The 56423-nt window shown below is 64.3% G+C and carries 52 protein-coding genes, 1 tRNA gene, 3 pseudogenes and 1 riboswitch (1 of these 57 running past the window's edge); of the genes and pseudogenes, 14 read left to right on the forward strand and 42 right to left on the reverse strand.

The window, feature by feature from the left end; all coding sequences use genetic code 11:
* The 7 genes and pseudogenes from QN397_RS16555 to QN397_RS16585 all read right to left on the reverse strand — a co-directional run.
* Positions 1-125, reverse strand: a pseudogene (locus QN397_RS16555) (5,6-dimethylbenzimidazole synthase); the annotation flags it as partial.
* A 2-nt stretch (positions 126-127) separates the two neighbouring features.
* Positions 128-697 (reverse strand): cob(I)yrinic acid a,c-diamide adenosyltransferase, encoded by a 570-nt coding sequence (gene cobO, locus QN397_RS16560; protein WP_323501427.1) that lies wholly within the window; start codon positions 695-697, stop codon positions 128-130.
* 48 nt (positions 698-745) lie between these two features.
* On the reverse strand, positions 746-1528 hold the full coding sequence (locus tag QN397_RS16565; protein ID WP_323501428.1) for an ABC transporter ATP-binding protein: 783 nt from the start codon (positions 1526-1528) through the stop codon (positions 746-748).
* The gene (locus QN397_RS16570) at positions 1525-2544 is read right to left on the reverse strand and encodes an iron ABC transporter permease (RefSeq protein ID WP_323501429.1); all 1020 of its coding nucleotides are present in this window, start codon (positions 2542-2544) and stop codon (positions 1525-1527) included. Before QN397_RS16570 ends, QN397_RS16565 begins: the two co-directional genes overlap by 4 nt.
* A gap of 10 nt (positions 2545-2554) precedes the next feature.
* On the reverse strand, positions 2555-3391 hold the full coding sequence (locus QN397_RS16575) for an ABC transporter substrate-binding protein (RefSeq protein WP_416352335.1): 837 nt from the start codon (positions 3389-3391) through the stop codon (positions 2555-2557).
* 47 nt (positions 3392-3438) lie between these two features.
* Positions 3439-4089, reverse strand: coding sequence for a bifunctional adenosylcobinamide kinase/adenosylcobinamide-phosphate guanylyltransferase (locus QN397_RS16580; RefSeq protein ID WP_323497043.1), 651 nt, complete (start codon positions 4087-4089; stop codon positions 3439-3441).
* Between the two features lie 40 nt (positions 4090-4129).
* On the reverse strand, positions 4130-5971 hold the full coding sequence (locus QN397_RS16585) for a TonB-dependent receptor domain-containing protein (protein WP_323501431.1): 1842 nt from the start codon (positions 5969-5971) through the stop codon (positions 4130-4132).
* A 93-nt stretch (positions 5972-6064) separates the two neighbouring features.
* Positions 6065-6320, reverse strand: a riboswitch (cobalamin riboswitch).
* Positions 6321-6361: 41 nt separating this feature from the next.
* On the opposite strand from QN397_RS16585, the gene QN397_RS16590 reads away from it, so the two are divergent.
* Complete coding sequence (locus tag QN397_RS16590) at positions 6362-6589, forward strand: DUF904 domain-containing protein (protein ID WP_323497021.1); 228 nt, start codon at positions 6362-6364, stop codon at positions 6587-6589.
* Positions 6586-6975: a cell division protein ZapA gene (locus tag QN397_RS16595; RefSeq protein WP_323501432.1), complete on the forward strand. Its 390-nt coding sequence runs from the start codon at positions 6586-6588 to the stop codon at positions 6973-6975. The genes QN397_RS16590 and QN397_RS16595 overlap by 4 nt, the downstream gene beginning before the upstream one ends.
* Before the next feature lie 241 nt (positions 6976-7216).
* On the opposite strand, the gene QN397_RS16600 is transcribed toward QN397_RS16595, so the two are convergent.
* From QN397_RS16600 to QN397_RS16620, 5 genes and pseudogenes are all read right to left on the reverse strand, one after another.
* Entirely contained in the window at positions 7217-7438 is a 222-nt protein-coding gene (locus QN397_RS16600) for a hypothetical protein (protein WP_323501473.1), read from the reverse strand.
* Positions 7439-7483: 45 nt separating this feature from the next.
* Positions 7484-8257 carry an enoyl-CoA hydratase/isomerase family protein gene (locus QN397_RS16605; protein ID WP_416352177.1) on the reverse strand — a complete coding sequence of 258 codons (774 nt, stop codon included), beginning with the start codon at positions 8255-8257 and terminating at the stop codon, positions 7484-7486.
* Positions 8258-8265: 8 nt separating this feature from the next.
* A pseudogene (locus tag QN397_RS16610) lies at positions 8266-8364 on the reverse strand (tripartite tricarboxylate transporter substrate binding protein); the annotation flags it as partial.
* Positions 8365-8388: 24 nt separating this feature from the next.
* A complete protein-coding gene (gene lgt / locus QN397_RS16615) occupies positions 8389-9219 on the reverse strand; it encodes a prolipoprotein diacylglyceryl transferase (protein WP_323501433.1) in 831 nt (276 codons plus the stop codon).
* A gap of 66 nt (positions 9220-9285) precedes the next feature.
* A complete protein-coding gene (locus QN397_RS16620) occupies positions 9286-10224 on the reverse strand; it encodes a LysR family transcriptional regulator (RefSeq protein WP_323497017.1) in 939 nt (312 codons plus the stop codon).
* 97 nt (positions 10225-10321) lie between these two features.
* Between QN397_RS16620 and ilvD the strand changes: the two genes are divergently transcribed.
* Positions 10322-12016: a dihydroxy-acid dehydratase gene (ilvD, locus tag QN397_RS16625; protein WP_323501434.1), complete on the forward strand. Its 1695-nt coding sequence runs from the start codon at positions 10322-10324 to the stop codon at positions 12014-12016.
* 33 nt (positions 12017-12049) lie between these two features.
* Here ilvD and QN397_RS16630 read toward each other — a convergent pair whose 3' ends face one another.
* The gene (locus tag QN397_RS16630; protein WP_323501435.1) at positions 12050-12307 is read right to left on the reverse strand and encodes a TIGR04438 family Trp-rich protein; all 258 of its coding nucleotides are present in this window, start codon (positions 12305-12307) and stop codon (positions 12050-12052) included.
* A 102-nt stretch (positions 12308-12409) separates the two neighbouring features.
* Between QN397_RS16630 and QN397_RS16635 the strand changes: the two genes are divergently transcribed.
* Positions 12410-12724 carry a c-type cytochrome gene (locus QN397_RS16635; protein ID WP_323501436.1) on the forward strand — a complete coding sequence of 105 codons (315 nt, stop codon included), beginning with the start codon at positions 12410-12412 and terminating at the stop codon, positions 12722-12724.
* Positions 12725-12749: 25 nt separating this feature from the next.
* Here the strand turns inward: QN397_RS16635 and QN397_RS16640 are convergent, their stop codons facing one another.
* Both QN397_RS16640 and acs read right to left on the reverse strand, forming a co-directional pair.
* Positions 12750-13220: a LapA family protein gene (locus QN397_RS16640; RefSeq protein WP_323497013.1), complete on the reverse strand. Its 471-nt coding sequence runs from the start codon at positions 13218-13220 to the stop codon at positions 12750-12752.
* A 24-nt stretch (positions 13221-13244) separates the two neighbouring features.
* Positions 13245-15239, reverse strand: coding sequence for an acetate--CoA ligase (gene acs / locus QN397_RS16645; RefSeq protein WP_323501437.1), 1995 nt, complete (start codon positions 15237-15239; stop codon positions 13245-13247).
* A 162-nt stretch (positions 15240-15401) separates the two neighbouring features.
* On the opposite strand from acs, the pseudogene QN397_RS16650 reads away from it, so the two are divergent.
* Positions 15402-15494, forward strand: a pseudogene (locus QN397_RS16650) (YqhA family protein); the annotation flags it as partial.
* Between the two features lie 79 nt (positions 15495-15573).
* Here QN397_RS16650 and QN397_RS16655 read toward each other — a convergent pair.
* The 13 genes from QN397_RS16655 to fumC form a co-directional block, all read right to left on the reverse strand.
* The gene (locus tag QN397_RS16655; protein ID WP_323501438.1) at positions 15574-16218 is read right to left on the reverse strand and encodes an ANTAR domain-containing response regulator; all 645 of its coding nucleotides are present in this window, start codon (positions 16216-16218) and stop codon (positions 15574-15576) included.
* Complete coding sequence (locus QN397_RS16660; RefSeq protein ID WP_323501439.1) at positions 16218-17372, reverse strand: transporter substrate-binding domain-containing protein; 1155 nt, start codon at positions 17370-17372, stop codon at positions 16218-16220. Before QN397_RS16660 ends, QN397_RS16655 begins: the two co-directional genes overlap by 1 nt.
* Before the next feature lie 111 nt (positions 17373-17483).
* Entirely contained in the window at positions 17484-19550 is a 2067-nt protein-coding gene (locus QN397_RS16665) for a nitric oxide reductase activation protein NorD (protein ID WP_323501441.1), read from the reverse strand.
* Positions 19547-20365, reverse strand: coding sequence for a CbbQ/NirQ/NorQ/GpvN family protein (locus QN397_RS16670; RefSeq protein ID WP_323501442.1), 819 nt, complete (start codon positions 20363-20365; stop codon positions 19547-19549). Before QN397_RS16670 ends, QN397_RS16665 begins: the two co-directional genes overlap by 4 nt.
* Positions 20362-21390, reverse strand: a complete 1029-nt coding sequence (locus QN397_RS16675; protein WP_323501443.1) for an alpha/beta fold hydrolase — start codon at positions 21388-21390, stop codon at positions 20362-20364. Before QN397_RS16675 ends, QN397_RS16670 begins: the two co-directional genes overlap by 4 nt.
* 8 nt (positions 21391-21398) lie before the next feature.
* Positions 21399-22712 (reverse strand): purine-cytosine permease family protein, encoded by a 1314-nt coding sequence (locus tag QN397_RS16680; protein ID WP_323501444.1) that lies wholly within the window; start codon positions 22710-22712, stop codon positions 21399-21401.
* A gap of 65 nt (positions 22713-22777) precedes the next feature.
* Entirely contained in the window at positions 22778-23815 is a 1038-nt protein-coding gene (locus QN397_RS16685; protein ID WP_323501445.1) for an aliphatic amidase, read from the reverse strand.
* 26 nt (positions 23816-23841) lie between these two features.
* The gene (urtE, locus tag QN397_RS16690; protein WP_323501446.1) at positions 23842-24531 is read right to left on the reverse strand and encodes an urea ABC transporter ATP-binding subunit UrtE; all 690 of its coding nucleotides are present in this window, start codon (positions 24529-24531) and stop codon (positions 23842-23844) included.
* 21 nt (positions 24532-24552) lie between these two features.
* Positions 24553-25371 (reverse strand): urea ABC transporter ATP-binding protein UrtD, encoded by an 819-nt coding sequence (urtD, locus tag QN397_RS16695; protein ID WP_323501447.1) that lies wholly within the window; start codon positions 25369-25371, stop codon positions 24553-24555.
* A gap of 58 nt (positions 25372-25429) precedes the next feature.
* Entirely contained in the window at positions 25430-26479 is a 1050-nt protein-coding gene (urtC, locus tag QN397_RS16700) for an urea ABC transporter permease subunit UrtC (RefSeq protein ID WP_323501448.1), read from the reverse strand.
* Positions 26480-26483: 4 nt separating this feature from the next.
* Positions 26484-27386 (reverse strand): urea ABC transporter permease subunit UrtB, encoded by a 903-nt coding sequence (gene urtB / locus QN397_RS16705; RefSeq protein ID WP_323501472.1) that lies wholly within the window; start codon positions 27384-27386, stop codon positions 26484-26486.
* 87 nt (positions 27387-27473) lie between these two features.
* Entirely contained in the window at positions 27474-28652 is a 1179-nt protein-coding gene (gene urtA, locus QN397_RS16710; RefSeq protein WP_323501449.1) for an urea ABC transporter substrate-binding protein, read from the reverse strand.
* Between the two features lie 330 nt (positions 28653-28982).
* On the reverse strand, positions 28983-30368 hold the full coding sequence (gene fumC, locus QN397_RS16715) for a class II fumarate hydratase (RefSeq protein WP_323501450.1): 1386 nt from the start codon (positions 30366-30368) through the stop codon (positions 28983-28985).
* A 205-nt stretch (positions 30369-30573) separates the two neighbouring features.
* Between fumC and QN397_RS16720 the strand changes: the two genes are divergently transcribed.
* The 4 genes from QN397_RS16720 to QN397_RS16735 all read left to right on the forward strand — a co-directional run bounded on the left by QN397_RS16720 (position 30574) and on the right by QN397_RS16735 (position 35154).
* A complete protein-coding gene (locus QN397_RS16720; RefSeq protein ID WP_187052268.1) occupies positions 30574-31830 on the forward strand; it encodes a branched-chain amino acid ABC transporter substrate-binding protein in 1257 nt (418 codons plus the stop codon).
* A 65-nt stretch (positions 31831-31895) separates the two neighbouring features.
* Positions 31896-33449, forward strand: coding sequence for a fumarate hydratase (locus QN397_RS16725; RefSeq protein WP_323497009.1), 1554 nt, complete (start codon positions 31896-31898; stop codon positions 33447-33449).
* Entirely contained in the window at positions 33446-34315 is an 870-nt protein-coding gene (murI, locus tag QN397_RS16730; RefSeq protein ID WP_323501451.1) for a glutamate racemase, read from the forward strand. Before QN397_RS16725 ends, murI begins: the two co-directional genes overlap by 4 nt.
* A complete protein-coding gene (locus QN397_RS16735; protein ID WP_323501453.1) occupies positions 34252-35154 on the forward strand; it encodes a hypothetical protein in 903 nt (300 codons plus the stop codon). Before murI ends, QN397_RS16735 begins: the two co-directional genes overlap by 64 nt.
* Positions 35155-35172: 18 nt before the next feature.
* On the opposite strand, the gene QN397_RS16740 is transcribed toward QN397_RS16735, so the two are convergent.
* The 8 genes from QN397_RS16740 to QN397_RS16775 form a co-directional block, all read right to left on the reverse strand.
* Positions 35173-35814 carry a DUF6806 family protein gene (locus QN397_RS16740; protein ID WP_323501455.1) on the reverse strand — a complete coding sequence of 214 codons (642 nt, stop codon included), beginning with the start codon at positions 35812-35814 and terminating at the stop codon, positions 35173-35175.
* A 22-nt stretch (positions 35815-35836) separates the two neighbouring features.
* Positions 35837-35929: transfer RNA gene (locus tag QN397_RS16745), tRNA-Leu, on the reverse strand.
* A gap of 71 nt (positions 35930-36000) precedes the next feature.
* Positions 36001-36585 (reverse strand): hemerythrin domain-containing protein, encoded by a 585-nt coding sequence (locus QN397_RS16750; protein WP_323497005.1) that lies wholly within the window; start codon positions 36583-36585, stop codon positions 36001-36003.
* A gap of 95 nt (positions 36586-36680) precedes the next feature.
* Positions 36681-37043 (reverse strand): cytochrome C, encoded by a 363-nt coding sequence (locus tag QN397_RS16755; protein WP_323501456.1) that lies wholly within the window; start codon positions 37041-37043, stop codon positions 36681-36683.
* Positions 37044-37102: 59 nt separating this feature from the next.
* On the reverse strand, positions 37103-38464 hold the full coding sequence (locus tag QN397_RS16760) for an FAD-binding oxidoreductase (RefSeq protein ID WP_323501457.1): 1362 nt from the start codon (positions 38462-38464) through the stop codon (positions 37103-37105).
* Positions 38448-39668 (reverse strand): cyclopropane-fatty-acyl-phospholipid synthase family protein, encoded by a 1221-nt coding sequence (locus QN397_RS16765; protein ID WP_323501458.1) that lies wholly within the window; start codon positions 39666-39668, stop codon positions 38448-38450. Before QN397_RS16765 ends, QN397_RS16760 begins: the two co-directional genes overlap by 17 nt.
* 99 nt (positions 39669-39767) lie before the next feature.
* Complete coding sequence (locus QN397_RS16770) at positions 39768-41387, reverse strand: AAA family ATPase (protein ID WP_323497001.1); 1620 nt, start codon at positions 41385-41387, stop codon at positions 39768-39770.
* Complete coding sequence (locus QN397_RS16775; protein ID WP_323497000.1) at positions 41387-41764, reverse strand: hypothetical protein; 378 nt, start codon at positions 41762-41764, stop codon at positions 41387-41389. The genes QN397_RS16770 and QN397_RS16775 overlap by 1 nt, the downstream gene beginning before the upstream one ends.
* Positions 41765-42017: 253 nt before the next feature.
* On the opposite strand from QN397_RS16775, the gene QN397_RS16780 reads away from it, so the two are divergent.
* Both QN397_RS16780 and QN397_RS16785 read left to right on the forward strand, forming a co-directional pair.
* Positions 42018-43439 carry a trypsin-like peptidase domain-containing protein gene (locus tag QN397_RS16780; RefSeq protein ID WP_323496999.1) on the forward strand — a complete coding sequence of 474 codons (1422 nt, stop codon included), beginning with the start codon at positions 42018-42020 and terminating at the stop codon, positions 43437-43439.
* Positions 43436-44527, forward strand: a complete 1092-nt coding sequence (locus tag QN397_RS16785) for a hypothetical protein (protein ID WP_323496998.1) — start codon at positions 43436-43438, stop codon at positions 44525-44527. Before QN397_RS16780 ends, QN397_RS16785 begins: the two co-directional genes overlap by 4 nt.
* A gap of 83 nt (positions 44528-44610) precedes the next feature.
* Here QN397_RS16785 and QN397_RS16790 read toward each other — a convergent pair whose 3' ends face one another.
* Complete coding sequence (locus tag QN397_RS16790) at positions 44611-45249, reverse strand: NAD(P)H-dependent oxidoreductase (RefSeq protein WP_323496997.1); 639 nt, start codon at positions 45247-45249, stop codon at positions 44611-44613.
* Between the two features lie 96 nt (positions 45250-45345).
* Here QN397_RS16790 and QN397_RS16795 point away from each other — a divergent pair, with 96 nt between their 5' ends.
* The gene (locus tag QN397_RS16795; protein WP_323501459.1) at positions 45346-45714 is read left to right on the forward strand and encodes a TraR/DksA family transcriptional regulator; all 369 of its coding nucleotides are present in this window, start codon (positions 45346-45348) and stop codon (positions 45712-45714) included.
* A gap of 9 nt (positions 45715-45723) precedes the next feature.
* Here QN397_RS16795 and QN397_RS16800 read toward each other — a convergent pair whose 3' ends face one another.
* Entirely contained in the window at positions 45724-48297 is a 2574-nt protein-coding gene (locus tag QN397_RS16800; protein WP_416352336.1) for a cation-translocating P-type ATPase, read from the reverse strand.
* A 162-nt stretch (positions 48298-48459) separates the two neighbouring features.
* On the opposite strand from QN397_RS16800, the gene QN397_RS16805 reads away from it, so the two are divergent.
* On the forward strand, positions 48460-49089 hold the full coding sequence (locus QN397_RS16805) for a hypothetical protein (protein WP_323501461.1): 630 nt from the start codon (positions 48460-48462) through the stop codon (positions 49087-49089).
* A 112-nt stretch (positions 49090-49201) separates the two neighbouring features.
* Here QN397_RS16805 and QN397_RS16810 read toward each other — a convergent pair whose 3' ends face one another.
* Entirely contained in the window at positions 49202-50866 is a 1665-nt protein-coding gene (locus QN397_RS16810; protein WP_323501462.1) for a CHAD domain-containing protein, read from the reverse strand.
* 127 nt (positions 50867-50993) lie between these two features.
* Here QN397_RS16810 and adhP point away from each other — a divergent pair, with 127 nt between their 5' ends.
* Positions 50994-52025 (forward strand): alcohol dehydrogenase AdhP, encoded by a 1032-nt coding sequence (gene adhP, locus QN397_RS16815; RefSeq protein WP_323496991.1) that lies wholly within the window; start codon positions 50994-50996, stop codon positions 52023-52025.
* 58 nt (positions 52026-52083) lie between these two features.
* On the opposite strand, the gene QN397_RS16820 is transcribed toward adhP, so the two are convergent.
* The 3 genes in view from QN397_RS16820 to QN397_RS16830 are tightly spaced (at most 9 nt apart) and all read right to left on the reverse strand, a layout consistent with a single transcriptional unit that may run on beyond the window.
* Positions 52084-52509, reverse strand: a complete 426-nt coding sequence (locus QN397_RS16820) for a universal stress protein (protein ID WP_187052291.1) — start codon at positions 52507-52509, stop codon at positions 52084-52086.
* Between the two features lie 9 nt (positions 52510-52518).
* Positions 52519-55401 carry a cation-translocating P-type ATPase gene (locus tag QN397_RS16825; RefSeq protein ID WP_323501463.1) on the reverse strand — a complete coding sequence of 961 codons (2883 nt, stop codon included), beginning with the start codon at positions 55399-55401 and terminating at the stop codon, positions 52519-52521.
* Positions 55398-56423 carry the 3' portion of a DASS family sodium-coupled anion symporter gene (locus tag QN397_RS16830; protein ID WP_323501464.1) on the reverse strand. Its footprint extends 525 nt past the window's final position, so the window shows 1026 of its 1551 coding nt (coding positions 526-1551); its start codon lies beyond the right edge, outside the window — the gene reads right to left on this strand; the stop codon is at positions 55398-55400. Before QN397_RS16830 ends, QN397_RS16825 begins: the two co-directional genes overlap by 4 nt.

Raw genomic sequence — 56423 nt, forward strand, 5'->3', positions numbered from 1 at the left:
CGGCGCAGCAACGCGGGTGCCACCTCGCCGCCGGCAAAGTGCCGCATGTCGCGACGCTCATGGATGGCGCGGTACACGGCGCGCTGATCGGCTGCTGCGAAGGCGTCTGGCGTCGGCTGCGACATGGTCAGTCCTCGATGCCGCGTTGCGTCGGGATGCCGGCGGTGAACGCGTGCTTGACCATCTGCATCTCCGTGACCGTATCGGCGCGTTCGATCAACTCCGGCGGGCAGCGCCGACCAGTGAGCACGACGTGCACCTGCTTGGGCCTTTCGCGCAACGTGACCAGCACGTCGTCGAGCGGCAACCAGCCGCAGATGAGCGGGCAGGTGATCTCGTCGAGCACCACCAAGAAATAGTCGCCCGACAGGATCGACGCCTTGGCCTTCAACCAGCCATCGCGCGCAAGCTGGCCCGACTGTTCGAGGTGCTGGTCTTTCCAGCCGAAGCCGTCGCCGAGGCCTTCGATCGGGATGCCGAGTTGCTCGAACATCCGGTGTTCACCTAAGAGCGCGCTTGGCGCTTTCATGAATTGCCAGACCTTCACTGGCTTGCCGCGCCCATGCGCGCGCAAGGCCAGACCGAAAGCCGCAGTGCTTTTTCCCTTGCCATCGCCGGTGTTGACGATGACGATGCCGCGGCGCTCCCCTTCGGGCTTTTCATACGGCTTGGCCGAAGGTGGTGTTTCAATTTCCATGAGAGTCGGTCCTGCGGTGGTGCGCTTGTGCGGTTGAATTCGGTGAGTTCAGCGAGGCAGAGCGATCCATTGCTCCGCCACGCGGTGGATGCGAATGCGACGATCGAACACTTCTTCGAGCGCTGCATGGGTCGCGGGGTCGCTGCATGCGCCGTGATGCAGCACGCGGCCACCCGCCATGACCACGAGCGCATCGGCCGCCAGCGCCATCGAGAGTTCGTGCAGCACGCTCACCACCGTGCGCCCTTCGGCGACGAGCGCGCGCGCGGTCGTCATCCAGTCGGCCTGGTGCGGTGGATCGAGATTGGCGAGCGGCTCGTCCATGAGCAGCAGTTGCGCTTCGACCGCCAACGCGCGGGCCAGCAACACGCGCTGCCGTTCGCCGCCGGAGAGCTGGCCGAGCGGCCGCATGCGCCAGTCCCACGCCTGGGTGCTGCGCAGCGCCCGTTCGACGGCTGCGCGGTCGCGTTCGCTTGGTGCGGCGAGCCAGCGCTGGTGCGGCAGGCGACCGAGCATCGCGACGTCGTAGACCATCAGGTCGTCGGCGCTGCCCTCGCCCGCTCCGCCCTGCCCGAGCCACGAGAGCTGCTGTGCACGGGAGCGGCCAGACAGCGCGGCCATCGGCTCGCCGAAGAGAAGCACCTCGCCCCGGTGCGGCAGCAGGCCGGCGAGCGCCTTCAGCAGCGTCGACTTGCCGGCGCCGTTCGGTCCGACGATGCTGGTCCATCGGCCCGCCTCGATCGCCAGGTCGATGCCGTGCAGCACTTCTGCGGTCCCGAGCACGGCACTCAACGCTTTGCATTCGACGGCGGCGCGCTTCGTGAGCGTCATGACAGGCCGCCCCTCGAACTGCGCCGGTGCATGAGCCACAGCAAATACGAGCCGCCGAGCACTCCCGTCAGCACGCCGACGGGCAACTCCTGCGGCGCTACGAGCCAGCGTGCCAGCAGGTCGGCCGCCATCAACAGCAGCCCGCCCATCAACGCCGACAGCACGATCAGCCGCGCGTGCGTGGTCTTGACGGCAGAGCGCACCAGGTGCGGTGCGGCGAGGCCGACAAAGGCGATCAATCCGGTCTGCGCGACAGCGGCGCCAGTGGCCATCGACAGCACCGCGACCAGCGCCATGCGCATCGCGCCAAGCGGCAAGCCGAGGCTGCGAGCCGTGGCCTCGCCGAGCGCAAGGCCATCGAGCACCGGCGCCAACGCCCATGCGCACACGAGGCAAAGCACCGCCAACGCGGCCATCACCCCGCAAGCGCTCCAGCCGATGAGGCCGGTGCTGCCCAGCATGAACGCCTGGATCGCCTGAAGCAGGTCGGCCGAGGCAATGGTGATGAGATCCTTGGCCGCGCCGAGCACGACGCCGACGATCACGCCGGCCAGCAACAGGCGCAGCGTTTGCTGCACACCGCGCGCCAGCAGCAGCGTGAGCAGCACCGCCAGCACAGCGCCGACGAAGGCCGCACCCGTGAGGCCGAGCCGGACCACCCACTGCGTGCTGGCCGGCGAGGCCCCGAAGACGACCAGCGCGACCGCCACGCCGAGCGATGCGCCCGATGCGCTGCCAAGCAGATAAGGGTCGGCCAACGGATTGCGAAAGAGCCCCTGCGCCACCGCACCGGCCAGGCCGAGCAGCGCGCCGGCGAGCCAGGCGCCGAGGGTGCGCGGCAGTCGGATCTCGCGGACGATCTGCAATGCGACCGGATCCCGCCAGGCGGCGACCACACTCTCGAAACCGGTGCTGCCGATGCCGATGCCGACCACCACGAGCACAAGACCCAACGCGAGCAGAACAACGCCCAGCGTGAGGGCGCGGCGGTGCTGATCGACTTGAGCGAGGCTCATCGTTGTTGCGTCATTTCGACTGGTCCACGATGCACTGCGCCATCAAACGGGCTGCCTCGCCCATGCGCGGGCCGGGCCGCACCAGCACGTCGGACTGCGCCGCAGTGAAGCGGCAGATGTGCCCGTCGCGCACGGCACGAATCAGTGACCAGCCGGGCCGTTGTTCAAGCCCTTGCGCACTGCGCTCGCCCACCATGATGAGGTCCGGATTGGCGCGAACGACGTACTCCGGGTTGAGCTTGGGAAACGGTCCGAGCGCGGTTGGCACGATGTTCTTCACGCCCAGCCGCGTCAGCGTCTCGCCGATGAAGGAGCTCTCACCCGCCGCGTACGGCGTGCTGTTGATCTCGAAGTACACGCGCGTCCGCCGGGCTTCGGGCGGTAGCGACTGCGCCGCAGCCGACACGCTGGCATCGATCGCACGCCACACGCGCTGCGCATCGTCGACGCCGAGCATCTGACCGAGCGCATCGAGCACACGTTGCACGTCGGCATGGTTCTTCGGCTCCAGCACCAGCACCTTGAGCCCGAGTTGCTCCAGCCTCTGCGTGACGCGCGACGACTTGGCGAGCAGCACCACGTCGGGCTTGAGCGCGACGATGGCTTCGACGTTCGGGTCGAGGCCGCCGCCCACTTGCGGCAACGCGCGCACCAGCTCGGGTGAATTCGAATAGCGATCGACACCGACGAGCCGGCTGCAGGCGCCGAGTGCGCAAACCGATTCGGTGAGCGATGGCAGCAGCGCGACGATGCGCTGCGGCGGCTGCGAAAAGTCAACGGCGACGCCGCGTTCGTCGGTGACGATGACGGCATGCGCCGGCAGCGCTGCCACAAACATCAGCGCCATCGGCACGCAGATGGTCCAGAGCGCCGCGATGATCTTGTTCATGTCCGTCAAACCGGCCGCGCCGGCGCCTTCAACGTCAGCGGCAAGCCGGCCACCATCAGCGTGACGCGATCGCATGCTGCGGCCACTTCCTGGTTGAGCCGGCCCAAAGCATCGACGAAAGCACGCGTTTCACCGCCCAATGGGATGACGCCGAGGCCGATCTCATTGCCGACCAGCACGATCGGGCCGCGCGCGCCGCGCAAGGCAGCGACGAGCATTGCAATACGCTGGGTCGCGTCGATAGGTAAGGCCATGTCCGTCGCCGGACCGTCCGACACATACGACATGTGGGGAGTGCGGGGCGTGTAGGGCATCAGCAGGTGGGTAAGCCACAGCGTAAGGCAGTCGACGACCACCATCGTATCGGCAGCGGAATGCGCAACGATGGCCTCGGCCAGTGCGGAAGACTCCTCGACAGTTGACATCGCTGGCAAGCGAAGAGCGCGGTCCTGCCGGTGTCGCAGGATGCGCGCGCGCATCTCGTCGTCGTGCGCCTGCGCCGTCGCCACCATCACTGCACGGTGATCGGATGACGCAGCAAGCCAGTCGACCGCCCGCTGCTCGGCGAGTCGTGACTTGCCGCTCCTCTGGCCGCCGAGAATGAACTCGCGCGGCCGGTCAGCCGCGCGCTCATCGGGGTACAAGGAATGCGGCATCGTCAGCGGAAAGCCATTGCGCAGACCGTCGTCATGGCGTTCAGTGTGGCTGCCACTTGACCCCGACATAGACAGCACGGCCCGGAGTTGCGTAGCCATCGACCAGCTGGTAGTTTGTGTCACCCAAGTTGTCGACGCGCGCCAAAAGCGTGACGTCGCGAACAATCTCGGTGCTCGCACTGAGATTGAACAGCGTGTAACCACCGAGCGTCTTCTTGTTGGCCGCATCCGCATAGCGAAAGCCCGAGGCTTGAACTTCGGCACCCAAGGTCCATCCGGCAACACGCCAGTCAGCACCCAGCGTGGCATGCCGACGCGAGCGCAAGGCCAGCAGCTTGTCTGTCTCGGCGTCCTTCGGGTCCTGGAAGTCGAGCGAACCGCGCAACGTCACGTCGCCGATGTGATGGCTGCCCGCAAGGGTAACGCCCCGCAGCACGGCGCGGGCGGTGTTCGCGTAGCAACCGAAGCCGGAGCTGCACGCGGTCGAGTCATTGTCGAAAGTGATGAGATTTCGCACGCGATTGCGGTAGGCCGCGATGCTGCCTGCTGTCGCGGCATCGGCGTATCGCAATCCGATCTCGGCGTTGAGCGAGGTCTCGGGCTGCAGGGCCGCGTTGCCGTATTCGCTGAAGCGCTGGTACAGGGTGGGTGCGCGGAATGCCGTGCCAGCCGAAGCGGTCGCACGCCAGTTCTGCGCAAACGAATAGCCGTAGGCCGCGCTGCCGGTGGTCTTGCCACCGAACTCGCTGTCGTTGTCATGACGCACGTTCAGTTGCAGCGAATGGGCGCCCTGATTGAAACCGTAGCCGAGCGCCAGCGCGTCTTGCGAGCGCTTCCTGAAGATGGTGGTGCTGAAGCTGTCCAGTGCCGGGTTGAAGAGCTTGTCCTCACGACGCTCTAAAGCCGCGGTGAACAGGCTGGCGCCGAGGCGGTACTCGTTCTGGAACAGGTAATTGCGCAGCTGCGTTTGCGTGATGTAAGCCGACGGCGTCGTTTCGTATCGTGAGTTTGAGTCGGTCACCGAAAGCTTGGTGCTGTAGGCCTCTGTCCACTGCGCCGACCAACTCAGGCCGGCGGTTCGCAAATGGTAGAGATTGCGGTCGTTCACCGGCTGCTTCGGGTTGTAGCCATAGTTGTCGTAGCCCGAATTGGTTTCGCTCTCGAGCACCGTGGCGTCGATCCGGTGCTGCGCGTTGATCTGGTAGCCGAGTCGCACGTTAGCCGAGCTCGCATGGTAGTAGTCCTTGTCCGGATCATGGTTGGCGACCGATGGCGTGCGTACGTCAAACCCAGCGTTTTCCTGATACGCCGCGCCGATCGAATAGTCAAAAGCGCCAACCGAACCACTGACACCGGCCTGCGATGTACGCAAGCCCTTGCTGCCGAAACCGAAGCCGACGTACGGAGTGGCAACCCCTTCGCCGCGCCGCGTGAAGAGCTGGATCACGCCGCCAATGGCGTCCGAGCCGTAGACCGCCGCGGCCGGGCCTCGCAGCACTTCAATGCGGTCGATCTGCGCCAGCGGAATGCTTTCCCATGTAGCACCGCCGGTCGACTGCGAATCGACACGCACGCCATCGACATACACAGCCGTGAAACGCGTGTCGGCGCCGCGAAGGAACACGCTGGTTGTGTTGCCGACACCACCGTTGCGCGTGATTTCGACGCCAGGTAGACGTGCCAACACATCAGCAACGCCAACGGCGCCGCTGCGCTCGATCGTTTCACGGTCGACGATCGACACATCAGCGACCAATTCAGACCGGGGCTGGGGCACGCGGGTCGCGGTGACCACCGTTTCGCTGAGCGATGACGGGCTTTGTGCGAGCGCAAGGAGTGGCACTTGCAGCAAGGCGGCAAGCAGGGGAACACTGGTTTTCATTTGAAAGGACCGGATAGCAATGCCCGTCACCGGCTTCCCCGCCGGTAATTGAGCGTAATGGCCGGCTGCGCGCACCACCCAACGGTGACGCGCGCGGCTTGCCGCTTCGTTGGCCGGTATCCGGGCTGACAGAGTGCTCGACCCGCCTTCCCAGGCGCCTGTTTCAGGGCGCCCAGTGGCTGCTGGGGAAAGTGATGTCGGCGCATGAACGCCGGCATCGTCTGTTTGACCGTTGCGGGGGCAGCGCAGGTGGCTTCGGTCTTCGTTATGGTGAAGACCGCGACTCCTGCTTCCCGTTGAACTGCGCCGCGTGAACCACGGCGCGAGCACCAACGGGGCGGATTCTAAATTGAAAGAACTTGCAATCGCGGGAACCTACAATCCAGACCCATGTCCGCCGCCAGTCCCATTGACCAGATCGCCGACCGAGTCGAGCGTCTCCTGGTTCGCCACGAAGAGGTGCAACGCACCAATGCGCTGTTGCAGGAACAGGTCGATGCGCTGACGCGGGAGCGCGACGCGCTCAAATCGCGGCTCGCTGCCGCTCGAACGCGCATCGACGCGCTGCTCGAAAGGCTGCCGGCCGACCCACCCTCTCCTGAAGATTCCGCAGCATGAAGCAGATAGAAGTACAGATCATGGGCCAGAGCTATTTGCTCGGCTGCCCCGCAGACGGCGAGTCGCAATTGCGCAGCGCGGTCGACCACGTCGACGCTGCCATGTGCAAGATTCGCGATGCCGGCAAGGTGAAGGCGCGCGACCGCATCGCCGTGCTGGCCTCGCTGAATATCGCGTTCGATTTGATTCAGGCGCAGGCCGCATTCGCATCTGCTGCCGAGGTCGCGCCCGCGCCCGTCGCCGCAGCCGGGAGCCCGGTCGCACCGCTCTTGAGGATGGCCACGCCCTCAGATACAGCGAATCACGCCGAGCTGGACGACCCACGCCTGCCGCAGCTTTTGCAGCGCCTCGACAATGCCCTCGCGGGCGATGGACATTTGCTCTGATGGCCTACACAGCGAGCGTGGGGCTGGCGTAGACTCGTGCTTGTCTGCGGTGTTGTCGAACTTAATATTTCCTTGTTCCAATGCTCTCCGGAGCCGGGCTTGGTACATCGCTAGGTAGGCGTGATCATCTCGCGTAAGATGAACCCGAAGCCCTGCTGCCCTCGCCCACCTGAACCCTGGTTCAGGATGCGGGTTCGGCTCCATTCGCAGACACCTATTCGAAACAACGGCCCCGAGAACCTTAGGATCCCGGGGCCGTTTTCTTGGGTGCGGGTTTATTCTCGAGGTCAGCGCGAGAACAACGCTTTGTGCTGCTCTCGCAGCCGCGCCTTCTGAACCTTGCCCATGGCGTTTCGCGGCAGTTCGGCGACGACGCCTCGACCGATTTTTCGACCTGCACTGCGGTACGCGCACCGGGCTCCAGATCGAGCGCATCGAGCGCATCGAGCAGATTGGCGATCATGACGCTGGCGCGTTCGAGATCCCGCCACGACTAGGGCAAGCCACGTCAAAAAACGGGAGCGCGTTTGGCGAGGAAGGCAGCAATGCCTTCGTGGTGCTCGGGAGAATCGGCATAGTCGTACGCGCCCCGCAGCAGGCCCTGAACCTCGCTCGATACCGACTCGTTCAAGGCAGCGAAAGTGCGCTTGTTGAATCGCGCGGCCTGTGGTGCCAGCGCCGCGATTCGCAGCGCATGGTCGCGCGCGGCGACTGGCACCTCGGCGTCGGGCAGTACATGCAGCAAAAAGCCCGCGTCGTACAAGCGAGCGGCGCTGTGCACGCCGGCCGCCAGCAGCATGTCGCGCGCGAGCACGTCACCCATCGCACCGTACACCAACGCGGCTTCGCGCGGCGCCATCGGGAAGCCCAGCTTGGCGATCGGTGCGCCGAACTTCGCGGAGACGCCGGCGATGCGGATGTCGCAGCAGCTCGCGATCTCCAGGCCGGCGCCCATACAAGCGCCTTCGATCTGCGCGACCAATGGCACGCGGCAGTCGAGCATCGCCTGCAGCGCGGCCCACACCTCGTCCTCGTGGAAAGCGCGGAGCCGCTCGGTGTCGAATCGAAACGACGGGTACTCCGAGATGTCGCCACCCGCGCAAAAGGCGCTGCCGGCACCGCGCACGACGATGCACCGCAAGCCTTCGTCGTTGCCGGCAACGGCGAACACGTCACGCAGTTCGCGCCACATGGCACGCGTCATCGCATTCAGCCTGGATGCGTTCGCGAGCGTGACCCATGCGACGTGACCCTCGCGCTGCAGAGAGACCGAGGCGCTCACCGCGACCGTCATTCGAGCTTGGCCCCCGAGGCTTTCACGACGCCAGCCCAGCGCTTGATTTCGCTGTTGACGAAAGCGCCGTATTGCGGCCCGACCAGGTTCGGAATCTCCGCCATGTCCACGTCCCCCTCCTATAACGTCGTGACCCGTGCCGGCACCGGGCGCCGCGCGGCCCACAACCAGAGGCCGATGCCGAACAGCACCATCGGCACGCAGAGCCATTGGCCCTGGCTCAGGTTGAGCGCCCGCAGGCCGAGAAAGTCGTCCGGTTCGCGAAAGAACTCGGCGATGAAACGGAAGATGCCGTAGCCGATCAGGAACATCGCCGCCACCTGGCCTTGCTTGCGTTCCTTGCGCGCATAGAGCCACAGCAGCACGAACAGCAGAATGCCTTCGAGCAGGAACTGATACACCTGCGACGGATGCCGCGGCAGCATCGAGCCGCTCTGCGGAAACACCATGCCCCACGGCAGATCGGGACTGCTGAAGCGGCCCCACAGCTCGCCGTTGATGAAGTTGCCGACGCGCCCCGCCGCCAGCCCCAACGGCACGCACGGCGCGATGAAGTCCATCACCTGCCAGAACGGCCGCGCCCGCGAATGGGAATACCAGATCATGGAAGCGATGACGCCGAGCATGCCGCCGTGAAAGCTCATGCCACCCTGCCAAACGAAGAAGATTTCGAGCGGATGCGTCAGGTAGTAGCCGGGTTTGTAGAAGATGCAATAGCCCAGCCGGCCGCCGACGATGACACCCATCACGCCGAGGAACAGCATGTCCTCGATGTCTTTGCGCGCCCATGCCGCTGCGCTATCGAGCGATCGGTACGGCTCGTGGCGCAGGCGCCGCGTCGCCAGAAAAAAGAAGAGCGCGAATGCGGCCAGATAGGTCAGGCCATACCAGTGGATGGCGATCGGTCCGAGCTGGAGGGCAACGGGGTTGATCTGCGGATACATGAGCATGCGGACATTGTGCCGCGCCCTGCCGCCATGTTCGAGTCGGCGTCGGGCGTATCGCTGCGGTCGAACTCAGCCGCCGCCCCGCTGCCGCACGAACGCCACGAAGCATGCCAGCGCCGCGTTGGCATTTTGCGCAGGCCACACCAGACTCGTCTCGCAGCCCGGCAACACAGGTGACGACTTGCGCCGCGTGGCGGATGCCAGCTCCTCTGCTTTCCTATAAACCACGCCGGCACGACGGAATTGCGTCACGCTCTGAGGCACCCACGCCACGCCGATGGCGCCCCACACAAGGTTGACGATGGTCTGCATCTGGATCGCCTCTTGCGCGATGGCAGGTGCCAGGCCGGCCGTGTGATACAGACCGACGATGGCATCGTGCAGGGAAGGCAGGATGCGCCGCGGAAAGATCACGAGCGGTTGCGCCAGCACATCGCTCAGCGACGGTCGATTTACGCGGGCCAGCGGATGCCGTGCCGGCAACGCGAGCACCAGCGGCTCTTCGGACACCGGCAGGCGCTCCAGCCCCGGCGGCGCGAAGCCTGGCGAATGCAGCATGAGGCCGGCGTCGATGTCGCCGCGCGCAAAGGCTTCGAGCTGCGCGTCGCCGGTTGCTTCTACGAGTTCGAGCGCGACCTCGGGGCACAGCGCCCTGAATTCACGCACCCAGGCCGGCAGTGTCTCGAAGCCGATGGTCGAAACGAACGCGAGCCGCACACGGCCCACTTCACCTGCGGCAGCAGCCCGAGCACGGGCGGGAAGCGCCTGTGCTCGGGCCAGCAGTTCGCGTACGTCCGGCAACAACGTTTCGCCGGCCGGAGTCAGCGCAACGCGGCGTCGCGTTCGGTCGAACAGCATCACGCCGAGCGTCTTCTCGAGCTGCGCGATCGCCTGCGTCACCGGCGGCTGCGTCATGTGCAGTCGCACTGCCGCGCGCCCAAAGTGCAGTTCTTCTGCGACAGCGACGAACTGCCGCCAGGCACGCAGATCCACTATGGCTTCTTTCATACGCGCAGCATATCAATGCCTCCCAAAATAGGATTGGAAGCAATCAATCGTTCGGCCGATACTGGGCGTCCCACAAGATCACCCAACGAGAGACACCATGGCCAACGAACCCCTCCAGATCAACCGCCGCAGCGCCAACATCGTCGAAGGCAAAGCGCGCGCGCCCAACCGTTCGATGTTCTATGCCATGGGCTACCAGGAGGCCGACTTCAAGAAGCCGATGGTCGGCGTGGCCAACGGCCACAGCACCATCACACCGTGCAACTCGGGCCTGCAGAAACTGGCCGATGCGGCCATCGAAGGGATCGAGGAAGCCGGCGGCAATGCGCAGGTGTTTGGCACACCGACCATCAGCGACGGCATGGCGATGGGCACCGAAGGCATGAAGTACTCGCTGGTGAGTCGCGAAGTCATCAGCGACTGCATCGAGACCTGCGTCGGTGGTCAGTGGATGGACGGCGTGCTGGTGGTCGGCGGCTGCGACAAGAACATGCCGGGCGGCATGATGGGCATGCTGCGCGCCAACGTGCCGGCGATCTACGTCTACGGCGGCACCATCCTGCCGGGCCGCTACAAGGGGCAAGACCTGAACATCGTCAGCGTGTTCGAAGCGGTCGGCCAGAACGCCGCCGGCAACATGAGCGACGAAGACCTGCGCGAGATCGAGATGCGCGCCATTCCCGGTCCCGGCTCGTGCGGCGGCATGTACACCGCGAACACGATGTCGAGCGCGTTCGAGGCACTCGGCATGTCGCTGCCCTACTCGTCGACCATGGCCAATCCGCACGACGAAAAGCAGAACTCGGCCAAGGAGTCGGCCAAGGTGCTGATCGAGGCGATCAAGAAGGACCTGAAGCCGCGCGACATCGTGACCAAGAAGGCGATCGAGAACGCGGTGGCGGTGATCATGGCGACCGGTGGCTCGACCAACGCGGTGCTGCACTTCCTGGCGATCGCGCACACGGCCGACGTCGAATGGACCATCGACGACTTCGAGCGCATGCGCAAGAAAGTGCCCGTGCTGTGCGACCTGAAGCCGAGCGGCAAATACCTGGCGGTCGACCTGCACAAGGCCGGTGGCATTCCACAAGTGATGAAAGTGTTGCTGAAGGCCGGCCTGTTGCACGGTGACTGCATCACCATCACCGGCGAGACCATTGCCGAAGTGCTGAAAGATGTGCCTGACGTCCCGCGCGCCGACCAGGACGTGATCCGCCCGATCGACAAGCCGATGTACGCGCAGGGTCACCTCGCCATCCTCAAGGGCAACCTGTCTCCAGAGGGCGCGGTTGCCAAGATCACCGGTCTGAAGAACCCTGTCATCACCGGCCCGGCGCGCGTGTTCGACGACGAACAATCGGCCTTGGCCGCCATCTTGGCCGGCAAGATTGTCGCTGGCGACGTGATGGTGCTGCGCTACCTCGGCCCCAAAGGCGGACCGGGCATGCCGGAGATGTTGGCCCCTACCGGCGCGCTGATCGGTGCCGGCCTGGGTGAAACTGTCGGCCTGATCACCGACGGCCGCTTTTCCGGCGGCACCTGGGGCATGGTCGTGGGCCACGTCGCTCCGGAAGCCTATGCCGGCGGCACCATCGCGTTCGTCGAAGAAGGCGACTCGATCACCATCGACGCGCACGAGCTGGTGCTCGAATTGAACGTGCCCGAAGCCGAGATCGACAAGCGCCGCAAAGCGTGGAAGGCGCCGGCGCCGCGCTACACGCGCGGCGTGCAGGCCAAGTTCGCGTTCAATGCGTCGAGCGCGAGTTCGGGAGCGGTGCTGGACAAGTACTGATCGACGCTAGGCGGTCGGTCGATCGCCCTGCGCTTACTTGCGCCGCTTCTGCGCCGACCGGCTGTTCAACATGCCCAGCGCGCTGCGCTGGCGGTCGATGCGGTTTTGCTTGCGCAGGTTTTCTTTCTCGATCACGCGGCGCTTGGTGTAGCCGGACGCATCGGCATAGGCCCACCAGGCGACTGCGAAAGCGAACGGAATCAGCACGATCCACCAGCTCCATTGGGCGATGAAGCCGACCTCGAAGTACTTCAACACCGCGCCCAACACACCGATCAGCAAAAACAACATGGCGCATCTTTCAGGGGGAATCGATCAGGCATTGGGCGCCGGAACACGGGCTACCTACAATGCTTGTTACCAGAATGTAACCTGCACCTCGAAGCGCGATCCATGAAAAAAGTACTGTTGTCCGTCGTTTTCGGCCTCTTCGTGACTGGCACCGCCATAGCCGACCCAGCTGATTTGGTGTTGGCGACATCGAAGAACTGCATGAGCTGCCACGCGGTCGAGCGCAAGGTGCTGGGACCGTCGTTCAAGGACGTGGCCGCCAAATACAAGGACGACAAGGGCGCGGTCGACATGCTGGCGACCAAGATCAAGAAGGGCGGCTCCGGTGTTTGGGGGCCGGTGCCAATGCCGGCCAACACGCAAGTCAGCGACGCCGACGCCCGGAAGCTGGCTGCCTGGGTGCTTTCGACCAAGTAACCGACAGCGCTGACGGTGCGCCGAGTCAGGCGCCCGGCGGTGGCGTGATGATGGTCGCCGAGCGGCGGTCGAGCCGGTCTTCCAGTTGCCCGATGTGTGCAGCCATCGTGTTGTCCGACTGATCTACCCGGGCCAGCACAGCGCGCTCCATATCGGCGGCACGTGTCGCCTGTTTCTGCTCCTGCGCCTCGATGAAGGCCCGCAACTCGGTAAAGCGCGAGGCCTCGGCCTTGTCGGCCAATTCACGCTGCGCCTGCAGCTCTTTGGTGTGGCGACGCGTGTCGAGCATCAACGTGCTCTGCAGATAGAACACGTAGATCAGGAACATCAGCCCGAGCAAGGCGGTCAGCCCCAGCATGATGAGCCCGAGCGGCGCCGTCACCTGCATCACGCCGATCGACATGATCGTCGGCGCAGACAGCCCGCCCCAGTTGAGCGCAGCCAATGCCGCGATCAACACCACTACCAACACCAACGCTCCGGTTCTGACACCCATGATTCACTCCCGATAAACGACCCGTCAGTATGCTTGACCGAGTTGTTCGAGGATCGCGGGATTTTCCAGCGTCGAGGTGTCCTGCGTGATGGCTTCGCCCTTGGCGATACTGCGCAACAGGCGCCGCATGATCTTGCCGCTGCGCGTCTTGGGCAGGTTGTCGGCAAAACGAATGTCCTTGGGCTTGGCGATGGGACCGATTTCTTTCGCCACCCACGCGCGCAGTTCGTTGGCGATCTGCTTGGCCTCGTCGCCGGTGGGTCGACCGCGCTTGAGGACGACGAAGGCGCACACCGCCTCGCCCGTCACATCGTCCGGACGGCCGACCACGGCAGCCTCGGCCACGATGTCGGTCTTGGAGACCAGCGCCGATTCGATTTCCATCGTGCCGAGCCGGTGACCCGACACGTTGAGTACGTCGTCGATGCGTCCGGTGATGCGAAAGTAGCCGCGATCGGTGCTGCGCACGGCGCCGTCGCCCGCCAGATAAATCGTGCCGCCCATCTCTTCCGGAAAGTAGCTCTTCTTGAAGCGCTCCGGGTCGTTCCAGATGGTGCGGATCATCGAAGGCCACGGCCGCTTGATGACCAGCATGCCGCCGGCGCCGTTGGGCAAATCCTTGCCGGTTTCATCGACGATGGCGGCCATGATTCCCGGCAGCGGCAAGGTGCACGAACCCGGCACCAGCGGCGTCGCGCCAGGCAACGGCGTGATCACGTGGCCTCCCGTTTCGGTCTGCCAGAAAGTGTCTACGATCGGACATTTCTCGTGGCCGATATTCCGGTGGTACCACATCCAGGCTTCAGGGTTGATGGGCTCGCCGACCGAACCGAGGATGCGCAGGCTCGACAGATCCCAGTTCTTCGGATGCACCTTTTCGTCGGATTCGGCCGCTTTGATCAGCGAGCGGATGGCCGTTGGCGCAGTGTAGAAAATCGAGACCTTGTGCTTCTCGATCATTTGCCAGAAGCGGCCTGCGTGCGGGAACGTCGGCACGCCTTCGAACACCACTTGCGTGGCGCCGGCCGCCAGCGGACCGTAGGCGACGTAGGTGTGGCCGGTGATCCAGCCGATGTCGGCGGTGCACCAGAAGACGTCTTCGGGACGAATGTCGAAGGTCCAGTCCATCGTGAGCTTGGCCCACAACAAATAGCCTCCAGTCGCGTGTTGCACACCCTTGGGCTTGCCGGTCGAGCCCGACGTGTAAAGGATGAAGAGCGGGTGCTCGGCGTTTACCGGCGTGGCTGGGCAATCGGTGCTCTGCCCCTGCAGCAGCCCGTCGAAAGTCTTGTCTCGACCTTCCACCATGTTGCAGGCGGTTTTGGTGCGCTCGTACACCAGCACGTTCTTGATCGACTCGCAGCCGCCGAGCGCGATGCCGTCGTCCACGATCGCCTTCAGCGGCAGTTCCTTGCCGCCGCGCATCTGGTAGTTGCAAGTGATCACCGCCACGGCACCGGCGTCGATGATGCGTTCCTGCAGCGCCTTGGCCGAAAAGCCGCCGAACACGACGCTGTGCGTTGCACCGATGCGGGCGCAGGCCTGCATCGCGATGACACCCTCGACCGTCATCGGCATGTAGACGATGACGCGGTCGCCCTTCTGAATACCTGCTGCCTTCAGCCCGTTGGCAAACTGGCTCACGCGCGCCAGCAGTTCCTTGTAGGTGACGTGGGTGACCGTGCCGTCGTCGGCTTCGAAGATGATCGCCGTCTTGTTCTCGACAGGCGTGCCCATGTGCTTGTCGAGGCAGTTGGCGCTGGCGTTGAGTTCGCCGTCGCCGAACCATTGATAAAACGGCGCGTTCGACTCGTCGAGCGTGCGCGTGAAGGGCGTCGTCCAGGTCAGGTTCTCTTTGGCGAGGCGCGTCCAGAAGCCCTCGGGATCGGTCTGGGCTTCCTTGCACAGCGCGTCGTACGCCGCCATGCTGGCGATGCGCGCGCCGTTTTGCGCGCGTTCGTCCGGGGGAAAAACACGGTTCTCGACAAGAACCGATTCGATCGTAGATGCGCTGCTCATGGTTGTCTCCTGAACCTGCTTGTAATGACGGGAACGCCTGTGGGCGGTAATGTCGACGGGCGCACTTACGGGCTACTGACGGATGGATATTAGCCACACGCGGCGGCGCAGCAACCCCCAACGCCAGGCAAGGTTTCGCCACTGCGGCCGCTGCCCAAGTCGACCTTCGTCAGCCGCATGGAACTCCAAGGCCACCGCGACCAACCGGATTGGCTGAGCCACGTGAACGCGTCGGTGCTGAAGGTCAAGCTGGCGATCCTTTGCTTCCTTCGCGGCCAGCAAGCCCGCTTTCAATTCAGCAGCATGACACCAACTAACCGATGATCCGCGCGATTTACTTGCGGCCCAGCGACAAAACTTCGTGCGCATTGACGATAGCTGTGGCGATGTCTTCCACCGGGCTACGCTTGCTCATCGCCTGGTCGCGCATCAGGTCGTAGGCTTCGGTTTCGGAGATCTGATTCGCCTTCATGAGGATCGCCTTGGCATCGGCCACATGGCGCACGCCGAGCAGCTTGGCCTCGACCTTGCGCAGGCGCCGTGCCAGCGAGCGATTTTCTTTGTGTGCCTCGCGCGCCAGCACCAACGCCGACAGCAACCCGAACGAACGTACCGGTGACGGCAGCACTGCGCGCGCACCCAAGCCCAGCACCGCTTCGACGATGGTCGGGTTCTCATACGTGACGACCGCGATCACCGCAGGGGCATCGTCGCGTTGCGTCCATTCAAACTGCAGGCCGATGATGTCGGGCCGTACCGCCATGAACGCGATATCGATGCCTGCCGGCAATGTTTGCACCGGTGGCCAGAATGCCTGGACCTGGCAGCCGATGCGCTGCAATTGCTGAGTCAATTGCTGTCCATCGGCGTCGTCTGGATGGATCACCGCGATCTTCAGCGCACGCAGTTCCTTCAACTGCACGGGCGTTGCACGTACCGCGGGACGCAGCACGGAGCGAGAGGCAGTGCTGTCGGACATCACACCGGCAGCGTGTCGAGTTTGGCGGTCCAGTCGCCCAGCGAATGGGTGACCAGGTACGGATCGGGGTACACCGAGCGCGTGGCCTGCCGCACGATGGTGAACTGCCCGTCGACGTTGACTCGCCCGATGCGGGGGTACAGACAGGTGTGATGGTTGGTCGGGTCGATCTTCACGCGCCCCTGCGGCGCATCGAATTCACTGCCCAGAATATGCGGCAGCAAGCGCGCGATGCCTTCGTCGCCCGACTGGCGGAGCGCGTTGGCAAAAATGTGCATCTGAAAATACGACGACTCCCAGCACAGGTTGGGCACACTGCCATCGCCGAAGTGCTCTTGCAACCGCTTCAAGCAGCGCCGATTGGCGTCCGACTGGATCGACTGGAAATATGGCGCCGAGGTGTAGTGGCCCGCCGCTACGCCACGCGCCATTTGCGAGATCTCGGCCTCCGATGTCGTCAGGCTGGCGATGGGCATGGTCTTGGGGTCGAAACCGGCCTCGGCATAAGCAAGGTACAGCGCCGCTGTGGACTCGCCGACCACCGTTGAAAAAATGAAATCGGGCCGCTTGTCGCGGATGTCGGCGATCACCGCGGCGTAGTCTTTTTCGGTGGCGTCTAGCGCCACGTAGCGCTCGGCCAACTTCTCGCTCCCGGGCCGCTGCAGCACCAGCTCGCCCATGATGCGATTCGACTCGTAGGGATAGATGTAGTCCGAGCCGATCAGGTACACCCGCGCGCCAAAGTTGGCCGTCATGAACTCTGCCAATTGCACACTGTTCTGGTTGGGCGCGGCACCGGTGTAGATCACATTGCCGGAATACTCGAAGCCTTCATAGAGCGTGGGGTAGAACAACAGCTTGTTCCACTTCTCGATCACCGGGATCACCGCCTTGCGGCTGCTCGACATGTAGCAACCGAAGATCACGTTGACCCCGTCCTGCACGATGAGCCGTTCGGCCAATTCGGCGTAGCGCGCCGGCTGAGATTGCGGGTCGTAGCGCACCGCGACAAGCTCGCGGCCGTCGATGCCACCAGCCTCGTTGATCTCTTCGATCCCGAGCAGTGCACCTTGCAGTTGCGACAGTCCAATGGTCGAGGTGACGCCCGTTTCCGAAAAAAGAATGCCGACCCGAACCGGGTCTTTGTCAGCCATGGTGCGGCCTCCTGCGGGGCGATGTTTGCTGCGAAAGCCGGCACTGCGGCGGGGGAATAAGGGGCATAAGGGAATGGGATGCGTCAGGTCAGCGCTTAGCTTAACGGCGGCTCAGCGGGACACCAGTCGCGCGTAGGCGCGCTGAACTTGCGCCGGCAGGCTTTGCACGTCGTCGACCACGCTGTAGTTGCGCCAACCGAAAATGCGCCGCACATAGGGGTCGGCTGCAGCATCGACAGCGATGCAATGGGTCAGCACGCCGTCACGGCGCGCCTCCGACACGGCGGCGCGGGCGTCTTCGGTGAGGTAGCGAGGCTCGTGCACATCGATGTCCGAGGGCGCGCCGTCGGTCACCAGCAGGATCGCGCGCTGACCAGCCGGTTCGTGTCGCAGCAAGTGGGTAGCGTGGCGCAAAGCGGCGCCCATGCGCGTCGAATAGCGCGCCTGTACCGCGTCGATCATGCCGCGTGAAACGGGGGTCGGCGGCGCGCCGAACTCGAGCAGCCGGTAGTAGTACACCTCGGCGCGCGTGTTCGATGAAAAGCCATGGATCGCCAACCGGTCGCCGTCGGGCGTGACCGATTCGGCGAGCAGCAGAGCGGCCTGCTTTTCGATGTCGAGCAAAGAAAGCGCCGCGCCACCGACACGGTCGTTGGCCGAAGCCGACAGGTCCAGCAGCACCAGGATGCTCGACAACCCCAGTTCGCGACCCGGTCGCATGAACAGGCGCGGTTCGGGTTGTAGGCGCGAGCGCCGGTCGACCATCACCTCGATGGCGGCGTTCAGATCGACATCGTCGCCCTCCCATTGGCGGCGCAACCGACGGGTACGGCTGAAGCGGCGCGCACGCGGCAGCGCCAATGCGGACAGGGTCGCATTACGTCCCGCCTTCTCGCGCGCCACCCCCATACCTTGCCAGGCCGGCAGCTTCTCGATGACGGTGCACCAATCAGGCCGCAGCCGTTCGATACGTCGGTCCCATTCGGGGTAGCTGAAACGGCCGAGTTCCATCTCGGGACCACCGGCTTGCGCCTCGCCGCTCTCGTCGTCAGGAGGTGGTGAAGCGTCCAACGGCGCGCGCGCGCTTTGTTCCTGCACCGCCAATGCCTCGTCCGGCGGCGTCTGGGCATCGGCGAACCGCCATAGATAGCTGTGGTCATCGCGGTACGGTGCCGGCACCACGAATTGCTGCGGATTGAACTGCACGCGCATCTGGCCCAGATCGTTGGCGAGGATCGCCGCCACCGCACGGAACGCGTCGTAGTCGGACAGCCCGGCCGAAGCGGCAGTGGCATCGAACAGCCGGCGCGCCTTGTTGACCCAGTAGTTGTCGTCCTGGTACGCCGCATCGATCAGAGCCCGGTCCATGCGCGACAGCAGCGCGGCAAAGCCCAGGTCGCGCGGGTCCGGCACCGGCGCCAGCGCGTCGATGAACCAGCGCCGCACGCCAGGGAGGTCGCGTAGCAATAGATGCTCAACGCGCGCGTCTTCCATTGCCGAGACCACGGCAATGCCCATCGGCTTGAGCGTGCCCGCCGGCCGCGCCGGTTGTGAATGGCGCCGGTGCGCGACGGCATGCGCGACCGCTGCGCGGTACAGCCGCAGCCGGTCGCCGGCGCCGTCGAACACCGTATAGTCGTCGGGCACCAGTAGATGCGTGGTCGTGAGCACCGGGCGCAGACGCGGCGCATTGAGTTGGGTCTGCTGGCGTGGCTGCACCCGCATCGCGGGGCCGGCACGCGGGCGAAACGCCACGTCACCGAGCGGGCCCAACAGGCCGTCGGCCAGCAGATTGAGCGAGGGCAAGGCGCGTTGCAGCGGCTCGGCACCGGCCTCGCCGTGCAGTGCGGCGACGGCCTGTGCATCGTCCAAACTGAACCAGGCGCGCTGGCGTTGCCGGTCGGTCGGGTGATGGCGCAGGCCCGCCAGGATCCAGCGCCCGAGGCCATCGGCGTTGAGGCCGTCGAGCACACGCTCCAACCGGGCGGCCAGCGCCAGCGCGCTCGGCGCATCTTCTTCGTGCAACAAATGCAGCCAGCGCGATGCGACGGCTGACTGAGCGGGCCCGTCAGCGCCGCCCTGCGCGGCGGCAAAGCGCGCCAGCTGGGGCGCCAGCAGATCGGACAGCGCGCTGCGGCTGGTGCTGGCACAGACGGCGGCACCAGCGTCGTTCGTCATCCAAACTGCGCCTCGACAAAGCCCTGCAACGCGCGCGCCATGTCGGGATCGTCCGTCAGCCCGCGCGTCATCGTCATCTCGCAGCTGTCTTGCGGCGACACGCCATCGCGGATCAGCACGCCCGCGTAGATCAGCATTCGGGTCGACACGCCCTCGTCCAGCCCACGCTGCTTAAGCGCGCGCGAACAGTGCGCAATGCTGACGAGTTGCGCCGCCAACGCCAGCGCAATGCCCGATTCATGCGCCACGATGCTGGCTTCGATCCCGGCCTCGGGGTAGTCGAAGGCCAGCGCTGCAAAGCGCTGCCGAGTCGACGGCTTCATGTCCTTGGCGCTGCTCTGGTAGCCGGGGTTGTACGACACCACCAATTGAAAGTCGGGATGCGCACGCACCAGTTCACCTTTCTTGTCGAGCGGCAACATGCGGCGCGCATCGGTCAGTGGGTGAATCACCACGGTGGTGTCCTGCCGCGCCTCGACCACCTCGTCGAGGTAGCAGATACCACCGTGGCGCACCGCCAAAGTCAGCGGTCCGTCGTGCCAAGCCGTGCCCTGCGCGTCCAGCAGGTAGCGCCCGATCAGGTCGGAGGCGGTCATGTCTTCATTGCAGGCCAGCGTGACGAGCGGCCTGCCCAGCTTCCAGGCCATGTACTCGACAAAGCGCGTCTTGCCGCAACCGGTGGGCCCTTTGAGGATCAACGGCATCCGGTGCACATAGGCGCTTTCGTACAGCGCCACCTCGTTGCCGGCCGGTTGGTAAAACGGCTCGGTCTCGATGCGATAGCCGGCGAGCGGATCGGGGACAGCGGCGTTCATGGCGTGGCGAGCAGTTCCTTGAGCGCGGCATCGATGAAGCGGGTGTCGACCGGACTGCTGCCGCCACCGGCGAAGTGGCCCCACACGCCCGGGATCGGGCGGCACTCGGCGTTCGGCATGTGCGACACCTCCCACTCGTTGTCGGCCACCGGGAAGTACAGGTCACGCTCGGCCGGCATCACGATCGCGCGTGCCTTGATGGCGCCCAACGCCTTCTTGAAATCGCCCTTGAACACGGGGTTGTCGCTGATGTCGCCGTGCTGCCAGGACCACAGCATCGCGAGCAGGTTGTTCGCGTCCTTCTTCAGGAAAAAGCCTTCCCAGTAGCCGACCAAAAAGTCTTCCAGCGAGCTGAAGCCCAGCTCACGCCACAACGCCTGCTTGTAGAAAGGCTGCGACAGTCCCCAGCCCGCATACACGCGGCCGACCGCGCGGAGGCCCTTGCTTGGCGGCGTGCTGTACCACCCGCCATTCCACGCCGCATCGGTCTCGATTGCCGCCTTCACGCCTTCCAGGAAAACGATGTTGTGCGGCGCCGTTTTGGCCGAACCGCAGAAGGGCGCGATGCGCTGGACCATGTCGGGGTAAAGGCAGCCCCACTGGTTGGTCTGCTGGGCACCCATCGACCAGCCCACCACCAGCGCAATCCGTTCGATGCCGAACTTCTCCGTCACCAGCCGATGCTGCAGTGTGACGTTGTCGTAGAGCGTGATGTTCGGAAAGCGTGAGAGGTTGTAGGGCTCGGGCGTGTTGCTCGGTGAGGACGACAGGCCGTTGCCCAGCATGTTCGGCACGATGATGAAGTATTTCTCCGGGTCCAGCGCCATGCCCGCGCCGATCAGCCATTCGTTATCGTGGTGCTGGCCCGAGTACCAAGTCGGGTAGACGATCACGTTGCTCTTGTCGGCGTTGAGCTTGCCGTAGGTCTTGTAGGCGAGCCTGGCATTGCGCAGGGTGGCGCCGTGTTGCAGGGGCACATCCCCCAGATCGAAAGTGTCGTAGTCCATGATGGTGGCTGCTTTCAAGTGAGGGTTCAGATCTTGATGGGAGGCAAGACCGTCGCCACCGGCGCAACGCTGCGGATGTGGAGCACGGCATAGCAAACCGCCGCCGCGACAAAGGCGATCACGGCCGTCGACAGCTGCGGCGCCATCTTCTCAATGGCATAGGCCACCAACGAGCCTACGCCCCAGGCGATGAACGCGCTCGGCCGCCAGTCGGCACCGATGACGGCGCCCGGCCGCACAAAATAAAGGTCGACGATCAGGATGGCACCGATCGGCGGCACCACGATGCCCAGCAGCGACAGCCAAGGGATAAACAAGGCCCACACATTGGCCGCTGCGATCACGATGCCGATTGCGGCAAGCACCACGGCAAACACGCGCATGCGCCCATTGCCGATGCGCGACCAGCCCACAGCCGAGTTGTAGAGGCAGTGCGCGCACACCGAGCCCAGATTGCACAGCAGGAACACGAAAGCGATCGCGGCCAGCCAAGGCGCGTTCTGCGCCAGCATGTAGCCGAACATGTTGTCCAGACCAAACGGCTGCGGTTGCGGCAATGCCAGTGCGGCAGTCATGGTGCCACCGACCAGCATGGCGATCAGGTTGGCCACGGGAAAGGCACATGCCGTGGCGATCAGCGAGCTCTTGCGGTTGGCAGCCCAGCGGTTGAAGTCCGCCGTGACGGTGCCCGCGTCGATGAACAGCGCCACCACGATGGTCAAGCCGATGCCGAAGGACATCGGCATCGCGGCCTGCGTGCCGGCGTATGCCAGCACCTTGCCCCAACCGGCCGTCGAAGCGGAGTCCAGCGCCACCCACCCGCCCAGCACCACGAACAACGGCACCGACACCATGCCGATCCAGTGCAGGCCGCGGATGCCGACGAAGGTGATGCCCAGATACAGCACGCCCGCTGCGATAGTCATCGTCAGGTAGTCGAACTTGAAGGCCGTGTGCATCAGGTTGCCCATGATGCCGGTCTGCACGGCGTACCAGCCCAACAGCAAGGTCGACAGCAGACCGGAGGCAAACACATAGCCCTTCTTGCCAAAACTGGCGCTGGCAAGTAGCGCGAAGTTGTGGCCGCGCGCCGTTCCCAGTGCACCGAGCGATCCAACGTACGCAAACATCAACAGGTTGCCCACGACCATCGCGAGCAGCGCGGACTGGAAGCCCATGCCCGCCACCAGGATGGAGCCGGTCATGGCGCCCGTGATGATCATCGGGAACCCGAGCCACACCATCGACACCGAGAAGGTGCTGCGTCGCTTCGACAGCGGAACCGGGTCGTGCTCGTACTCTTCACCGAGTACCGTGTCGTCGACATGCTTCTGACTCATGACAAACCTCTTTTCTTGCGTTGACGTTGAAGGAGACGGAAAGGAAAGACGCGATGTGTCGCGCTTCAGCGATGCTGGGTCGACTGGTTCGGGATGCCTTCGATCGGACACTCGTCGGTGCCCACCGTGGTGCGCGTGAACGACTCGACCTGCTCGCGCGCAGCCTCGGGGTCGTTGACCCACTTTTCGTAGAAGGTGAACGGGCACGCCGCCACGCCCTTGTCACCGTCGCCCGAGTTGATGGTGCCGGTGTAGCCGCGGTGCAGCAGCTTGAACAGGTGGTTTTGCGACTGGCCGTTTTTGCGCGCGTCGCGGATCAGGCTCATCGACAACTCGCCGTAGTTGATGCCCATCTCTTCTTCGCCGCACTCGCCCAGTGTGCGGCCATCGAAGCCGATCAGTGCCGAGTGGCCGAAGTACGAATACACGCCATCGAAGCCGGCGGCGTTCGCTACCGCGACATAGGTGTTGTTCATGAAGGCCATGGCCTTCGACACCAGGATCTGCTGCTCCTTGGCCGGGTACATGTAGCCCTGGCAGCGGATGATGAGTTCGGCGCCCTTCATAGCGCAGTCGCGCCAGATCTCCGGGTAGTTGCCGTCGTCGCAAATGATGAGGCTGATCTTCATGCCCTTGGGACCATCGCTCACGTAGGTGCAGTTACCGGGGTACCAGCCTTCGATAGGCACCCAGGGCATGATCTTGCGGTACTTCTGGACGATCTCGCCCTTGTTGTTCATGAGAATCAGCGTGTTGTAGGGCGCCTTGTTCGGGTGCTCTTCATGGCGCTCGCCGGTCAGCGAGAACACGCCCCATACATTGGCGCGGCGGCAAGCGTCGGCAAAGATCTCCGTTTCTTCACCGGGGACAGTAGCGGCCGTGTCGTACATCTCCTTGGAGTCGTACATGATCCCGTGCGTCGAGTACTCCGGGAATACCACCAGGTCCATGCCAGGCAAGCCCTTCTTCATACCCACCAGCATCTCTGCGATCTTGCGTGCGTTGTCCAGCACCTCGGCCTTGGTGTGCAGGCGCGGCATCTTGTAGTTGACGACTGCGACGCCCACGCAATCCTTGCTGCTTGAAATATCACCGTGTCGCATGACGAACTCCTGTAGTGGTTGAAAAATCAGATGGTCAAGAATGAGCGGACTCTGTCCTGGTCCAGTTCGGCACGCGCCTCGGCATGCACGATGCGGCCGCGGTCGATCACGAGGAAGCGGTCGGCCAGGTCCAGCGCGAAGCTCAGCACCTGCTCCGACACGACGATGGCAAAGCCGCGTTCCTTGCGCAGCAGATTGAGGGTCTGCGCCAGCTCCTTGATGATCGAAGGCTGAATGCCCTCGGTCGGCTCATCGAGGATCAGCACTTTGGGGTCCGAGATCAGCGCGCGCGCAATCGCCAGCATCTGCTGCTGGCCGCCCGACAGGTTGCCGCCCTTGCGGTGCTTCATTTCCTGCAGCACCGGAAAAAAGCGATAGATGTAGTCGGGCACCGTGCGGTGACCCGAATGCTCGGCGCCGGTCAAGATGTTCTGCTCCACTGTCAGAAACGGGAACACCATGCGCCCTTGTGGCACGAAGGCCAAGCCCTGCTTGACGCGCTTGTAGCTCGGCATACCGGCCAAGTCCTGACCGTCCATCAGAATTTGGCCCGAGAGTGTCGGCAGCAGGCCGATCAGCGACTTCAGCAGGGTGGTCTTGCCCATGCCGTTGCGCCCCATGATGGCGACCGACTCGTTGGCGCCGACCGTCAGAGAGACTTCGTGAATGACATGCGATTCTCCGTAAGCCACGTTGATTTGCTTGATTTCAAACATCTGGAGCTTTCGAGGGGTCGCTCAATGGCCAAGGTAAACATCGATCACGCGGCGGTCGGATTGCACCTCGGCAGCCGTGCCTTCGCTCAATACCCTGCCCTGGTGCAGCACAGTGACCTTGTGCGCGATGCGTTTCACGAAGTCCATGTCGTGCTCGATCACCACTACCGACTTGCCCTGCGCGATACGGCTCAGCAGATCGCCAGTCTGTTCACGCTCGCGCGGGCTCATGCCGGCCACCGGTTCATCCAGCAGCAGCAGCTCAGGCTCCTGCATGAGCAACATGCCGATCTCCAGCCATTGCTTCTGGCCATGGCTCAATTGCCCTGCACGCTGCTCTAACTGGTCGTGCAGGAAGACCTGCTCCGCCATCGCCTCGATCCGTGCGCGCACTTCGGCAGTGCGGCGAAAGGTCAGTGACTGGAACAGCCCGTGCGTCTTGGGCAGCGATATCTCGAAGTTGTCGAACACGGTCAGGTCTTCATAGACCGAGGGCGTCTGGAACTTTCGGCCCACGCCGGCCCGCACGATCTGATGCTCACTCATGCGCGTCAAGTCGACGCCCTTGAACATCACCTGGCCAGAGTCGGGCTTGGTCTTGCCGCAAATCATGTCGAGCAAGGTGGTCTTGCCGGCGCCGTTAGGTCCAATAATCACGCGCAATTCGTTGCGGTCGACCGACAGGCTCAGTGCATCGACCGCCTTGAAGCCGTCGAACGACACGGTCAGGGCTTCGACCCGCAGAATCTGCTCACGGACTTGTACGGCCGCACGGGCTGTCGTAGCGGATTGGTCGGAGTGATGAATGGGCAGCATCGAGTGCATGGTGATGGCGCTCACGTGATTGCCTGCGCGCTGCGAAGAGCGGCGCCATGCGCCTTGGGATCGGCTTGGCGGCTCATGACTTGGCCTCCCGCGCCTTGCGCTGCCACGGCAGATAGTCGACCAGACCGGCCAGTCCGTTGGGCATCGCCCAAACCACCAGGATGAAGACCGCACCGAGAAAATAGAGCCACACCTCAGGAAAGGTTTCCGACAGGTATGACTTGAGAAAGCCGATCAACAACGCGCCAATCACCGCACCCGGAATCGACAGGCGACCGCCGACGGCGGCATAGATCACCATCTCGACAGACGCCACGACCCCGATGACGCCGGGGGCGATCAGTCCGACTTGCAGGCTGTAAAAGGCGCCGCCGATGGACGACAGCACAGCCGCCACCGCAAACACAAAAGCCTTCATGTGAGCCGTGTCATAACCGCTGAAGCGCACTCGGTCTTCGCGGTCGCGGATGGCGATCAAGATTTTTCCGAAGCGACTGCGCACGATGCACAGTGACAACGCCATCACCAGCACCATCGCCGCCACTTCAACAAAATACAGCACGCGTTTGGCGTTGTCGCTGAGGATGTCAAAGCCCAGCAGCGTGCGGAAATCGGTGATGCCGTTGGCCCCACCGGTGTCGCCCTGTTGACCGACCACCATCACGGTGAGCGTGAGGGCCAGCGAGAGGGTGACGATGGCAAAGTAAACGCCGCTCACGCGCTTGCGGAAGATGGCGTAAGAGAACACATAGGCCAGTGCCCCCGGGATCAACACGATGCCCAGCAGGGTCCAGCCAAAGGAGTGGAACGGCTGCCACCAGACCGGCAAGACGTCGACGCTGCTCCAGACCATGAAGTCGGGCAATTCCGGCGCAGAGGCTTCTAGCTTCAGGAACATGGCCATCATGTAACCACCCAGCCCGAAAAACACGCCTTGCCCCAGACTCAGCACGCCGCCGTAGCCCCAGGTCAGGACGACGCCCACCGCGACGAAGCCAAAGGCGAGGTATTTTCCGATGAGGTTGAGGCGAAACGGATCGAGCGCCAACGGCAGCACTGCTGCCAGCAGCAGCGTGACCAGCACGACCGAGAGGACATCGGACCGACGTTGCGTAGTGAACATGGCGTCAGCTCCGCGAGCGCACTGCGAACAAGCCGTTGGGCCGGAAATACAAGACAACGATCACCAGCAGCAGGATGCTGGCCTTGGCCATCGACCCGCTCATCAAAAACTCCAGCCAGGTCTGCGTCTGCGCGATGGCAAAGCCCGATATCGCAGTGCCGAGCAGACTCTGCACGCCGCCGAACACGACGACGATGAACGAGTCGACGATGTACAGCTGGCCGGTGCCGGGATTGGTCGAGCCGATCATGGTGAAGGCGCAGCCGGCGATGCCCGCCAGGCCCGAGCCCAGCGCGAAGGTCAAGGCGTCGACGCGCTCGGTGTCGATGCCGGCGGCACCGGCCATCGCACGGTTTTGCGTCACGGCCCGGACCTTCAGGCCCCAACGAGTGCGGTACAGCAGCCCATAGACGACGGTAGCAACGACCGCTGTCAGGCCAACGATGAAGAGGCGTGTCAGCGGCAACTGAATGCCCGCGACAGGTTCCCAGGCGCCGGCCAGCCAGCTCGGCAACGTCACGCTGACCTCCTGCGCACCAAAGATGGAGCGGTAGGCCTGTTGCAGCATCAGGCTCAGCCCCCAGGTGGCAAGCAATGTGTCGAGCGGCCGGTTGTAAAAGAATCGGATGAAGCCGCGCTCCAACACATAGCCAAACCCGAAGGTCACCACAAAGGCGAAGGGAATGGCAGCGAACAAGTAGACGTCCATCCACGCTGGCGCGAAGTGCTCAAAGAAACGGGCCGCCAGATAGGTCATGTAGGCGCCCAGCGCCATCAATTCGCCGTGCGCCATGTTGATGACGCCCATCAGGCCGAATACGATCGCCAGACCCAACGCCATCAACAGCAGGATGGTGAACAGGCTCACCCCGTTGAAAATCTGCATGACTGCAATATCGAAGCCCATAGCCACCGCTTTCACAAAAAGAGTCTGGAGGCCGGACGCGCGAGGGGCCCGACAAATTTGCCAACGCGGAGCGCTGGCAATGGACTCTTACAGTTTGGGAAAGGGGTTCGGCTCGATCATGGGCGACTCCCAGACGATGTCGAACTGGCCGTCCGGGCGGGCTTTGCCGATGCGAACCTTTTTGGCGACATGGTGGTTGGCGGCGATGCGAACCTTGCCCTCGGGCGCGTCGATCTCGATACCGATGGCAGCCGCGATCACCTTCTCGACTTCAAAGGACTTGGCCTTTTCGCACGCCAGCTTCCACAAGTAGACACTGTTGTAGGCGACTTCCATCGGGTCGCCGATGACGCGCTCCGGGCCGTACTTGGCCTTGAAAGCCTTGACGAATTTTTCGTTGACGGGCGACTTGATGCTTTGGAAATAGCCCATGCAGGCGTAGTAGCCAGCGGCGTTATCCTTACCGATGCCTTCGATTTCGTTCTCCGAGACCACGGTTGACAGCAGCACCTGCTTGGTGGCGTCCAGGCCAGCCGCGCGCAGCTGTTTGTAGAGGGCCACATTGGAGCCACCGACCACTGTGCTGTAGATCACATCGGGCTTGGCGGCCTTGATCTTATTGATGATGGACGAGAACTCGGTGTGGCCCAACGGCGCGTATTCCTCGCCCACCACCTTGCCACCCGCCTTGGTGATGGTCGGCTTGGCAATCTTGTTGCAAGTGCGCGGGTAGATGTAGTCGGAACCGACCAGGAAGAACGTCTTGCCCTTTTCCTTGACCAGCCACTCCATCGCGGGAATCACCGACTGCGTGGCTTCCTGCGAGGTATAGAACACTTGCTTGTCTTCTTCCTGGCCTTCGTAGTAGGTCGGGTAAAACAGCAGGCCCTTGGTCTGGTTCAGCACCGGCAACACGGCCTTACGTGACGCCGACGTGTAGCAGCCGACGATAGCCGCCACTTTGTCGCGCTCGATCAGCTTGCGAGCCTTTTCGGCGAACACCGAGTTCTCGCTGGCGCCGTCTTCCACCACAGCTTCGATCTTCTTGCCCAACACGCCACCGGCAGCGTTGATTTCTTCAATGGCCATTTTTTCGGCATCGACCAGCGACGCTTCGGCGATCGCAATGGTGCCCGAGAGCGAGTGCAACAGGCCGAGTTTGACGATGTCTTGGGCGAAAGTTCGCGTGACCGTGCCGGCGGTGGCACCCAGCACGAGCATGGTGCTTCCGGCTTTCACGATCTGGCGGCGATTCATCGGGTTCATGTCAAAGTTCCTAGTGGTTGTGTAGTTCGGGAATCCGACCCGGGTCGCCGTGAAACGCTGAAGCTCACGGCAGCCCTCCGCAACAAGTCGCCGTTACCCGTCCATCCCAATTACTTTTTCGAATCGGAAAGCAAAAAGCCCCGAACCGGTGGTGAACCGGTTCGGGGCTTTGTTGCCCGACACCTGACTGGCAGCACTGGCAGTCGGTGTCGATTAAGGGGTAACGATTTCTCGTTGAGCGGACTTTAAGAGGGGCTCCAACGCGCTGTCATCAGGCTATTGACTGATAGACGAATCGAATTCTCCATGCTAGTACGAAGCCGACCTTCTTCAGCGCCCGGTCATGTTCTCCGGCACCACCCACGCATCGAACTGCTCGCCAGTAAGGTGCCCTGAAGCCACGGCCGCCTCGCGCAGGCTGCTGCCTTCCTTGTGCGCCTTTTTGGCGATGTAGGCCGCCTTGTCATAGCCGATGTGCGTGTTCAGCGCCGTCACCAGCATCAGCGAGCGTTGCACCAGTTCGGCGATGCGCTCGCGGTTCGGCTCGATGCCGACGGCGCAATGGTCGTTGAAGCTCACCATGCCATCGGCCAGCAGCCGCACGCTCTGCAGGAAGTTGTGCGCCACCATCGGGCGGAACACGTTGAGCTCGAAGTTGCCCGACGCACCGCCGATGTTGATGGCGACGTCGTTGCCCATCACCTGCGCGGCCAGCATGGTGACCGCCTCACTCTGCGTCGGGTTGACCTTGCCCGGCATGATCGAAGAGCCAGGTTCGTTCTCGGGGATGCTCAGTTCGCCGATGCCGCTGCGCGGGCCGCTGGCCAGCCAGCGCACGTCGTTGGCGATCTTGTTCATGCTGGCGGCCAATGTCTTGAGCGCGCCGTGCGCATGCACCAGCGCATCGACCGAAGCCATCGACTCGAACTTGTTCGGCGCGGTGATGAAGGGCAGCCCCGTGAGGCGCGCCAATTCGGCCGCCACCTGCTCGGCATAGCCCTTGGGCGCATTGAGCCCGGTGCCGACCGCCGTGCCGCCGAGGGCCAGCTCGCACAGGTGCGGCAGCGCGGCGCGCACATGCGCTTCACCGTGTTTCAGCTGCGCCGCGTAGCCCGAAAATTCCTGGCCCAGCGTGAGCGGCGTCGCGTCCTGCAGGTGTGTGCGCCCGATCTTCACGATGTCCATGAAGTCGAGCGACTTCTGCTCCAGCGTGCCACGCAGCTTGGCGATGGCAGGCAGCAGCTTGTGGGTGAGCGCCTCGACGGCAGCCACATGCATGGCAGTCGGGAACACGTCGTTGCTCGACTGGCTGCGGTTGACGTCGTCGTTCGGATGCACCAGCCGCCCTTCGCCACGCTCTCCGCCGAGCAACTCGCTCGCGCGGTTCGCCAGCACCTCGTTGACGTTCATGTTGGTCTGCGTACCGGAGCCGGTCTGCCACACCACAAGCGGGAACTCGTCCGGGTGCTTCCCGGCGATGACTTCATCGGCCGCGGCGACGATGGCCTGAGTCTTCTTTTCGTCCTGCAGGCCGAGCGCGTGGTTGACCACCGCCGACGCCCGCTTCACCTGCGCCAGCGCCGTGATGATTTCACGCGGCTGGCGCTCGCCCGAGATGTCGAAGTTCTGCAGCGAGCGCTGCGTTTGGGCGCCCCAGAGCTTGTCCGACGCAACGTCGATGGGGCCGAAAGTGTCGCGCTCGGTGCGTGTGGTCATGAGGAGAAGCTGTGGTCGCAGTGATGAAACGGAGTGTCAGTATGGGCCGAACAAGAAGGGTTCTCACTGGCAGGGATTTCAAAAGCGCCCGCGCTCAGAGGCATCTAAGGGATAGTCCCTGCGCAGAAATGTCGCGTGGGAGACGTTAGCGCCGCGACGCGCGCCCTACTGTCCTTCTCCATAACAAAACCCATTGGAGACACGCATGCAGCGCTTAGGTTTCATCCGCCCGGTCCGGTCGTTGCTGTGCGTTGCAGCGCTCGCCGCATGCGGCGTAGCGTCGGCCGCAGAGACGGTCAAAATCGCCTTCATCGAGGTGCTTTCCGGCGCCTTCGCATTCACAGGCCAGAGCTCGCTCAACCAACTGCGCGAAGTCGTCGCGCAACTCAACGCGAATGCCACGCCGACCGACCCGAAACTTGAAATCGTCCCGTTCGACGGCAAGGGTTCACCGCAAGAAAGCACGGTGGCGCTGAAGGCTGCTTCCGACCAGGGCATCCGCTACGCGACCCAGGGCGGTGGCTCCGGCGTGGCGTTTGCGCTGGTCGACGCGATCAACAAGCAGGCCGATCGCGACCCGAACAACGCGATGGTCTACCTCAACTATTCGGCGATGGACCCGGGGCTGACCAACGACAAGTGCAGCTTCTGGCACTTCCGTTTCTATCCCTCAAGCGAGATGCAGATCGAAGGCCTGACGACCTATCTGCAGAAGAAGCCGGACGTGAAAAAGGTGTTCCTGTTCAACCAGAACTACACGCACGGCCAGCAGGTCGCCAAGGCCTCGCGCGCCTACCTCGCCAGAAAGCGGCCCGACATCCAGATCGTCGGCGAGGACTACGTGCCGATCGCCACGGTGCGCGACTTCGCACCCTACGTCGCCAAGATCGCCGCGTCGGGCGCCGACACGGTCATCACCTCCAACTGGGGCACCGACCTCGGCCTGCTCTTCAAGGCCGCCAAGGACTACAACCTCAACATCAATTTCTACACGTTCAACGCCAACAATCCGGGCATCCCGGCGCAGATGGGTTCGTGGGGCGTCGAGAAGGTCAACGTGATGTGGAACTGGGGCAGCAACGCACCGACGCCCGCACTCGAAAAGATCGCTATGGCATACAAGAAGAAATCGCCGGAAGACGACTTCATCTACGCGTCGCACTGGTACACCATGAACATGCTGCGCGCTGCCATGCGGCAGGCCAAATCGACCGACCCCAAGAAGGTCGCGTTCGCCCTGGAAGGCATGAAGTACGAGAGCCCGGTCGGCGAAGTCGAGATGCGCAAGGTCGATCACCAGATGCTCGCCCCGATCTACCTCGGCGTGTGGGCCAAGCAGGGCAGCCCCGGCGTGAAACACGACGCCGACAACACGGGCTACGGCTTCCGCTCCGAAGTGGTCTGGGATTCGTATGTGAGCGCACAGCCAACGTCCTGCCAGATGAAGCGGCCGCCGGCCTGACGCAAGGTACATCGCGGGGCGGTGGGGGATAATTTCGGCTCCCCACCGCACAAAAAGACCGCACGATGACCACCACCATCCAGCAGGCCGACCTGATCGAATCGGTCGCCGCCGCGCTGCAATACATCAGCTATTACCACCCGACCGACTACATCGCGCATCTGGCCAAAGCGTACGACCGCGAACAGAGCCCAGCCGCCAAGGACGCGATCGCACAGATCCTGACCAACAGCAAGATGAGCGCGACCGGCCACCGGCCGATCTGCCAGGACACCGGCATCGTCAACGTGTTCCTGAAAGTCGGCATGGACGTGCGCTGGGGTGGCTTCACCGGCTCGCTGGACGACGCCATCAACGAGGGCGTGCGCCAGGGCTACAACCATCCCGACAACACGTTGCGCGCGTCGGTCGTGGCCGACCCGGAGTTCGACCGCAAGAACACCAAGGACAACACGCCGGCGGTGATATTCACCGAGATCGTGCCCGGCAACACGCTTGAAGTGACGGTCGCGGCCAAGGGCGGCGGCAGCGAGAACAAGAGCAAGCTGGTGATGCTGAACCCCGGCGACAGCGTGGTCGACTGGGTGCTCAAGACGGTTCCGACGATGGGCGCGGGCTGGTGCCCGCCCGGCATGCTCGGCATCGGCATCGGCGGCACGGCAGAGAAAGCCGCGCTGATGGCCAAGGAAAGCCTGATGGACGACCTGGACATGCACGAGCTGCAGGCCAAGAAGGCATCGGGCGCCGAGTTGACCAAGGTCGAGGCACTGCGCATCGAGCTGTACGAAAAGGTCAACGCGCTCGGCATCGGGGCGCAGGGCCTGGGCGGCCTGTCGACGGTGCTCGACATCAAGATCAAGATGTACCCGACGCATGCGGCCAGCAAGCCGGTCGCGATGATCCCCAACTGCGCGGCCACGCGGCACGCCCATTTCGTGATGGACGGCAGCGGCGCGGTGTATCTCACGCCGCCCTCGCTCGACCTGTGGCCCGATGTCGACTGGGCGCCCGACTACAAGAAGAGCAAACGCGTCGACCTCGACACGTTGACGCCCGCCGAAGTGGCGAGCTGGAAGCCGGGCGATACGCTGCTGCTCAACGGCAAGATGCTCACGGGCCGCGATGCGGCGCACAAGCGCATCGCCGACATGCTTGCAAAGGGCGAGAAGCTGCCGGTCGACTTCACCAACCGCGTCATCTACTACGTCGGCCCGGTCGATCCGATGAAGGGTGAAGCCGTCGGCCCGGCCGGCCCGACCACCGCCACGCGGATGGACGGCTTCACCGAAATGATGCTCGCGCAAACCGGCCTGATCGCGATGATCGGCAAGGCCGAGCGCGGCCCGGTCGCGATCGAGGCGATCAAGAAGCACAAGAGCGCCTACCTGATGGCGGTCGGGGGTGCGGCCTATCTGGTGAGCAAGGCGATCAAGACGGCGAAGGTCGTCGGCTTCGCTGACCTCGGAATGGAGGCGATCTACGAGTTCGACGTGGTCGACATGCCGGTGACGGTGGCGGTCGATGCGGGCGGCACCAGCGTTCACATCACCGGCCCGGCCGAGTGGCAAAAGCGCATCGCGTCCGGCGCGCTCAAGACGATCGCGCTGGAAGCGATTTGAGCGATCGACCGGTTGGTGTGTTCGACAGCGGCATCGGTGGCTTCAGCGTGCTCAACGCGCTGCAGGCCGAGCTGCCCAACGAGCGCTTCGTCTACTTCGCCGACACCGCCCACGCGCCGTACGGCGAGCGCGGCGACGACTACGTGGCGACACGCACCCGCGCGGTAACGCGCCACCTGGTCGACGCGCACGACATCAAGGCGATGGTGGTCGCATGCAACACCGCCACGGCCGCCGCGATCCACTTGTTGCGGGTCGACCATGCTGCACTGCCCCTCGTGGGCGTCGAGCCTGCCTTGAAGCCGGCGGTGGCGATCAGCCGCACGCGCCGCATCGCCGTGCTCGCGACGCGCGGCACCCTCGCGAGTGCCAAGTTCAACGCCTTGCTTGCATCGCTCGCCGCGCAAGCCGACTTCAGTCTGGTGCCATGCGACGGGCTCGCGGCAGCCATCGAAGCGAACGACGCGGCCGGCATCGCGTCGCTGTGCGCCAGGTACGCCGCGGCTGCGGGCACGTTCGGCATCGCGGCCGGCGAGGTCGATACGCTGGTCCTCGGCTGCACGCACTATCCGTTCGTCGCGGAGCAGCTTCGAGCAAGCACCGGCGCCGAGGTGCACTACATCGACACGGGTGCACCCGTGGCGCAGCAGACACGGCGGTTGCTCGCTGCGTCACAGCAGCTTGCCGTGAGCGCGACCCGACAAGAAGATACGGCCGACGCAACCGATACGACACGCGATACCCGCACGACCTTGCTCTTGGCCAGCGGTCACCCGTCGCAACTCGACGCGGCAGCGAGCCGGTGGTTGCTTCGATCGGCGGCGCCGGCCGCCGTGTTTTCAGCCGCGGCTATGGCAGCGGCCTGATCGAGGTGATCGACGTGCTGCGCCCGCCCTGCACGAAATACGTGACCCACACGACGCATTGGGCCCACATGATCAGCCGCCTGCGACTGCCGCTCGTGGCCGCCGTCCTGGCCGGCTACGGCATCGCAGGCCACGCATCCTGCGACAGCGGCCTCGCAGAGCGGATGCACGAGAAACTGCATCCCAAGCGACAGCTCGACCACGAGCGGGCCGTCTGCCAGCCATGGCGCGGCGTACCGGGGCGTTTTATCGTCGTGCTGCCATTGGTCCGGGCAGGCTCTGAAGCGGACATGGCCGATTTCGACCTCGACGTCATGGTCGTGCAGCAGGCCGACAACGGCAATACCGAGCGGGCCAAGGTCGTCAGCCGGATGTTCGAAGAATCGGCGCTCTCCGAAGACGCGGTGCGCATCGCCGACATCAAGGTCGACACCGCGCGCTACACGCTGGCGCCGGAAACGCGCGCGTTCGGGTTGCGCATCGTCCGTCAGGGCAGCTCACGCGCCAATCCGTTCTCCAACGAAACGCTGACCCTCTACGTGCCGCACGGCCTCAAGCTGCTGAAGGTGCTGGACAAGCTGGAGACGACGCTAGAGCGCGGCGAATGGGACACCAACTGCAACGGCAACTTCGAGACGGTGCAGGGCAGCCTGTCGATCGCGCGGACGACCAGCAATGGTTATGCCGATCTCGTTCTGCATCAAACGCGGTCGGGAACGCGGTCGGTCGCACAGGGAGACGAATGCACCACGCAGGAGCGGCCGACGAAGTTCGGCTCGAAAACACTTCGCTTCGATGGCACGGCGTACCGCGCATCCGAAATCAGCGCGGGATACTGACGCGCTGAGAAGGACGACTCAGTGAAGGTGGCGCGGCCGGCGGCCACCGCCGTGTCCGCCACCGCCCGAACCACCGCTGCCACCCGTGCCACGCGGGCGCTTGCCGATTTCCAGCGAATTGACGAGTGCGTCGAAGCGCTCGCCGAAGAGCTTGTCTATTTCTGCGACCACGCCGCTCAATTCGGCACCGTCGAAGTGGCGTTCCATCAGGTTCACCACGTCTTCGACCAACAGGTCGCGCTGCACCTGCATGATCGCGGCCGGATTGGGGCCGACGAACAGCATGATGAAGTCGTCGCGCGATTCGTCTTCAGGGTCGCCGTCTTCTTCTTCGTCGAACTCGGTGTCGTAGAAGGTGATTTCGATGGCGGCGCCGCGGTCGGAGAGTTCGTTGAGCGCCATGGCCATCTCGTCGAGCGCCTGGCGGAAATCTTCATCGCCAGCGACGGTCCAGCACAGCTGGAGCACATGCTCCTTTTGCTCGAACCGGATGCCGGGCTCTTCTTCATAAACGCTGGTGGCGCCGTCGGCGAGCGACTTGGCACCTGCGTATTGCCAGAGCGGCGTCAGCGCCTCCTGGATCTGCGCAAAGGTCACATCGGCGCGCAACGGTACATCGCCGTGCACATGAATTTCGAACGGAGCGTTGTAGCGAGGCATGAAGTGCTCCCTTGTATCTGGTTGGTGCCCGGAGCCGGAATCGAACCGGCATGCTCCTTATTCAGGAAGCGGCGGATTTTAAGTCCGATGTGTCTACCAGTTTCACCATCCGGGCAACGGGTTGCCACCGACGATACCCGAAACAAAAACAGCCCCGGATTCAGGCACGGCCGCTACGCCCTCCGCTCAGACCTCCGCTCCAAGGCCGATCGGCGCCGGCACCATGTTGACGATGCGAGTGAAGAGCGCCTGGTACGGTGCATCGGGCGTGCAACCGGTGAGCGGATCGCGATTGGCGCTGAAGGCCGCGTCGAGCTCGCGCCAGTCTTCCGGCGTGAGCACCCTTTCGGCCAACGGCAGGATCTCGCGCTCTTCGAGAGCCATGTGTTCCAGATAGAAATCGGTATACCGCTCCAGCGCGGACTCGAAGTCCATCCGGCGCGACTCGCCCATCATCTCGAAGCCGAGCAATGCATGCTCCACGTTGCGGATCTTTCTTTCGCCACGCGCGTGGTCGTCGTCGAGCCGGTCCAGCAATTCGCGCGACATCGGCGTCCTGGCGCGCAATCTGGGAAACAGCAACTCCGTCTCCTTGCGGTGATGGCGCTGCTCTGGAAACTCGTCGACGTAGAACAGCATCGCGCGCAGCACCGCAAAGTCGGGCAGCGTGCCCTTGCGGCGGTGCTGCGCCAGCAGCATGACCGCGGAGCGCAACATGGCAGCAAGTGCTGCGTGTTCCTGGCGAATGATTCGGGCGGCGAGATGTGGCATGCGCTTCTTTCGTTGCAAGCCGAAAGGATCACTCGTTCAGCGGACGAGGCGTTTGTCGCAGATCAAATGTTCTGCCTATCGGTGAGCGACAAAACTCAATGCGAACTGCTGGCGGTCGATGACTCTGGCGGTCGGCTGCCGACCGCGTTCGACGCCGGATAGTCGTAGTAAAGGTCATTTAAATAGCGCGTCACTTCGATGATGTCGTCGTCGCGCCAGCCGAGCGATGCGACGTCCTGCCAACGTCGCACCTGTTCTCGCAGTGAGCCCCAATCGGTCGCCAGCTTCTTGTCGCGCCAATGCACTTGAGTGCTGTGGCACGCGATGCAATTGGTCGAATAAAGCAACTCGCCGCGTGGCTGACTCGCTGCAACCTCGTACAAGGACAGCACGCCGACAACCAGGAATCCGGCGAAGCGCAGTCGCCTTGCAGCGACTTTTGAAGAAACGTTTTTCATTCGAATAGCCTCGTGCAAATGGCAATAAGCGAAATTGCGGTCGATCAACTCGTTGAACGTCAACGACCCATCACGCATTTGTCGTACAGATGCGGCGCCAGACGCTTTGGGTCGTATCTCTGCTTCAGCGCCTCGTACCGCGGCATGCCGTAGGCGTGCCCGAATTCGTCACGGGTGAAGTAGCAGTCGGAGTACAGAGACTTGATGCCGCCGAGCCGCAGCACTTCCTGCTCTATCAGGCGGTTGAAATACCCGGGCTCGTGCACCTGGCGTGTTCTCACCACATCCCAAAACCCAAAGTTGACATACAGCTGCCCGGCCCGAAGCGGATACAGCGAGAAGCTTGCGCTGGGATCGGGCGCATGCACCGGACAAATCCATACGGGATGAATACCGATCTCGCGCTGCAGGAAGTCCAGAAACTCACCCGCCGATGCAATGGGGATATCGACATCCTGAATCACGGACTCGGCAAACATGCCGCTCAAACGCGCGAGGCGCTGGGTCAATCCCACCCGTGCACCCATCCGCATCAGGCGCGCGTAGGTCTTTGAATTCAGGTGCGACCGGCCGAACAGGCGGCGCACTACCGGGTTCTGTGCGCCAAAGTTCTTGGAGCACCAGAACCAGTCGGTGTCCCAGCGCCAGAGATAGTCCTGAACACTCAGATGATCGACCGGCTTTTCGAGCAGGGACCGGTAATAGATCTTCTCGAAGTCATAACGGCTGAGTGGTCCTCCGACCTCTTCGAATCGTGCGACGTTCAGCACGAATGTCGAGGGACTGAACACCACGCCATCGACGAAATCCGCGTCTCCCTCGCACGCCTCGGAGAGCGCGGCGAAGAAGCCAGCGGCGGATTCAAACGGAATGTGCTCCACCCTCACGCACGGTTTAACCGGCAGGATTCGAAGTACGAGGCGCAGTGCGTAGCCCAGCGATCCATAGGAGTTCGGAAAGCCGAAGAACAGATCCTGGTACGCGTTGGTGGGCGTGCACGTGACGATCTCGCCACCCGGCAACAACACGTCGAACTCGACCAGCGTGTGATGAACCAGCCCCTGCCTGAACGATGTCGCCTCGATGCCTACGCCCGCTACCGCACCGCCCGCCGTGATCGTCTTGAGCTGCGGCACCACGGCAGGCATTGCGCCATAGGGCAGTGTGCCTGCGACGATGTCTTCGTAGGTCGCCAAGCCTTCGACCTGCACCGTGCCCGCCATGCGGTCGACACCCAGGACATGATTGAAGCCACTGAGGTCCAAGCGATGTTTGGCGCCTTCCCGGCGAGCCCGGAAAAGATTGGAGGTCTGCTTGCTCAGACCGATGCGAGCGCCTTCCGGCACGGGATCGCTGTGCAATGTCCTGAGCAGCCGTTGCCGACGTTCGCCATAGCTCGCCGCTTCAGAGCTCATACACATGCTCCCTACCCATCGGATAGCTGTTGGCTGTCACGTTGCCCTTGCTGAAGACAATCTGAAAGAGGTGGGTGTATCCGCCGGGCGAGCGAAACATCTCCGCGCAGCCAGTGAGATACGTGCGCCAGACACGTCGGAAGCGTTCATCGAACCGATCCGGATCGAGCTCATGGACAGCGGGCCAGCGCTGCTCGAAACGTTCGGCCCAGGCATCGAGCGTGGGCGCATAGTGACGCCGCAGATTCTCTATGTCGAGCACCTCGAGTCCGTTGCGCTCCATCTCGACGATCACGTCCGCAAGACTTGGAATCCAGCCACCCGGGAAGACATGCTTGCGAATGAACAGCTCGGTTTCGTAGTGCCCCACATGCCCGATGAAGTGAAGGATGCCGATCCCGCCGGGCTTCAGAAAGGCGGCGTGCGCGCGAATGACCTCGGGCAACTGGTCGCGCCCTGCGTGCTCGAGCGTGCCGATGGAGACCACCTTGTCGTACTGCTGGTCGGCCTCCCGAAAGTCCGCTTCGCGCACGCTCAGCGCGTCGGCCAGGCCGCGCCGGGTGATCTCGTCGCGCAGCCACACCACTTGCTCGGTGGTCGTGTTCACGCCCACGCCCGACGCGCCGGTCGTTTCGTGCGCGCGAAACATGAAGCCGCCGAATCCGCAGCCGATGTCGACGAAGCTGTCGTCGCGCTGCAGACGGATCTTTCGGCAGACATGATCGATCTTGTTGCGCTGTGCCTGCTCCAGCGTCTCCGTACCTGTGGGCCAGTAGCCGCAGGTGTACATCAGCAACGGCTCATCCAGCCAGAGCCGGTAGAAGTCGGTCCCGAGTCCGTAGTGCGCGCGTGCGTTGCGCTTGGCTTTGGCCGGGTCGCGGTTCGAATGACGCAATTCGAGCAGTTCGTTCTCCATGCCGTTGACCGCACCGGACTTCCGGTCGAAGCCGGATGCCATGCCGGCTGCCAACGCCGCACCGAAATCACCCTCCACGTCGACCGTCTGATCGAAGTACGCTTCCATCAGCCCCATGTGGCCACGGGTGGCTGTCGAGAAGAGTGCGGCGTCGGTATGGAAGACGACAGTGAACGCAGGGTTGGCGTCACCGACATGGAAGGCGGTGCCGTCTGGCAGCCGCACGGCGAACGATGTCGCCGCACGCTCACCGAGGCCATCGAGCATGTCGCGCAGAGTTGAGGGCAGCTTCATTGAAAGTTCCGGCTGCGCCGGACACCCGGCGGAGATCACATTCAAACTTCCGAGGTCCATCGGACGATTGCGCAAGATCAAGCGAACGCGGTTTTCTGGCTACTTCCTCACGGACGACCATTGATCCGCCGGCGAATGTTGGTCTTGCCAGCGCGCGCAGAGGGCTGCGATATCGGCGTCGATGTCGATGTCGATGTCGATGTCGATGTCGGTGCAAACATCGAACGTCAGTGCACGTTCTTCGGCACTCAGCGGCTCGTGGGTCGCGAGCTGGCGCTCCAGCACGTCGAGGTCTGCATCGGACGCATCGTTGTCCAGTGCGGTCCGGCGTGCGACGCGCTGCCGCAATGTCGCTTCAGCCGCGCGGCAATGCAGGATCGCGAATGGCACGCCGAGCGACGAGGCCAGCGCACGAAACGCCCGCCTCTGTTCGCCCCCGAGAAATGCCGCATCGACGATCACCGGGTACCCCGCTCGCAGCACCGCCGCGGCACTCGACTGCAGATGGTCGAAGGTGCGGCGCGTCACTTCGTCGGCGTAGAGGTCGATGCCGTGCCTGGACGAACGCGCGAGCGCATCCAGGCCGAACAGGCGCTTGCGTTCGACGTCGGACCGGATGCGCACGGCTCCCGCTCCCTGCAACAAGCGCAAGGCGACGCTCGACTTGCCGGAGCCCGAGAAGCCATAAGTGATGAGCAGGCGTGGGCCACCCTGCGCGGATTGCGTCAAGCGTTCCGCCGTGGCGATGTAGTCGGGCACATCTTGCATGCCGCCATGCCCTGCAGCGGGCGAAGACGCGAGCGCCCGCACCAGCGACCGATACACCTCGTAGAAACTAAACACGGCCATGCCGGCGTAGTCGCCACTGTGCTGCAGCCATGCGTCCAGGAAGCGGAAGGCAAGCCGCGGCCGATGGTGCGCTGCCAGGTCCATCGTCAGGAAGGCCACGTCGCTCATCACGTCGATCCAGCGCAGGGCGGGATCGAACTCGATGCAATCGAACGCGGTGAGTTCGCCGTCGAGCCGCACGATGTTGGCCAGATGAAGGTCGCCATGGCATTCGCGTACGGCACCGGCGAGTCGGCGCGCTTGCCACGCCGGCTGCAACGCCTGCGCGCGGTCCTGCGTCCAGGCTCGGAGCTTTGCAAGCCGATCTGCGATTGCGCCTTCAGCATCGGTCGGCAATGCGTTAAGGACCTCGTGCATGGCTCGCATGATCTGCGCAGGCTCGCCAAAGGCAGAGTCCGCTGCAGCGCGCTCGACACGGGCGTGGAACGACGCGAGTCGTTGGGCGAAGCTGTCGAGCATTCCGGCCGCTCCGACCACGACATCGTTCACCACGAGATCGCGCAGCAGCGCCGAATCAGGAAAGCGCCGCATGCACACGACGTGATCGATCGGCTCTCCTCCGCCTCCGATACGAGGTTGTGAAGGCGTGCCGCGAACCGAGAGAACCCGCAGATACAAGGACGGCGCCAGGCGCTTGTTGAGCCGCAGCTCTTCGTCGCAAAAGTGCTTTCGTGCCTGCAGCGTACTGAAGTCGACGAACGACAGCCGCACCGGCTTCTTGAGCTTGAAAGCCAGCCGGGGCGTCAGCAGAACCCACGAGATGTGCGTCTCCACCATGTCGACGTTTTGACCGGTGGCATCGGCCAGCCAGGCGCGCAGGGCCTGCACGGAAACGCCGGCAGACAGCGGGCGTGAGCCCAGCGCGCCCATCAAGACTTCATTGGGCTGGCCATTCCCGCATGCGTCGTGAAGTAGCGCCGTGCGAGGGCGACGAGTTCGTGGGTGGTCAAGTTGCCGGTTGTCTCCCATCCGACGATGTGATGCGCCACCTCGGGGCGGTGCTTCTCGACGTAGTGGCGGAAGTCCGCCTGCGCGGTGTGGGAGCCGGCGATCAGCACCTCGGTGATGCCCTGCATCGCATCGCACACGGCACCGAAGAACTCATGCTCGCTACGGACCTCGCTGCCATGCTGGCGCGTGTAGTGCTCGTGAGCCTTGACCTGCTTTTCGAGCACTTGCGCAGCGTCGAACTGCAGGACTTGCGCGGTGTGATGGTCGACCCAGACGACGGCATGAAAAAGCGACATGGATTTGCCTTTTTATTGAGTGCGGTGCCCGAAGACATCGCCGGTTGAGGAGCAGCTCCTGAAGCGCACAGCATCCTCTGAATGCACGAAGAAGCACTTGATCTGGCGCAAGTCCCGGGTGCCCAAGCTCCTCTAGCCTTGGGCTTCCCGTCAGGCCTGCAAAACGCACAAAACGATGTTCCGCTCCGCTCTCCCTAAGTCGCGGCTTGCTGCAACCGCTCGCCACGCGATACAGGCTTTGACCTGCATTGCAATGTCGAGTGCGTGCATCGCCATCGGCGCGCAGCCGGTGGCGCCACCTGTCGCGGCAAGCCCCGTTGCCGGCTCGCCACCCTCATTCGCCGCAGTCTTCGCAACGCGAAGCGCAGCGGTCGTCGACATCACCACGCTGAGCTTTGCCAGTAACTCGGCCACCGACGACGGCGAACTCGAAGTCGAACCCGGCAGCGACTTTGCCGACCGCCTGCCCAGGCCACTTCCTGCGAGCTTGCCTGTCGGTGGCTTTCGAGACACCGCAACAGGTGTCGTGATGGACCGCAATGGCCTGATCCTGACCAGTGCGCACGTCATCACCGGCATCGATGAAGTACAGGTCTACCTGAGCGACGGCCGCCGCTTCGTCGGGCGCGTGCTCGGCGTCGATAAGGCCACCGACACCGGCTTGCTGCGCATCGACGCCACCGACCTGCCCGTCGCAGTGTTCGGCGATTCGTCGGCACTGGCCGTGGGCGACTGGGTCGCCGCCATCGGCTCGCCTTTCGGCTTTCACAACACGGTGACCGCGGGGGTGGTGAGCGCCACCGGGCGCTACCTGCCGGGTGCGAACGATCTGCCTTTCGTGCAGACCGATGTCGCCATCAACCCAGGCAGTTCAGGCAGCCCGTTGTTCAACGCACGGGGTGAAGTCGTCGCCATCAACTCGATGATCCTGAGCGACAGCGGCGGCTACATGGGCTTGTCTTTTGCAGTGCCCATCAACCTGGCGCTCGAAGTGGCGGTGCAATTGCGCGACCACGGCTCGGTACGGCGCGCCCGCATGGGCGCGGATTTTCAGGAAGTCACTTCGGGGTTAGCCGGTTCTTTCGGCCTCGAAGAAGCGGCGGGCGCGGTGGTGATTCGGGTCGAGGCCACAGGCCCAGCGGCCACCGCAGGCCTGTTGCGTGGCGATATCGTGCGCGCGGTCGACGGTGCGCGCATGCCGCACTACACCGACCTGCGCCGCAATCTCGCGCAACGCCCGCCCGGCTCCAGAGTGCGGCTCGAACTGTGGCGCGGCGGTCGCTCGATGACCCTCGGGGTCACGCTGGCGGAGGAGCCCACGGCGGGTAACGGGATCGCCGGCAAGGGCGCGGCAGCGTTGACGCCGCCGGCGTGGAACGACGGGCTCGGACTGCGGCTCGTCGAGCTGTCGCCTGCGCAACGGATCCGACTTGGCGAGGTGAACGGATTGCTGGTACGCGAAGCGGCCGGCGCTGCGCGCAGTGAAGGGGTTCGGACCGGCGATGTCATCGTCGCCATCAACGAGACCGCCGTCGATCGGGTCGATGCCTACGTCCACATCCTCTCGCGCCTGCCGGCCGGGCGCACTGCCGCCTTGCTGGTGCGGCGCGACAAGGGGCTTGCCTACATACCGGTTCGGCTGCCCGAGCGTGCGGCCAGGAGCGACCTCCGATGAACGATATCGAAACCGACCTGTTCGCTGCGACCGGGAGGCCCGACGCGCAGTTGCACCCCCAGTTTCTGGCGCTTCGCGACTCGCCCTTACTGGCGCCTGCGCGCAACATGCTCCGCGATCTGCATGTGCTGTGTCATCAGGAGAGTCGCGACTTTCAGGATTACTTCCAGACCAGCGGATTCGACACTGCGATGTGTGACATCTACCTGCTCGCCATGTTTCGCGACGCCGGCCACACCGTCGACGCGAGCCGTCACAGCCCTAACTTCTTGCTGCGCCGTGACGGCCTCGTTGCCGCTGTGGAAGCGACCACCGCACTCGACGCAGGCAGTCGTCGCCGAGTCCTTTCGACACGCATCCCGCACGACGTTTCCATCGGGTCAGGTGGCGCCCTCATTCGCAAACTGCTGCAGGCGCCATGGCGCTCGCCAAGTGTTGCCGACAAGCCGCTGGTCATTGCAATCCACGATCTGCACAGGGGCGAAGCCTCGGGCAACAAGCTGCCCATGGCATTGCTTCACTTCCTGTTCGGTTCGCGGCATCACGACTATGTCGACTTCGAGAGCCACTTGGAGATTCATGGGTCCGCCGCACAGTCCAGAGAAATCGACTGCATGTTCCCAGCCGGCTTCTTTGCACAACCCGGCGCCGAGAACATCGCCGCCGTCTTGCTGTGCAGCGACGGCGCCATGGTTTCCAAATTCAACCGCATGGGCCAGGAAGGCGCGCACCACAGCGACGCCGTGCGAATCCTGCGTCACGGCCGCTGCCGCCCGCACCATCGAGCTGCCGGCAGCGCCACCTGCTTTGCCTACGAAGTCGGTTCGCGCGGCGCCGAGCACGAGTGCTGGAACGAAGGCACATTGCTGGTTCACAACCCACGCGCTATCCATCCGTTGACCCAGAACTGGCTGGGCGCATCGGCGGAAGTGGATCTGCGGGACGGTCACCTCGTGGCGACCTTTCTGCAAGACTTCCACCCATTCACCTCGGTGACCGAAACGCTGACGGGCGCGACGCCTGGCTGGTGGGTCGAAGCCCGCAAGGCGCGACTGGCGAGAGACCTGCTCGATCACCCGTCACGCTGAGGCGTCGATCAGCCGGTGTACCGGTCTACCTTGGCGCGGGCGCCGCTGCCGGACGCAGAGTCGCCCCGCGAGCTTGACCTGCATCAACCCAGTCGACGCCCCCAGCGGTGCATGCGAGCAAGCCAACGTGCGCGCTGCGACTCGGTCAAGGTCTCGACCGAACCGACCACGGCATCGCCCACGGTCTTGATGCCGACGAGCCCGAAGACATTGCGCCTGAGGAGCCGCAGGCTGTGAGCCCGGTAGTACAGGCGATAGAGAAACGCCGGCATGCCCATGGTGACCACAATGCGCGCGGTGCGGCCCGCCAGCGGCTTCGACTTGAAGCTCTCCGCTTTGGGGACCGCGAAACCGGGACGCATCACCTGTTCCAGAAATCCCTTGAAGAGCGCCGGCATGTCGCCGAGCCACAGCGGAAAAACGACCATGAGATGCTGTGCATGCCCGATGGCGTTTTGCGCCGCCTGCAGCGAGGGCGGCAGTGGCTCCGACTCCCATTCGTGCCGGCTTCGCAGCAGCGGGAATTCGAGCGCACGCACATCGATGCGCGCGACCTCGTGACCTGCGGCACGCGCACCGTCGGCATAGGCATCGGCCAGCGCGTCGCAAAGGTGCGAAGCCTTCGGGTCGGGATGTCCGTTGATGATCAGCACGCGCATAGAAAGCCCATCTTCAGTCAGGTGCGGATGCTGCGCCTTGATCCAGCGCAACACCTCCTTCACGACAGGCTTCTAGAGTGAATGCTTTCTGGGTCGCGCAGACCCCGTCGGCCCTTCCCTTCCCTTCGCTTCCCTTCCCTTCCCTCAAGGATTCGCTTCATGACCCAACTCACTGCCCAGGACATTCAGGCTCTCTCGCGGCAACTTCATGCGATGAAACAAAGCGCACAAGCCGAAATACGTCTTGCCAACGACGACCTCAGGACGGCACGGCAGGCTGGCGCAAGCGAGGTTCACAACTTCAGCGACGACGCCGAAACGCTGCAGGCGCAAAACGTTCGGGTCGAAGAGATCGAGATCGACCAGACCCGGCTGGCCGAGATCGAGTTCGCCGAAAAACTGATCGCCGAAGGCCGTTACGGGAAGTGCATCGACTGCGGCTGCGACATCGCGCTGCAGCGTTTGACGGCGATGCCGACCGCCGTGCGCTGCGCTGCATGCCAGACCGCTGCAGAACAAAGTCTCTGAGCCGATCGATCAGTCGACTTGGCGGCTCCGCACACGGATGCCCCATTTCACGCCTTCGAACCAAAGCAGGCTCAAGGCCGCCACGCCCAGTCCACACAGCAGCATGAATGGCGTCGGCATCGTGAAGGCGAACAGCCGACCGACCACGGGCACGCTCAGCACCACCCCCAACATGGCCAGCGTTGCCAGAACGATCCAGCCGAACTGACCTCCCGTCACCGCACGGCCCCACCAGACAGTGCTGCTCCACGATCGGTTGGTGTGGATCAACGCGAGATTGGCCAGCACCAGCACGACGAAGGTGAGCGCCCGCGCCATGTCGTCCCGGCCCGCATCCGATGGCGCCATGAGCCGGGCCCCGGCATAGGTTGCCAGCAGCAGAAGCAGCAAGCCCAGGCCCTGCCACAAACCACGCATCAGCACCACGCTGTCGAACAGGCGCTGGTCGGGCCGGCGCGGCGGCACGGTCATCGCATCCGGCTCCAGCGGCTCGGCCTCGAACACGATCGAGCAGGCCGGGTCGATGATCAGTTGCAAGAACACGATGTGCACCGGCATCAGCAACATAGGCCAGCCGAACAGCACCGGAAGGATCGACAGGCCGATGATCGGCACGTGCACCGCCACCACGAAGACGATGGCCTTGCGCAGGTTGGCGAACACGCGCCGACCGTAGCGAACCGCGGTCACGAGCGATGCGAAGTCGTCGTTCAGCAAGACCAGCGCCGCAGCCTGGCGCGCCACCTCGGTGCCGCGCGCACCCATTGCCACGCCGATGTCGGCCGCCTTGAGCGCAGGCGCGTCGTTGACACCGTCGCCGGTCATCGCGACCACGTCGCCGCGCGCACGAAAGGCGCGCACGAGCCGCAGCTTCTGCTCGGGCTGCACGCGACAGAAGATGTGCGTCTCGGCCAGTCGCGCATCGAGTTCGGCATCGCTCAGCATGGAAAGCTCGGTGCCGGTGATGACCGGTGCATCGGAGCCCAGGCCTGCCTGCTTGGCCACCGACAGCGCCGTGGCCGGATGGTCGCCGGTCATCATCACCACGCGGATGCCGGCGGCCCGGCATTCGGCGATGGCCTGCGGCACGTCCGGGCGCACCGGGTCTTCGAGCCCGACCAGCCCGAGAAACTGGAAGTCGAAGTCGTGCTGCAGACCGGGCAGCGCACCGGCAGCGAAGGTCGCCTGGGCCACGCCCAGCACGCGCAATCCGTCTGCCGCCATCGCAACGACCTGCTCGGCGACCGAGGCACTGCGACGGGCGTCCAGATGGCATAGATCGACGATGGCCTCGGGGGCGCCCTTCGCCGCGATGAGGAGCGCCCGCAGATCCGGCGATTGCCAGACCCGCGACATCGCCAGCATCTCGGGCGACAGGGGGTAGTCGTCGATCAAGGTCCAGTTGGTGTGCAGGTGCTCGGTGTGCGCCAGCAGGTGTTGACCGGCCTCGCCGATGGCCGATTCCATCGGATCGAAAGCGCGACGGTGGCTGGCAAGCACCGCGTACTCCAGCACCCCATGGAGTTCCTCCTGCAGCGGCGTGGCATCCGCCTTCGCGCTGTCGCGTACCGTGTCGCGCCCCATGTCGTGCACCGCCGCTTCGGACCACAGGCGCCTGACCGTCATGCGGTTGGCCGTCAGCGTGCCGGTCTTGTCCACGCACAGCACGGTCGTGGCGCCGAGCAGTTCGACCGCGGGGATGCTGCGGGCCAACACCTTCTCGCGGGAAAGGCGCCATGCACCGAGGCCCAGAAACAGCGTCAGCACCATCGGCAGCTCTTCCGGCAACAACGCTATTGCCAGCGTCAGGCCGGCGAGCAGCCCTTGCAACCAGTCGCCACGCAGCAAGCCGAAAACAATGGCCAGTGCAGCCGCCAACACCAGGCCGACGATGGCAACGCGCGTGACCACACGCCGCGTCTCCTGCTGGATCGGGGTGGCCTCGGTCTTGATCGCAGCAAGCGACTGGCCGATGCGGCCCAGCGCGCTGTGCACGCCCGTGGCAGTGACCCGGCCTTGCGCCGTGCCGCGCGTGACCAGGGTACCGGCAAACACCGCACCTGCGAGCGACGCCGCCTGCTTGGCGACAGGCACCGACTCCCCGGTCAGCAAGGACTCGTCGACCGCAAGATTGGCGCAAACGATGAGCAACAGATCGGCCGGCACGCGATCGCCCTCGGCCAGCATCACGATGTCGCTCACCACCAGATCGCGGGCTGCGACGGTGCGCTCCTTTCCATCGCGGACGACGCGAGCCTGAGGACTCGACAGGTCGCGCAAGGCATCGAGCGAGCGTTCGCTGCGCCGCTGCTGGACGAAGCTGATGGCCATCACGACGAAGACGAAGCCCAGCAGCATCAGCGCCTCCTGCAGGTCGCCCAGGGCCAGGTAGAGGGCGCCGCACGCCACCAGCAACAGGAACATCGGCTCGAACACCACCTCGCGCGCCAGCCGCAACATGCTGCGTGGGCGGGAAACCGGCAACTCGTTCGCGCCGTCACGCACCAGTCGGCGTTGTGCTTCGGCCTCTTTCAACCCGACGGGGGGTGCCGGTGCTGGCGCGGCGAGCGGCCCACCGCTCATGAGGTTCAGGTGCTCCGTCGGGCTTGGGGATCGCAATGTGTTGTCTCGCAGAGTGCAGTGATGCTTCAGTTCATCACGTGCCGCAGCGTCCCGCCTTGATCTGGCGCAAGCCCCGCCGGACGCGCCAGCCGAAGAATTGCCGCACCGAACAAGGACACCGCCATGAAACCGACCCCACGACTTCCGAGACTCATCGCGCTCACTGCCGCCGCAGTCGCTGCTGCGGCTGTCGCCGCCGCCATCGTGATGTTGCTCAGCACGCCCGCGATGGCCGCCGATGCTGCGGCACCGAGCCAGTCGAGCGCCCCGCCGGGCGTGGCGTCGAGCGTCAAAAGCGCAGCCATCAAGGCAGCGCACGAAGCGGAAAGCGCAGCGCGTGAAGCCGCCAATGCGGCGCGACTCGCCGCACGCCAGGGCCAGGCAACAACGGGCAAGGTGTCCAGGTCGATTGCCGAAGGGGTCCGTCGCGCAGCGCAAAAGGCAGCCGAAGCCGCCACTCGTCTCGAGGCCAAGGCCTCCGCTTCGTCAGGCCGGGCGCTAGAAGGAACCCGGGAGGCCGCTCGGGCCACGGAGGCGGAAAGCAAAAAGGCTACCGCCGCCACCAGGGAGGCGCTGGCCAAGGCCGAGGACTCGCTGCAGCGCGCGACGCAAACCAGCAAAGAAGAAGCAGAAAAAGCAGCGCAAGCCACACGCGACGCACTGAACACGGCAGTAACCGCAACGGGCGCCGCTGCACGCTCGGCCAAGGAAGCCGTCGAGCGAACGGTCGAAGCCGCACGGCACAAGACGTAGCCCGAACCGACTTCTTCCGCAGCGCGGCGCCGCACGGCTCGCCGAGCCGCCACCGACCGCATGATCATGCGGCTCATCTCGCTAATCTTCTACTAGCGCATCAGGAACCGCGCTACGGCAGTTCAGCCCGCCTGAATGCCTTCCAGCACCGCAGCAGTTCAGGCTCCGCAAGATCGCTGCGGCGATCGAGTTGCCTCACCACCGATTGCATGGAGTGCTCGAGGTCACGCTCCTTTTGCACGAAGTCATGCAGCAGTCGCCCGGCCACTTGCGCATCGTTGAGTTGGCCGAGCGCGTCCTGCAACTTGCCTAGGCGCCTGACATAGCGATGCGTCGCTTTGCTTGGATACAGCGACTGAAAAGAATCGATGGCGTAGCGCAGGCGCTTGGCCGCAATGCGCACCCGGTGGCGCTGCTCGGGCGTGGCGCGCGCCAAGCGCTTGCCGGTGTCTCGCAGCTTGCGATGAAGCCGCATGACGGCGCCCCGTGCCAGCGCGTGCAACGGTTGCTGCAATGCCTTGCGCGCACGCTTGCCCGACGACGACTGCCAGGACTCGCATCCGAGCCACGCAGCCAACCCCAACGTCAGACGCGCATAGCGAGGCGATGCGAGTGCGTGGGCGGCGCGGCTGCGATACGTGTCGGCAGAAAGCGAAGCCGTCTGCAAAAGAGAGGTCCATTGCACTGCGGCAGTGCGATCGGAATCGGAATCCGAGTCCAAGTCCGAATCGGCGGTCAGTGCCGGCAGGGTCTCGCCCGCGAGTACCTCGGCGTCGCGTGCCGCGCCCAGCGCCGCCGAAAGCCATCGCAGCTCGGCACCGAGCAACGCCGGCGTGGGGATGATGGTGGAGAAGAGGCGCAACGCGGAACGCAGTCGCCGAATGCCCACGCGCATCTGGTGCACGCTCTCGGGGTCGGTCCCTCGCATGACGCCCGCCTCGTTGCCGAAAGCGTGCGCGGAGCAATTTTCGATGATGGCCTGAAAGCCCTGTTCGACGGTCACGCCGCGCGCGAACAGCACCGGCTGTGCGGCGGCAACCGTCGCCGTCGTCGTCGTTGCACGCGGCGCATGGGTCCGACCCGCCAGCAGCGCATATCCCCGGTCTGCCTTGCCAAGACGACCGATGCGCAAGGGCACGTCGTCCTGCAGCAGCAGGGCCGCGTCGAACAGCGCCGCGGGCGCGCCCGCCTTCAGCTCGAACTCGACCTCGCAAATCGGCTCGCGCGCAGCGCCGCAGCGCAGCTCGCCCTCGTCGAGCGTCAGTTCGATGCGAGTGCCTTCCGGCGGAGACAACTGCCAGAGCGAGCGGCGCACGACGACATCGAACACCGGCACCAGCCGCTGCGCCAGACCCGGTTCCGCCAGGATCAGAGCCGGCCTCGCATCCGGCTCGATCCGCATGCGCAACGCCGCGAGATCGGGCTCCGCGCTGTCGATGTGGGCCTCCCATTCGCCGCGGTCGTGCAGTCCGAAACCACGGCCGGACGATTCGATCGTCTTGACGGTTTCGGTCCACCGCCCGCCCTGCTTTCTGACGCGCAGTTCCAGCCCTTGTCGGCGCAGGAACAGGTCGGGCGTGTCGAAGTAGGTGGTGTGAAGGCGGGAGACGCCGGGCAGCGGCTTATGCGGCGCCAATCGGGTGGTCACGGCCGTCCGGAACGTGTCGACGTCCGAGGGCGACAACAGGAGCTTGAGTTCGACCTCGCGTGAAGCGCAGTCGGCCGGAACATTCGACAGGGTCGCGGAGTGGCGCATCAGCCACTGTGATGCACCCACCGTCTCACGGCGTTGATGCGCATCAATGGCCGCGGCGATGGCGTGCTTTTTTGATCCAGCGCAACACCGCTCGCCAAGCCGCTTTTTAAAGTGAAGGCTTCGTACCCATTCGTTCTGAAAGCCACCCATGCAAACCATGAAAGCCGCTGTCGTCCGCGAGTTCGGCAAGCCCCTGTGCATCGAGGAAGTCGCCATTCCCGAGGTCACGACGGGCCAGGTGCTGGTGAAAGTAGTGGCATCGGGTGTGTGCCACACCGACCTGCATGCCGCCGATGGCGACTGGCCGGTCAAGCCCACCCTACCCTTCATTCCGGGCCATGAGGGTGTCGGCTTCGTGGCGGCCCTGGGTGCGGGCGTCAAAGGAATCAAGGAAGGCGACCGCGTCGGCGTGCCGTGGCTGCACACCGCCTGCGGACATTGCGAGCACTGCATCACCGGATGGGAGACCCTTTGCGACGGACAGCAGATGACGGGCTACACCGTCAACGGCGCCTATGCCGAATACGTGCTGGCCGACCCCGGCTACATCGGGCAGTTGCCGGCCAATGTGGGCTTCAGCGAAATTGCGCCGGTGCTCTGCGCCGGCGTCACCGTCTACAAGGGCCTGAAGGTTCTCGAATGCAAGCCGGGCGACTGGGTCGCCATCTCCGGCGTGGGCGGGCTCGGCCATCTTGCGGTGCAGTACGCCAAGGCCATGGGATTTCATGTGGTGGCCGTCGACATCCACGAAGGCCAGCTCCAGCTCGCCAAGAAATTGGGCGCCGACATGGTGATCAACGCTGCGCTGCAAGACCCGGTCAAGGAACTGCAGACGGCTTTGCGCGGCGTGCATGGCGTACTGGTCACTGCCGTGTCCCGCAGTGCCTTCTCGCAAGCCCTCGGCATGCTGCACAAGCGCGGAACGATGGCCCTCGTCGGCCTGCCGCCGGGCGACTTCGCCTTGCCGATCTTCGACGTCGTGCTCAATGCCAAGACGGTGCGCGGCTCGATCGTCGGCACCCGCAAAGACTTGCAGGAAGCGCTGGCGTTCGCAGGCGAAGGCAAGGTGCATACGGTGTTCACCGAAGACAGGCTGGAGCGCGTCAACCAGGTGATGGACCGGATGCGTGCAGGTGAAATCCAGGGCCGCGTCGTGATGCGAATTTCAGACGTGGCATGAGCCGATGCCAGCAGCCGTTGCCAGCGGTTGCGCGTCACGCGCGGGGCGCGCAACGCTGCTACTTCACGAGGACGACTGGCTGCTTTGCCAGCGACATCACACGCTGCGCCACCGAGCCGACCAGCAGGTCGACGAAGGCGCCTCGCCCCTTGGCGCCCAGCACGAGCAGATCGAACTTGCCGGAGTTCGCGCAATCGACGATCTCCTGCGCCACCGAGCCCGTGCGAATCACCGCGTCGTGCCTGATGCCGGCCTTGTCGAGCAAACTTCTCGCGGGCTTCAACTCGGTATCACTCAGTTCACGCAGGTAGTCGGCAACCTGCTCGCTGCCGACCAGTGCTTTGGCATGGCGCAGCCCGGTGTCGTCATGCACGCTGACCAGCGTCACGACGCTGTGGGCCTTCAGGAGGCCCACCAGTTTGGCGGCGTACTTCACTGCACGCAGCGCGTGCTTGGAGCCATCGATGGCGACGAGAATTTTCATTGTCTTCTTTCAGCGTTGAACAGGTTGAGAGGCGTCGATCGATGCACGCAGCGGACGGCGCACGAAGCGCCCCAAGAAACGAACCACCAGCTTGCGAAGCTCGCTGTACCAGAGCACTGCGCTCGCCATCGCGATGCACACGAGCCACTCGTCGAAGGAGAGCGGCGCGGTGCCGAAGGCCAGGTTGAGAAAGCCGAGGTGGACCACCGCCACCTGCAACAAGGCAGACAGCGCGACTGCGCCCCACAGCCAGCGATTCACGAAGAGATGCGAGAAGGCGCTCTTGCTGTCGGAGCGTGCGTTGAAGCAGTTGAAGAGCTGCGCCAGCACGAGCACGGTGAAGCCGGCGGTGCGGGTGGTCGCGAGGTCATCGCTTCCTTCGACCATGCCACCGGGCAGGAAAAGGTCGATGGTCAGCAGGGTGGTCAGCGCCATCACCAGGCCGATCTGGACCACGCCCGACCACATCCGCGCATCGATCACGCGCTCCGCGCGGCCACGCGGCTTGCGAGCCATGACGTCGTCGGTCGGCGGGTCGACGCCCATCGCCAGCGCGGGACCCGAGTCGGTGATGAGGTTGATCCAGAGAATCTGCGTGGCCAGCAACGGCAACACGACCGTGCCGCCGTCACCAGCACCACCGCCGCCACTTCCAACCAACCCCAGCATGCCGGCACCGACCACGCCCAGAAACACGGTGAGCACCTCGCCCATGTTGGACGAGAGCAGGTAGCGCAATGCCTTGCGGATGCTGTCGAAGATGCCGCGCCCTTCGCGCACCGCCGCGACGATGGTCGCGAAGTTGTCGTCGACCAGGATCATCCGCGCGGCCTCTTTGGTGACCTCGGTGCCGGTCACGCCCATGGCGATGCCGATATCCGCCGCCTTCAGTGCGGGCGCGTCGTTGACGCCGTCTCCGGTCATGGCGACGACGCTGCCATCGGCTTGCAGCGCGGCGACGATGCGCAGTTTGTGGGCCGGCGCCACGCGTGCGAAGACCGATGTGCGGCGCAACGCTGCAGCGAAGGCGGCATCGTCCAGCGCGTCCAATTCGAGACCGGTGAGTGCGGTCGCACCAGGCCCAACGATGCCGAGGTCCGCCGCGATCCGGCTGGCAGTGCGCGGATGGTCGCCGGTGATCATGATCACGCGGATGCCCGCGCGCAGTGCCTGCCCGATCGCCTCTGCCGCCCCGGCGCGCGGTGGATCGATGATGCCCACCGTGCCGACGTAGATGAGGTCGCGCTCCAGCCGTTCATGCGACTGCGTTGCCGAAGGATCTTCCTGCGCGGTCAGCGGACGGTAAGCCACCGCCAGCGTGCGCAAGGCGGCGTCGGAAAGCGATTCGACGTCGGCCAGGATGCCGGCGCGAAGTGCCTCGTCGAGCGCGACCACTTCCATGCCCACTCGCGCCCGGCTGCAATGGCCGAGCAACACGTCCGGTGCGCCCTTGGTGATCACCACGATCTGGTCATCGTGCGCGTGGTCGCGCTCGATGGTCGACATCATCTTGCGCTCGGAAGTGAACGGAATTTCGCCGATGCGCGCAAAGCGCTGTCGCCGCAGCTCCGTCAGCCCCATCTTGCGTTCGGCCACCAGGAACGCCGCTTCGGTGGGGTCGCCATGAATCGACCAGGTGCCGCCGGCATCCTGATGCAGCCGTGCGTCGCCGGCAAGACTGCCGCCAGAAAGCACCACGGTGAGCTCGTCACGCAACGGGCCGGCCGTTACCGCAGCGCCCTCGTGCTCGACGCGACCCAGCGGCGCATAGCCCTCGCCGGTGATGCGGGCGCTGCCGGACGCGGTCATCACGCGCTCGATCGTCATTTCCGCCCGGGTGAGCGTGCCGGTCTTGTCGGTGCAGATGACCGATGCGGCGCCCAGCGTTTCGACCGACGACAAGTTCTTGACGATGGCGTTTTGCCGGGCCATGCGCTGCACGCCCATCGCCAGCACCACCGACAAAATCGCAGGCAAACCTTCAGGCACCGCCGCTACCGCGAGCGATACGCCGAGCAGCAGCACGGCGATGACATCGGCGGCGCTGCGGATCTCGGAGATCGACAAGATCGTCGTCACCACGACCGCGGCGATGAGCACAACCGCGATGCCCAGCATGCGTCCGATGCGCGCCACCTCGACGCTCAACGGCGTCGGGGCCTCGACGGTCGCTTCGAGCATCTCGGCGATGGCGCCCATCTCGGTCTGCATGCCGGTGGCGGTGACGATTGCATGGCCGGTGCCCTGGGCGACAGCCGTGCCCTTGAAAACCATGTCGAGCCGATCGCCGAGCGCCGATGTGCCAGCCAGCTGCGCCACGCCTTTCAGCACGGCTTCGCTCTCGCCGGTCAGCGACGCCTCCAGCACCCGCAGCGACGCCGCCTGCAACAGACGGGCGTCCGCGCCCACGGCATCGCCCTCACCCAGCGCCAACAGGTCACCGGGAACCAGCTCGGCACTGGGCACGCGCAGGGTCTGGCCGTCACGCACGACGGCCGATGTCACGGCGGTCATCCGCGCCAGCGCCGCCACCGCATCGGCCGCCCTGGCCTGCTGCGCATAGCCCAGCAAGCCGTTGACCAGCACGACCGCCGCTATCACCAGCGCGTCCAGCGGCCAGCCTTCGAAACCTTCGATGGCCCAGGCGCCCAGAGCGATGGCGATGGCGGCGAGCAACAGGTAGACCAGCGGGTCTTGAAACTGCGCCAGCATGCGACGCCATGTCGCCACGGGCGGCACGCCGCGCAGCTCATTCGGGCCGTGCTCGGCGAGCCGCCGTTCCGCCTCTTGCGAGCTCAGCCCGTGCGTCGCGTCGGCGCCGAGCGCCTGCAGCACTTGCCCGATTGCCAGTACCGACGGATCGCCAAGACCAAGGGCTTTTGGCGCACTCATTGCGGGCTCGACAGCGTCATGTACCCCATCCAAGGCCAGTAGGTGAGCGAGAAAATCACCAGCAGCACCGCAGCAGCCAGAGTGACCATCAACCCGGTGCGAATGAAGTCGCGTGCCTCGAAGGTATCCGTGCCGTAGGCGATCATGTTCTGCGGTGCGTTCACCGGCAGGATGAAGCCAAAGCTCACGACGAACTGCAGCAGCATCGTCATGCCGATGACGTTGATGCCTGGCGTCTGCACCGCGCCCAGCACGCTGATCACGATCGGGATCATGGTGGACGCCAGCGCCGTGGCGCTCGCAAAGCCGAGATGGATGACGATGAGGAACAACGACAACAGCATCAGGATGGCGAAGGCACTGGCGCTCTGCAAGCCGAGGTGCTGCACGATCAGGTTGGCGAGCCAGCCGGCGGCGCGCGTTTGCAGCAGTGCCGTTCCCACGCTGATGCCGATGGCGAAGAGCACCACGGTGCCCCACGGGAAGCCCTTCTGCGAGGTCTTCCAGTTCATCACGCCCACGCGCGGCAGCAGCATCAATGCGATGGCGGCGATGGTGGTGGAAGCGGTATCGAAGTCGTGCAGCGCTTTTTCAGACGCCCAGAACCCGAGGAGCGTCAGCACGATGGCCAGCAGCTTCCACTCGTTCGCAGTCATCTTGCCGATGGCTTCGAGCTGCCGGCGAATCGTCTCCTTGCCGCCGGCGATCTCCGACATCTCCGGCCGCATCATCCGCGTCATGATGAAGTAGAGCGCAATGGTCAGCAGCGCCGAAAACGGTGCACCGGCAACGAACCATTCGGTCCAGCTGATGGTGGTCTGAAACTGCTTCTGGATAAAGCCGGCGGCCACCATGTTCTGCGCGGCCGCCGTCTTGATGCCGATGTTCCAGATGCTCGCCGTCTGCGCAGCGGTAATGACCAGCAGGCCGGCGAAGCGGCTTCGCTTCTCGACCTTGAAGGCCAGGATGAAGTCCATCATGATCGGCACCAGACATGCGACGCGTGCAGTGGTGCTGGGCAC

The organism is Variovorax sp. RTB1 (genome assembly GCF_035018765.1).
In the GTDB taxonomy this organism is placed as follows: domain Bacteria; phylum Pseudomonadota; class Gammaproteobacteria; order Burkholderiales; family Burkholderiaceae_C; genus Variovorax.

Excerpts from the sequence above, each read along its gene's own strand:
- QN397_RS16620 (WP_323497017.1), bottom strand. The coding sequence starts at position 10,224 with ATGAAAGAAGCCATAGTGGATCTGCGTGCCTGGCGGCAGTTCGTCGCT.
- QN397_RS16760 (WP_323501457.1), bottom strand. The coding sequence starts at position 38,464 with ATGTGTATGAGCTCTGAAGCGGCGAGCTATGGCGAACGTCGGCAACGG.
- QN397_RS16820 (WP_187052291.1), bottom strand. The coding sequence starts at position 52,509 with ATGAAAATTCTCGTCGCCATCGATGGCTCCAAGCACGCGCTGCGTGCA.
- urtA (WP_323501449.1), bottom strand. The coding sequence starts at position 28,652 with ATGAACCCGATGAATCGCCGCCAGATCGTGAAAGCCGGAAGCACCATG.
- QN397_RS16720 (WP_187052268.1), top strand. The coding sequence starts at position 30,574 with ATGCAGCGCTTAGGTTTCATCCGCCCGGTCCGGTCGTTGCTGTGCGTT.
- QN397_RS16725 (WP_323497009.1), top strand. The coding sequence starts at position 31,896 with ATGACCACCACCATCCAGCAGGCCGACCTGATCGAATCGGTCGCCGCC.
- QN397_RS16755 (WP_323501456.1), bottom strand. The coding sequence starts at position 37,043 with ATGAAAAACGTTTCTTCAAAAGTCGCTGCAAGGCGACTGCGCTTCGCC.
- QN397_RS16795 (WP_323501459.1), top strand. The coding sequence starts at position 45,346 with ATGACCCAACTCACTGCCCAGGACATTCAGGCTCTCTCGCGGCAACTT.
- QN397_RS16655 (WP_323501438.1), bottom strand. The coding sequence starts at position 16,218 with ATGTCCGACAGCACTGCCTCTCGCTCCGTGCTGCGTCCCGCGGTACGT.
- QN397_RS16680 (WP_323501444.1), bottom strand. The coding sequence starts at position 22,712 with ATGAGTCAGAAGCATGTCGACGACACGGTACTCGGTGAAGAGTACGAG.
- QN397_RS16750 (WP_323497005.1), bottom strand. The coding sequence starts at position 36,585 with ATGCCACATCTCGCCGCCCGAATCATTCGCCAGGAACACGCAGCACTT.
- QN397_RS16825 (WP_323501463.1), bottom strand. The coding sequence starts at position 55,401 with ATGAGTGCGCCAAAAGCCCTTGGTCTTGGCGATCCGTCGGTACTGGCA.
- QN397_RS16635 (WP_323501436.1), top strand. The coding sequence starts at position 12,410 with ATGAAAAAAGTACTGTTGTCCGTCGTTTTCGGCCTCTTCGTGACTGGC.
- QN397_RS16765 (WP_323501458.1), bottom strand. The coding sequence starts at position 39,668 with ATGAAGCTGCCCTCAACTCTGCGCGACATGCTCGATGGCCTCGGTGAG.
- QN397_RS16770 (WP_323497001.1), bottom strand. The coding sequence starts at position 41,387 with ATGGGCGCGCTGGGCTCACGCCCGCTGTCTGCCGGCGTTTCCGTGCAG.
- QN397_RS16590 (WP_323497021.1), top strand. The coding sequence starts at position 6,362 with ATGTCCGCCGCCAGTCCCATTGACCAGATCGCCGACCGAGTCGAGCGT.
- urtE (WP_323501446.1), bottom strand. The coding sequence starts at position 24,531 with ATGTTTGAAATCAAGCAAATCAACGTGGCTTACGGAGAATCGCATGTC.
- QN397_RS16570 (WP_323501429.1), bottom strand. The coding sequence starts at position 2,544 with ATGAGCCTCGCTCAAGTCGATCAGCACCGCCGCGCCCTCACGCTGGGC.
- lgt (WP_323501433.1), bottom strand. The coding sequence starts at position 9,219 with ATGCTCATGTATCCGCAGATCAACCCCGTTGCCCTCCAGCTCGGACCG.
- adhP (WP_323496991.1), top strand. The coding sequence starts at position 50,994 with ATGCAAACCATGAAAGCCGCTGTCGTCCGCGAGTTCGGCAAGCCCCTG.
- QN397_RS16800 (WP_416352336.1), bottom strand. The coding sequence starts at position 48,297 with ATGAGCGGTGGGCCGCTCGCCGCGCCAGCACCGGCACCCCCCGTCGGG.
- fumC (WP_323501450.1), bottom strand. The coding sequence starts at position 30,368 with ATGACCACACGCACCGAGCGCGACACTTTCGGCCCCATCGACGTTGCG.
- QN397_RS16565 (WP_323501428.1), bottom strand. The coding sequence starts at position 1,528 with ATGACGCTCACGAAGCGCGCCGCCGTCGAATGCAAAGCGTTGAGTGCC.
- QN397_RS16585 (WP_323501431.1), bottom strand. The coding sequence starts at position 5,971 with ATGAAAACCAGTGTTCCCCTGCTTGCCGCCTTGCTGCAAGTGCCACTC.
- urtC (WP_323501448.1), bottom strand. The coding sequence starts at position 26,479 with ATGTTCACTACGCAACGTCGGTCCGATGTCCTCTCGGTCGTGCTGGTC.
- QN397_RS16580 (WP_323497043.1), bottom strand. The coding sequence starts at position 4,089 with ATGCCGCATTCCTTGTACCCCGATGAGCGCGCGGCTGACCGGCCGCGC.
- QN397_RS16780 (WP_323496999.1), top strand. The coding sequence starts at position 42,018 with ATGTCGAGTGCGTGCATCGCCATCGGCGCGCAGCCGGTGGCGCCACCT.
- QN397_RS16575 (WP_416352335.1), bottom strand. The coding sequence starts at position 3,391 with ATGGCGCTGATGTTTGTGGCAGCGCTGCCGGCGCATGCCGTCATCGTC.
- QN397_RS16630 (WP_323501435.1), bottom strand. The coding sequence starts at position 12,307 with ATGTTGTTTTTGCTGATCGGTGTGTTGGGCGCGGTGTTGAAGTACTTC.
- QN397_RS16640 (WP_323497013.1), bottom strand. The coding sequence starts at position 13,220 with ATGGGTGTCAGAACCGGAGCGTTGGTGTTGGTAGTGGTGTTGATCGCG.
- urtB (WP_323501472.1), bottom strand. The coding sequence starts at position 27,386 with ATGGGCTTCGATATTGCAGTCATGCAGATTTTCAACGGGGTGAGCCTG.
- QN397_RS16775 (WP_323497000.1), bottom strand. The coding sequence starts at position 41,764 with ATGTCGCTTTTTCATGCCGTCGTCTGGGTCGACCATCACACCGCGCAA.
- QN397_RS16600 (WP_323501473.1), bottom strand. The coding sequence starts at position 7,438 with ATGATCGCCAATCTGCTCGATGCGCTCGATGCGCTCGATCTGGAGCCC.
- cobO (WP_323501427.1), bottom strand. The coding sequence starts at position 697 with ATGGAAATTGAAACACCACCTTCGGCCAAGCCGTATGAAAAGCCCGAA.
- QN397_RS16595 (WP_323501432.1), top strand. The coding sequence starts at position 6,586 with ATGAAGCAGATAGAAGTACAGATCATGGGCCAGAGCTATTTGCTCGGC.
- acs (WP_323501437.1), bottom strand. The coding sequence starts at position 15,239 with ATGAGCAGCGCATCTACGATCGAATCGGTTCTTGTCGAGAACCGTGTT.
- QN397_RS16685 (WP_323501445.1), bottom strand. The coding sequence starts at position 23,815 with ATGCGACACGGTGATATTTCAAGCAGCAAGGATTGCGTGGGCGTCGCA.
- QN397_RS16670 (WP_323501442.1), bottom strand. The coding sequence starts at position 20,365 with ATGAACGCCGCTGTCCCCGATCCGCTCGCCGGCTATCGCATCGAGACC.
- QN397_RS16740 (WP_323501455.1), bottom strand. The coding sequence starts at position 35,814 with ATGCCTCGCTACAACGCTCCGTTCGAAATTCATGTGCACGGCGATGTA.
- QN397_RS16665 (WP_323501441.1), bottom strand. The coding sequence starts at position 19,550 with ATGACGAACGACGCTGGTGCCGCCGTCTGTGCCAGCACCAGCCGCAGC.
- ilvD (WP_323501434.1), top strand. The coding sequence starts at position 10,322 with ATGGCCAACGAACCCCTCCAGATCAACCGCCGCAGCGCCAACATCGTC.
- QN397_RS16805 (WP_323501461.1), top strand. The coding sequence starts at position 48,460 with ATGAAACCGACCCCACGACTTCCGAGACTCATCGCGCTCACTGCCGCC.
- QN397_RS16785 (WP_323496998.1), top strand. The coding sequence starts at position 43,436 with ATGAACGATATCGAAACCGACCTGTTCGCTGCGACCGGGAGGCCCGAC.
- QN397_RS16660 (WP_323501439.1), bottom strand. The coding sequence starts at position 17,372 with ATGGCTGACAAAGACCCGGTTCGGGTCGGCATTCTTTTTTCGGAAACG.